A 43,876-nucleotide genomic window follows, 5' to 3' on the forward strand; every position below is an offset into this window, starting at 1 on the left:
GGCGGAGAGGGGGCTTTGCCGGCCGGCGGTGGAGTCGTCCGCCCCTAGCGCCAGCGTTTGATGAGGCCCTTCGCCGCGTCCCTGGCCCGACGGGCCGGCGGTGGAACGGCCGTGGCCTGTGCGCGGAACGACTCCGGCGTGTCCTCGGCGCGGATGCTGAACCGCGGCTGCAGCCACGCGGTCGGGTCGGTTGCCCGCCGGTCGGACGTGTAGACGCGGCGGTAGCCGAACCTGCGCAGGTCGCCCAGCAGGCGACGGTCGTACCGGCCGAGCGGGCACGCGGCCGCGTCGACCGCGGTGCCGGTGACCGCGGCGATGCGGGCCCGGGCGTCGACGAGCTCGGCCCGGTTGGTGGCCGGGTCGAGCCCGCGCCACGGGATGTGGTTCATGCCGTGGGTGCCGACGGTCATCCCCGACGCGACGAGCTCCTTCACCGCCGGCTCGTCGAGCGACCCGGCGTGGCCCAGCCGGCCGGCGAGCACGAAGAAGTCGGCGGTGAGACCGCGGGAGAGCAGGCCCGGCAGGCCGATCTCCACGTCGGAGGCGTTACCGTCGTCGAAGCTGATGCGCACCGGCTTCGGCCACGAGGCGAGGTCGTCGAGCACGCGGTGGTAGGTGTCGACGCTGATCCAGTACGGGGCCTCGCCGGGCTCCAGTTCGCGCCGGGGCGTGCCGATCCCGTGGAAGCAGACGTTGATGACGGTCTCAGGCATTCACTGTCCTACTCGACTCGTCGCGTCCCCAGTCGGTGGCGGTGCGCGAGCGCCGGTCGGCGATCAGTGTGATCGCCGCGTAGAACAGCCCGGCCGGGGCGAGCCAGGGCCGGGGCAGCACCACGTCCTTCAGCCACGACGACCGGCGCGCCGGACGTACGGCCGACCCGCCCGCCGCGCGCATCCTGGCATTGCCCGCGCGCACGCGGACCAGTCGGCGGATCAGGTCGGCGGTGCGGCGCGGGGTGGCCACCACCGACGTCGCGCCGGCCACCTCACGCTTCTCGCCGACCTCGAACAGCGAGTCGAGGTACAGGTCGTCGGCGTGCAGCGCCGGGAACCGGTCGAACCGGGCCCGGCCCTTCTCGGACAGGACGATCGCGCCGCGGCCGTACAGCGCGTCGCGGAACGCCGGCAGCCGGCGGTTGATCGCGTAGTAGGCCCGCACCGGCAGCGGCCGGCCCTTCGTGTCGAGGCGCCGGCCCGGCGCCGCGGCGAGCAGGCCCGCCTCGACGGCCTCGATGAGCGCGGGCACCGACCCGGGGGTGAGGACGATGTCGGCGTCGAGGTACAGCCGGGGGAACCCGACGGCCACCTCTTCGCCGGCGTTGAGGGCGCCCGCCTTGCCCGGCTCGGGCAGCGACAGCACCCGCACGCCGGGCCGCGTGGCCGCGACCGCGGCGGTGGCGTCGGTGCAGCCGTTGGCGACCACGGTGACGTCGAGCCCGCCGGGCGGCGGGTCGGCGAGCAGCGCGTCGAGGCACCGCCCGATCACGGCCGCCTCGTTGTGGGCGGCGATGACGACGCTCGTCACAGGTCGGCCCCGGGGCCCGCGCCCGCGGCAGCGGGCGCGTCAGGCAGGGCACCGACTCTCTCGTCGGCGGCCTGGCGCTGCCGCGGAATGTCCACAGTGGACTTCTTCAGCTTCCTCGCCAGCAGGGTCTTCCAGATCCCGACGTACATGCGCTCCTGGATGTTCCAGGACAGGCGCTCGGCGAAGCGGGCCAGGCCGTCCCTGCGCATCTGGGCGCGCCGCCCGGGGTCGTCGAGGAGGTCGTCGATCGCCTCGGCGAACTCCTCACCGGACCCGGTGGCCACGTACACGGCCGCGTCGGCGGCGGTGCGGCGGGTCTCGGTGAGGTCGGCGGCCACGACCGGCACGCCGCGCCCGAGGTACTCGACCGTCTTGGCCATCGTGGACAGATCGTTCATGCGGGTCGGCAGGTCGGGCTGGATCGCCACGGTGGCCGACCGGAGCAGGTCGTCGACGGCCGGGCCGTCGAGCCAGCCGGCGAACTCGACCACGTCGCCCAGGCCACGGTCGGCGACCATCTTGGTGAGCACGGGCATCTGCTCGCCGTCGCCGGCGATGACCACGCGCCAGTCGCGCTGCGGGCGCCGGTACCGCAGCGCCTCCGCGGCCTCGACGACACCCTCCACGTGGTCCTGCGGGCCGATGACGCCGAGGTAGACGATGCGGTGCTGGTCTGACACCACGGGCTCGGTCGGTGAGATCTCACTCGCCGCCGGGCCGTTGCGCACCACCGTCACCTTGCCGGGACGCACGCCGCGCCGCTCGGCGTTCTCCTTGAAGGACTCGTTCGTCGCGAACACGTGTGTCGCCGTGCGCAACGTCAGCCACTCCAGCGCCACGAGCGTGCGGAACATCACCTTGTTCGGGCTGCCGTTCGCCCGGGTGGCGTAGACCTCGGGGCACAGGTCGTGGTGGTCGAACACCCACGGCCGGCCGAGCGCGCGGATCAGCAGCGCCAGCGGCCAGTAGACGTCGGGCGGGTTGCACACCTGCACCGCCTGCGCCCGTCCCCGCAGCAGCTCCCCGAGCAGCCGGACCGCCACGCACAGGAACGACCAGCCGAACTCGACCGCGAACGTCACCGGACCCGACCCGAGCACCTTCACCGGGTACGGCCGCAGCCGGGTGCCCCGGCTGCCGGGCAGGATCTTCAGGTTCCGGTCGCCGCGTGGTGCGATCACCGTGACGTCGAAGCCGGCGGCCTCCAGCGAGAGGCACTCCCGGATGACCCGGCGGTCACGCTCGGCGGGAAGGTTGGCAACGAGGATGGAAACACTCGGTCTGCGTCCCATGTACCCACTCTTCGTGTCCGATGTCGTGTCCGATGTCGCCCGAATGTCGCGAAGAAACTTCACGAGGCTCGCGCAAACGATGCCGAACGCGGTCGGACAACTGCAAGGGGCCACCAGGTCGGTTTCGATGTCACCTTTCCGGCAAGTCGTGGCGCAGATTGCCGACATTCACAGCTTCGATCAGGGTCGATGCTGGGTATGTCCGGCGCAGGCGCGCCCCGTCCCGTTTGCCATCCCCCGAACGACCGATGCCCCGCCTCCGCCGACGGACCCCACGCCCGGCGACCGCCGACGCGCGGCCGCCGAACGGGCGCAGTGCCACGCCGGTCGATGGGCGATAGTGGCGCTCCAACCGACAAAGACCTGCCCAGAGCCGTCGCACCGGGCGTAGCGCCCGAGGGCTAACCTTGCGGATGCGCAGCCCGGATGCGGATACTTGCCGGGCAAATCCCCTCAGGCTGTCCTGCCCCCTCACTCCGGGCCAGTCGACCGAATGAAGGAACACCATGGATCTGTGGGATCTCACCCGACTCCTCTTCCGGCGGTGGTACTTCGCGGTGCCGATCCTGCTGGTGTCGGCGTTGGTCGCGGTCCTCGTGGCCCGGTCGGTCGAGCCTGACTACCGCGCCACCGGCAACGCGGTGCTGATCCCGGCGCCCGGCGACCCGGGCGACGCGGAGGCGCGGGCGCAGAACAAGGCGATCAACCGGCCGCCGAACCCCTGGGGAGACCTCGGCTTCAACGCGCTCGGGCAGGCCGCCATCCTTCAGGTGATGCGGCAGGAGACGCTGGCGAAGTTCAAGGCCGCCGGGCTCTCCGACAGCATCACGGTGCAGATGGACCTCCGGTCGCCGATCTTCATCATCGAGGCGGTCGGCAAGTCGCCGGAGCAGGCGACGAACACGGTGCGCGAGGTCATCAAGGAGCTCTCCGCGGAGGTCGCGGCGCAGCAGTCCAGCTACGGCGTCATGCCGCAGGACACGATCACCACCCGCACCCTCACCGACGGCGCCGACGTCGAGACGGTCACGTCGAAGGTCAAGCGCGTGCTCGTGGTCATCGTCGGGCTCGGGCTCCTGCTCACCATGGCCGGCACGATCGGTATCGACGTGTTGCTGCGGTGGCTGCGCGGCCGCCGCCGCCCCGAGGGCGACGACGGCCCGCCCGCCCTCGACGAGGAGCCGGAGACCGCGGCGAACCCGGTCATCCAGCCGCGCTTCCTCGCCACCCGGCCGGCCCAGATGTCGTCCAGCGACGCGACGCAGGTCATCGGGCGCATCCCGAGCACCCGGGCGGCCACCAACGGCCAGGTGCAGCTGGCGAAGGCGACAGTTCCAGCGGCCGGCTCGGTTCCGGCCGCGGGTTCGGTTCCGGCCGCCGGCGCGGCGCCGGCCGCGGGCCGGGCGCCGGCGCGTGGTTCCGGCCGCTCGTCGGTGCGGATCGAGAACGGCGGGGGACGCCGTGGCGAGCCCGACGAGAACAACGGCTCCAACGGGAAGGTCCAGCCCGTGAGCGGTGCCGAGGCGACGATCATCCTGCCGATCCCCCGTAGCCAGTGGTCGAGGGGGAACGACGACCGGAACGGTGGGCGTTGACCTCGACCGCGCTTCACCCGGTCGATCTGGAGCCGACGCTCCTTCAGGAACGGACGTACGGCACCCGGCGACGGCTGACGCGCATCGACGCCGCGGGGCTGCTGAGCCTCATGGTGTTCCTGCTGTACGCCCTGCCCGCACAACTCATCGTGCCGGAGCTGACGTACGCCGGCCGGCCGGCGCTGCTCGTCGCGTTCGCCCTGTGGTGCTGGTGGCTGCTGGCCCGGCTCAACCACCAGCTGGTGATGCTGGGGCCGCAGCCGATGCGGTGGGTCGTCATGTTCTACCTGATGGCCACGTTGATGTCGTTCATCGCCGGCACGATGCGCGGGCTGCCCGAGCTCGAACGCAACGGCATGGACTTCAACCTCATCCTCACCATCGAGTTCCTCGGCGTGGTGCTGATGGCCGCCGACGGGATGCCCAACTGGGAACGGCTGCTCGGCGTCATGCGGGTGTTCGTCTGGTCGGCGGGGATCATGGCCGGGGTCGCCATCCTGCAGGTGGCCAGCGGCATCAACGTCGTCACGTACATCAAGCTGCCGGGCACGGCGTTCGCGGGCGACGTCGCCGACTTCCAGCCCCGCGGTGACGGCGGCCTGTTCCGGGTCGCGGGTACCGCCACGCACTACATCGAGTTCAGCACGCTGATGGCGATGGCGATCCCGTTCGCCATCCACTTCGCCCGGTTCGCGCCGAGCACGCGCGCCCGGGTCGCGGCCGGGGTGGTGGCGCTGATGACCGCCGTGGCGCTGCCGCTGGCGATCTCGCGCACCGGCGTCCTGGCGCTGCTCGTCGTCGTGCTGGTGATGTTCATCTGGGGCTGGAACTGGCGGGTCCGGTACAACGTGGGACTCATCGGCATCGTCGTGATGGGCGGGCTCTCGGTGGTCAAGCCGGGTCTGCTCGGCACGATCAAGTCGATGTTCACCTCTGTGGGCGAGGACCCGAGCATCTCCGGGCGCACCGACGACTACACGATCGTCGGGAACTTCTTCAACCAGCGGCCGTGGCTGGGCCGCGGTCCCGGCACGCTCATCCCGGACCTGTACCTGATCCTCGACAACCAGTGGCTGCTGACGGTCGTCACCGGTGGCCTGGTCGGCCTCGCCGCGCTGGCCGCGCTGCACCTGGTCTCGCTGACGCTCGCGGCGATCGCGCTGCGCCGGTCGACGCGGCCGGAGGACCGGCACCTCTGCGCGGCACTCATCTCGTCGGTGGTCGTTTCGATGGTGGTTTCGGCAACGTTCGACACATTGTCGTTCACGACCTTTTCGTTCACAGTCGCGCTCATGTGTGGATTCTGCGGCGCCGTATGGCGTTTCACACATCCGCGCGCGGCCGTTCGTACATCGAGCGTCCGCTGGTTCGCCAATGAATAGAAACTGACGGATCGGCGACAGCGGGCCGCATTCACGTGCGGACTTTGAGTATCCGCGTTGGGGCTGGTGGGGACCGGTTCATCCGTTCGTCGGAATAGCCCGTCCGAGCGTTCGGGCATTAGCGATTTAATGATCGCTTGTCCCTTTCTTAAGGAACTACTAGGTTCGCTCCAGACCTATCGCGAATGGGTCTCCACTTCGTCATGTTCTTCAGTCGATAGGAGCCGTTGTGGGCGATAGGGACCAGTCGGATCAGGTGCGCGCACCCCGGTTACCCAGCTGGCAGACCTGGCCGATCGCTGCCGCGGCCGCCCCGAAACCCGGTCGCCACCGGGTGCCGGTGCGCCGGGCGCGGTGGATCGCCGGGGCCGTGGCCACCGCCACCGTCCTGTTCGCCGGCGTGGTCGCGAGCCAGCCGGCCGTCGCCGCCGACGACCCGTGCACGCTCAACGCCATCACGTGCGAGAACGCCAAGGACGGCACGTCGCCCTCGGAGTGGGACGACATCTGGGGCCCGGGCGACTGGGAGATGCAGGGCTTCGCCACCGACGCGAGCGTCAACGTCGGCGGCACGATCAACTTCAAGATCAGCACCAACGGCTCGCCCTACCGCATCGACATCTACCGCCTCGGCTACTACCAGGGCAAGGGCGCGCGGAAGATCACCTCGATCACCAACGTGAACGCCAGCCTGTCGGCCAACCAGCCGAGCTGCTTCAGCGACACCGCCACCACCGGCGTCGTCGACTGCGGCACCTGGCGGGTGTCGGCGAGCTGGCAGGTGCCGACGACCCAGGTCTCCGGGCTCTACTTCGCCAAGCCGGTGCGCATCAGCGACGGCGCGTCGAGCCACATCCCGTTCGTCGTCCGCAACGACGCCAGCACCGCGCCGGTCTTCTTCAAGACCTCCGACGCGACGTGGCAGGCGTACAACGACTACGGCGGCGCCAACTTCTACTGGGGCGACGGCGGCTACGGCCGGGCGCTCAAGGTGAGCTACAACCGCCCGTACAGCACCCGCAACGTCGGCAACGGCCGCGACTGGCTGTTCAGCAACGAGTACCCGATGATCCGCTTCCTCGAGCGCAACGGGTACGACATGAGCTACACCACCGACGTCGACAGCGACCGGCGCGGCAACCTGATCCGCAACCACAAGGTGTTCCTGTCCGTCGGCCACGACGAGTACTGGTCGGGCCCGCAGCGGGCCAACGTGGAAGCGGCCCGCGACGCCGGCGTGCACCTCGCGTTCTTCTCCGGCAACGAGGTCTACTGGAAGACCCGGTGGGAGTCGAGCCTCGACGGCGCCAACACGCCCTACCGCACGCTGGTCTGCTACAAGGAGACCTGGCAGGGCCAGGAGAACTTCGACCCCAACACGCAGTGGACCGGCACCTGGCGCGACCCGCGCCAGCTCGGTCCGCAGTCGCTGGGCGCCGGCAACCCGGAGAACGGCCTGACCGGCACCATGTACATGTCGAACAACACCGACCTGGCCATGCAGGTGCCGGCCGACCAGGGCAAGAACCGGTTCTGGCGCAACACCACGGTGTCCTCGCAGTCCACCGGGCAGGTCGCCACGCTCGCGCCGCACACGGTCGGCTACGAGTCCAATGAGGACGTCGACAACGGCTTCCGGCCCGCCGGCCTGATCCGGCTGTCGACCACCACCGGTCCCGCACCCGAGTACCTGCAGGACTTCGGCCGCAACGTCGCGCCGGGCACCACCACGCACCACATGACGATGTACAAGAAGGGCACGGCGCTGGTGTTCAGCGCCGGCACGATCCAGTGGGCGTGGGGCCTGGACTCCGAGCACGACGGCACCCAGTCGCCGGCCGACCCGCGGATGCAGCAGGCCACGTTGAACATCCTGGCCGACATGGACGCGCTGCCGCGCACGCTGATGACCGGCATGGTCATGCCCAGCAAGTCGACCGACACCGTCGCGCCGACCGCGGCCATCAGCTCGCCGGCCGCCGGCACGACGATCGCCAACGGCAGCCAGGTCACCCTCACCGGCACCGCGACCGACACGGGTGGCGGCCGGGTCGCCGGCGTCGAGGTCTCCACCGACGGCGCCACCTGGCACCCGGCGACGGGCACCTCGGCGTGGACCTATACGTTCTTCTCCGCCGGCGCGACCTCGATGAACGTGCGGGTGCGCGCCATCGACGACAGCGGCAACATCGGTACGGTCCTCGCCAACCGCACCTACTCGCTCAGCGGGCCGGCCACGCTCTTCGGCCAGCGGACCCCGAAGGTCCCCGCCGTCGGCGACGACAACGGGTCGGTGACGCTCGGCGTCCAGTTCACGCCGCAGAACAACGGCACCATCACCGGTATCCGCTTCTACAAGGGCACCGGCAACACCGGCACGCACACCGGGACCCTGTGGTCGTCGTCGGGCAGCGTGCTGCGCACCGGCACCTTCATCAACGAGACCGCGACGGGCTGGCAGACGCTCGTGTTCAGCAGCCCCGTGTCGGTGACCGCCGGCGTCTCCTACGTCGCCGGCTACCACGCGCCGAGCGGGCGCTACGCGGCCGACGACCGGTTCTTCAGCGCCGCCGACTGGAAGTCCGGCCCGCTGACGGCCACCAAAGGACAGGGCTCGATCGCGACGGCCACCGCCGGCAACGGCGTGTTCCAGACCGGGAACAGGTTCCCGAACCAGCGCTCGTCGACCGACGCCAACTACTACGTCGACGTCACGTTCGTCGACGGCGGCACGGGCAGCGCCCCGACGGTGCTGGCCACCTCGCCCGACGCCGGTGCCACCGGCGCCGCGGTGACCACGGCTCCGACCGCCACGTTCTCGAAGCAGATGAACACCGGCACGATCTCGTTCACGCTGCGCGACAGCGCCAACGCGACCGTCGCCGGAACCACGGCGTACGACAGCACCACCGCGACCGCGACGTTCACGCCGGCGGCCAGCCTGGGCACGAACAAGACCTACACGGCCACGGTGACCGGCACCGACACCAACGGCAACGCGATGGCGAGCGCCAAGGTGTGGTCGTTCACGACCACGTCGTTCACGACCACGTCGTCGCTGTTCGGCAACGCGACGCCGCAGATCGCTTCGTCGGGCGAGAACGACGCGGTGACGCTCGGCGTGAAGTTCACGCCGACGGTGAACGGCAAGATCGTCGGCATCCGCTACTACCAGGGACCGAACAACAGCGGTACCCACACCGGCACGCTGTACGACGCCACCGGCAACGAGAAGGCCAAGGCGACGTTCCCGGCCGGCACCGGGTCCGGGTGGCAGAGCGTGCAGTTCGCGACCCCGGTCGACGTGGTGGCGGGCCAGACCTACACCGCGGCCTACTGGGCGCCGAACGGCAACTACTCCTACACACCCGGCTTCTTCGGGACGATGTGGACGAACGCCGACTACACGATGACCGCGTTCGCCGGTGCGAACGGTGTCTTCCGGTACGGAAGTGACGCCTGGCCGACACAGAGCTACGGATCGTCGAACTACTATGTCGATCCGATGTTCGTTCCGGACACCATCCCCGGCCCGCCCACCCAGCCCCAGCCCCCGGCCAACTCGCTGTCGTTGTTCGACCCGGCGGCGACCCCGGCCAACCCGGCCTGGGACGACAGCTCCTCGCTCCAGGTCGGCGTGAAGTTCAGCGCCAGCACGGCCGGTAAGGTGCACGGTGTCAGGTTCTGGAAGGGAGCCGGCAACACGGGAACCCACACCGCGACCCTGTGGGGCCCCGACGGTCTGCCCATCAAGACCGCGACGTTCGTGTACGAGTCGGCGAGCGGCTGGCAGACGGCCATCTTCGACGCACCGGTGACAGTCACCATCGGTGCGACCTACACGGTGACGTATTACACCAACACCGGACACTACGCGATGAATCTCAGCGGGTACGCGTCCGCGGTCACCCGTGGCCCGTTGACCGTCCCCGCGGGTGGGTCGGTGTATCGGTACGGATCGACAGAATTCCCGACTGCGTCGTCCAATCACAACTATTGGGTTGACGTGGTGTTCGTCCAGGGCAACTAAGCTCGGCTAGGCGCTAAGCGCTCGAGCGGTTACAGAGTGCGGCGCGCCGGTCGTTTCGACCGGCGCGCCCCTCTGCGAAGAACCGAGGAACTGGGGAGAGCAGATCGCATGATCCGGATGGCGCCTCAGCCACAACGGTCGCAGCCGACCGTCTCCGTGGTGATTCCGTGCTACAAGTACGGGCACTTCCTGCCCAGCTGCGTGCGGAGCGTTCTCGACCAGGAGGGTGTCGACGTCGACGTCCTCATCATCGACGACGCCTCACCCGACGACAGCGCCGAGGTCGCGCACCGGCTCGCCAAGGAGGACAGCCGGGTCCGCGTCATCGTGCACGAGACCAACATGCGTCACATCGCCACCTACAACGAGGGCCTGATGGCCGCCTCGGGCGAGTTCGCGCTGCTGCTCTCGGCCGACGACCTGCTGGCACCGAGGGCGCTGGCGAACGCCACCGCGTTACTGAGCGCGAACCCCGAGGTCGGCCTCGTCTACGGGTTCACCAAGTCGTTCCAGGAGACCCCGCCACCGGCGCGCACGGAGCCGCGGTCGTGGTCGATCTGGTCCGGCCAGGAGTGGCTCGACCTGGTCAGTACCCGCGTGAGCAACCCGATCTACACGCCGGAAGCCGTCATGCGCACCAAGACGCTGCACGACCTCGGCGGCTACGACGCGCGACTGCCGCACGCCGCCGACTTCCTCATGTGGATGCGGGCGGCCACGCGCGGGTCGATCGGCCGCGTGAACGGCGTCGACCTGGCCTACTACCGGTTCCACGACAGCAACATGCACCGGGTCGAGTACTCCGGCGCGCTGCGTGACCTCACCGAGCGGTACAAGTCGTTCGAGATCCTGTTCGACGACGACGGCGAGCGCATCGCCAACGTGCCGCGCCTGCTCGCGGCCGCGCGGCGCGGGGTCGCCCGCGAGGCCCTGTACGTGGCCAGCCAGGCGTACCGGAAGAGCGTGCGGCCCAGCGCCGACGAGGCCGACGTGCTCGCCGAGCTGGTGGCGTTCGCGGAGGAGATCTGGCCGCAGTCGCGGTACAGCCGGCTGCGCCGCTCGTACGACGCGCTGTCCCAGCGCGCCCGGCGTGGCCTCGGGCCGCGCGTGCCGGTGCGGGTCACCTCGCTGCGTGACCGCGCGCTGATGAACGTCCGGTGGCGCCGGTGGCGCCGCACGGGAATCGACGGAGCGGTGGGAACCATCTGATGCGTGACGACGACGACGTCATCGTCCTGTCCGGGCTCACCAAGCTGTACGAGCCGACGCCGAAGTGGATGCGGGTGTTCTCGCGGTCGCACCTGCGCACCACCGTGCGGGCCCTCGACGGGGTCGACCTGGTGGTACGCGCCGGTGAGATCTGCGCGGTGGTCGGCCCGAACGGTGCCGGTAAGACCACCATGTTCCGCATCATGGTCGGGCTCACCAGTGCCACCACCGGCACCGGCAGCATCCTCGGCCTCGACGTCGAGAAGGACTCCGAGCAGATCCGTCAGGTCGTCGGCTGGATGCCGTCGGAGGACCGGAGCCTGCTGATGCGGGCCACCTCGTTCGAGAACCTCCAGCTCCACGGCCGGCTCCAGGGCATGAACCGCAAGGAGCTCGCCGCGCGCATCCCGCACGTGCTCGACATCGTGAACCTCGAGCCGCAGACGCACACCGTCGTGGCCGGGCTCTCGGCCGGTATGCGGGCGCGGTTGCGGCTGGCCCGGGCGCTGCTTCCCGGTCCCCGAGCTCTGATCCTCGACGAACCGACCGGCCCGGTCGACCCGATCGCCGCGTACGGCCTGCTCACGCTGATCATGGACCTGGCCAAGCAGGAGCGGCTCGCGGTCATGATCTCGTCGCACCGCCTGGAGGAGATCGAGGCGCTGCAGTCGCACGCGCTGCTGCTCGACGGCGGCAAGGTCCGCTACTCGGGCGACCTGCAGAGCCTGCGCCACGAGTGGGAGCGTCCGCAGCTCGAGCTCGAGACCACCGACCACCAGTCCGCGCTCGCCGTGCTCGCGGGGCTGCAGGCCCAGGGCATCGAGGCCGAGATCGGCGAGGCCAGCGTGCGCTGCCGCCCCGCCGGACAGGCCGAGGTCGGTGCCATCGTCATGCGGCTCGGGCCGGCCGCCGCCAACGTCACGCACATCCGGGAGATTCCGATGCCGCTGCGCGACCTGATCGCCCAGGTGTACGCCCGTGGGGGTAACGACGCATGACGATGGCCTATCCCACGTTGCAGAAGCGGTCGTTCGGGCGCAAGGTGTACGACACCGTCGAGGGCTACGTGCGCATCGACCTGGTCGAGGAGCGGATGTTCCCGGCCACCAGCATCATGCGCTACCTCGCGGTGGTGTTCCCGGTGCTGCTGTACTACTTCCAGGTCAGCTTCCTCGGCATCGACAAGCAGCTCTTCGTCACGATGATCGTCGGCACCGCGGTGATCGCCGGTCTCCAGGACGCGCTCACCGCGCTCACGAGCCGGCTGAACTTCGCCATGGAGCGCGGCACGCTCGAGACGTACCTCGTCGAACCCGTGCCGTGGGCGCTGATCCCGGTGGCGATGAACGTGTGGCGCAGCTTCACCGGTGCCCTGCTCGCCTGCTTCATGGTGGCGGTCGGCTGGGTCCTCGGCGCGCCGATCGAGGCGTCGGGCATTCCGCTGTCGCTGGTGGTGCTGTTCCTCGGCATCGTCGCGTGCAACGCGCTCGGCTCGTTCGCGGCCGCGTTCATCGTGTTGTTCAAGCGCGGTGAGCCCGTGGTGATGCTGTTCAGCCTCGCCACGGCCGTCCTCGGTGGCGCGTTGTTCCCGATCAGCGTGCTGCCCGAGTGGATCCGGTGGGCCAGCTACCTCATTCCGCACACCTACGTCATCAGCGCCACGCGTCACCTGCTGATCGCCGACGCACCGGCCGACGGGCTGGCGGTCGGTTGGTCGATCGCGATCCTCGTCGTGTTCTCGGTGGTGCTGCTCGCCGCCGGCGTCTGGGTCTTCGACCGGTCGCTCAAACTCGCCCGTCGACTGGGGATCCTGAGCATCTGATGGGTCTGACCGACGCGCTCGTCGCATTTGCCCGGGCCCGGCGGATGGCGCGCGAGCTGCGCTACCGCCGGGTTCCGGCGTTCGCGGTGTCCGACACCGGCGGGACGCCGACGGTCTACTACCTGTGCCCCGACTACGACACCCCGAGCGGCGGGGTACGCGTCGCCTACCGGCACGTCGACGCGCTGAACGCGATGTCGATCCCGGCGGCGGTGGTACATCGGCGGCGGGGCTTCCGGTGCACGTGGTTCGCCAACAGCACGCGGGTGGTCGCGAGTGGCGACATCACCCTGTCGCCGGCAGACGTGCTGGTGGTGCCGGAGTGGTACGGGCCCACCCTGTCGACGGTGCCCGCCGGCCCGCGGGTGGTCGTGTTCAACCAGCGCTCGTACGGGACGTTCGACCGCGTGCCGGCCGGCCAGCCGTTGTACCGCGGTGCCGCCGCGATCCTCGCGGTCTCCGAGGACAACGCCGACTACCTCCGGTACGCCTTCCCCGACATCCCGACGCACGTCGTCCGCAACGTCGTCGACGGGACGCTCTTCCGTCCCGCGTCGGAGAGCCCCGGGCGCCGGATCGCGTACATGCCGCGCCGCCGGGGCGAGGAGCTCGCCGAGGTGCTGCACCTGCTGGCGATCCGCGGCGTGACGCGCGACTGGGAGCTGACCCCGATCGACGGCCGCTCCGAGCGGGAGACCGCCGACCTGCTGCGGCGCAGCGCGGTGTTCCTCAGCTTCAGCGAGCGCGAGGGCTTCGGCATGCCGCCGGCGGAGGCCATGGCGGCGGGCTGTTACGTCGTCGGGTTCACCGGACTCGCCGGCCGCGACTTCTTCGACCCGGCGTACTGCCGCCCGATTCCGGAGGGTGACGTGCTGGCGTTCGCCCGCGCGGTCGAGGAGATCTGCGGCACCGAGCCGGAGGTGCTCGCCAAGGCCGGCCGGCTCGCGTCGCAGGCCATTCTCGACCGGTACTCAGAGGCTGGGCTGCGTGACGATCTGCGCGCCTTCTATGGACCTGTATTGGGAGTAGAGACGTGAAATTCACCATGACGCGGCAACGGACGCTCATCGCCGGTCTGTCGGCCCTGGTGCTGATCGGTTCGGCAACGGTCGTCGGGTTGTACGCGCGGTCCGAGCCCGACGCGCGGTCGACCGCCGCGACCGGCGCCGAGGGCGTCCAGTCGGGTGATCCGGCCGCCGCCGCGCAGCCGGGCTCCTCGGGACCCTCCGCCTCGGCGTCCGCGTCGGCATCGGCCAGCGCGTCGGCCTCGGCCAGCAAGGCGGCGAACGCCGGCGCGGGCGTCGGGCGGCCGCCGAACGGCTGGCCCGGCCCCAACAACACCGGCCCCGGCTCCACGAAGCTCACCAACTACAGCGGTTCGTGCACCATCACCGCCAACAACACGGTCATCGAGGCCAAGACCGTCAACTGCATGCTCAACATCAAGGCCACCGGGGTGGTCATCCGCAAGAGCAAGGTCAACGGTCCCGTGCACACCGACGACGCCGGAAAGTACTCGGTGACCATCGAGGACTCCGAGGTCGACGGCGGCCGGAGCGCGATCGCCGCGGTGGCCTACACGAACGTCACCGTCGTGCGGTCGAACATCCACGGTGGACAGGCGAGCGTCAACTGCGTGCTCAACTGCACCATCCGCGACTCGTGGCTGCATGGGCAGTACATGCCGCCCGGCGCCGACTGGCACCTCGACGCGTTCCTGATGAACGGCGGTAAGAACGCCACGCTCACCCGGAACACGCTCGACTGCCAGAACGTCGACAGCGGCTGTTCGGCGGCGGTGGGTCTCTTCGGTGACTTCGCGCCGGTTCAGAACGTCACGTTCGACGGCAACCTGTTCATCGCGAACGAGAACCAGAGCTACTGCGCGTACGCCGGCGCCGGCGACCGGAAGCCTTACCAGGCCGACCACATCGTGTTCCGCAACAACACGTTCCAGCGCGGCAAGACGGGCAAGTGCGCGTACCACGGCGCGATCACGTCGTTCGACCCGCAGGCCGCCGGCAACGTCTGGCAGAACAACACCTGGGACGACGGCAGCGTGCTCCAATCGTCCAACTGACGCGTGCGTATCTGGTTAAGATCCGGCCGATCGTCCACAAACTGACAACTGAAGACGCTTGTTCACGCCCGCCGACGCGGCTGTAGACTCCGCAAGCGCTTCATCGACAAGAGCAAACGGGAGCGGTACACGTGGAAGCCCAGGTTCGAACCGAACTCTTCGACTTCGTTGTCGAGAACTACCTCTTCGGTGATCTGTCGGCGGCGCCGCGCGACGAGGACTCCCTCGTGGAGCGCGGAATCATCGACTCGACCGGCGTCCTGGAGCTGGTCGAGTTCCTCGAGTCCCACTTCAGCATCGAGGTCACCGAGATGGAGACCGTGCCGGAGAACCTCGACAGCATCTCCAACCTGACGAAGTTCGTGCTGGGCAAGAAAGCCAGCATCGAATCGGTCCACTAGGGCGATGAACGCCCTCACCCGACGCCGGCGGCTGTTGGTCGGCGGCAGGGTCTACGTCGGACGCCGGTCGGTCGGAAACAACATCCTCGACGGCGTCCCGGCGGTGTTCGCGGCGCACGGCGTCCAGGCGCCACCGATCGGGCAGCGGCGAACCGCACCCGACGCGACCGGTGGCTCCCTCGCGGCGGTCGCCAGGGCGACGTCGGGGTAGCCGCGTGTGTGATGGCATCGGCACCGACATCGTCGCGGTCTCCAGGATCGAGGCGCTGATCCGGGCCAGCGGGTCGAGGTTCCTGGAGCGGTGGTTCACGCCGGTGGAAATCGAGTACTGCTCGGCGAAGGCGGTGCCGAGCCGGCACTTCGCCGCACGTTTCGCCGCGAAAGAGGCCGTCGTGAAGGCGCTGCCCTTAGCCTGGAAAGGGCCGTTGCCGTGGCGGTCGGTGGAGATCGAGAACGAGGCCGGTGGCAGGCCCGTGGTCCGGCTGTCCGGTGACCTGCTCGAGGCGGCGCGGCGAGCGGGGGTCGACGCGGTGCGGATCTCCATGTCCCACTGCGACGAGTACGCGACGGCGATCGCCACGGTGACGCTTGTACCGGTTCGGGGGAGCGCGAGGGTGGCGGAGCCCTCTCGCGGAGAAGGCGCTGGCGGCGAGGGGTGGGGGCAGTGAGTAGGGAACAGATCGAGCAGGCCCTGGTCGCGTGGCGGGCCATGCGCGACCCCGACACCGAGCCGGAACTCGAGGCGGTACGGCTGGCGATCCTGTTCGAAGACATCCTCGGCGTCCCGCTGTCCGACGACGACATCGATCTGGCGGTCCTGTCCGACCCGGACGCCGTCGAGAAGCTGGGAGGTCGCTGATGTGCGGCATCGCCGGGATGGTCTCCCTCGGGTCGACTCCCGACCTCGACGTGCTGCTGAGGATGATGGGCCAACTGGTGCACCGGGGGCCGGACGGTTGCGGGTACTTCCGCGACGAACACGCGGCCCTGGGACACACCCGCCTCGCCATCATCGACACCGCCGGCGGCGCACAGCCGCTGTGCAACGAAGACGGCAACCTGTGGGTCAGCTTCAACGGCGAGATCTTCAACTACGTCGAGCTCCGCGAGGAGCTGCGCGGGCACGGCCACACCTTCAGGACGGCCAGCGACACCGAGGTCATCGTGCACGCCTGGGAGCAGTGGGGCGCCGAGTGCTTCCGCCGCTTCAACGGGCAGTGGGCGCTGGCCCTGTGGGACAGGCGCGAGCGTCGGCTGATCCTGTCCCGCGACCGCCTCGGCGTCCGGCCGCTCTACCTCGTCCGCTCCCCCGGCGCGGTGCGCTTCGCCTCCGAGGTGAAGGCGTTGTTCGCGGACCCGTCCGTGACCCGGGAGTTCGACCCGGCCGGGCTCGACCAGGTGCTGACGTACTGGTCCACGGTCGCGCCGCAGACGGTGTTCCAGGGCGTCGAGCAGTTGAAACCCGGGCACTACGCGGTGCTCGACGACAAGGGGTTCCGCGCGGCGCCCTACTGGACGGTCGGCTTTCCGGCCCGGGGCGAGCCCGGTCCGGACATCCACGAGAGCGCGGAGGCGCTGCGGGAGAAGCTCGTCGAGGCCGCCCGGCTCCGGTTCCTGCGCAGTGACGTCCCGGTGGGCGCCTACCTGTCCGGCGGGCTGGACTCCTCGATCACGGCGGCGCTGGTCGCCCGCTACACCGACGCCCCGCTGCACACGTTCTCGCTGCGGTTCTCCAGCGAGGAGTTCGACGAGGGCCGGTACCAGAAGGAGATGACGGCGGTGCTCGGCACGCAGCACCGCGACATCGTCGTCGGCCCCGCCGACATCGCCGGGATCTTCCCCGAGGTGATCCGGCACACCGAGGCGCCGATCCTGCGGGCCGCGCCCGCACCCCTGTTCCTGCTGTCGAAGCTGGTCCGCGACGACGGTTACAAGGTCGTGGTGACCGGCGAAGGCGCCGACGAGGTCTTCGGCGGATACGACATCTTCCGCGAGGCCCGGGTCCGCCAGTTCTGGGCCTCCGACCCGGACTCGGCGAAGCGCGCGCGGGCGGCCGAGCTGCTCTACCCGTGGATGGTGCGGTCGCCCGGCCGCACACCCGCGTTCGCCCGCAGCTTCTTCGGCCGCAACCTCGACCCGGCCGACCCGGCGCTCTCGCACCGCCCGCGCTGGGACTCCACGGCCGTCCTCAAGGGCATGCTGGCCAACCCGACACAGGCCGGTACCGACCCGGCGGGCCTCGTCGACGCCATGCCGGCGGAGAGCAAGGACTGGGACCTGCTGGGACGCGGCCAGTGGCTGGAGATGACGACGCTCCTGCCCGGCTACATCCTCGCCTCGCAGGGCGACCGCATGCTCATGGCCAACTCGGTCGAGGGCCGCTTCCCCTTCCTCGACGCGAACGTCGTCGAGTTCGCCAACGCGCTCCCGGCCCGGCACAAGCTCTTCGGCCTCGAAGAGAAGTACGTCGTGAAGCGGGCCTTCGCCGACGTCGTCCCGAAGAGCATCCTGCGCCGCCCGAAACAGCCGTACCGGGCGCCCGACGCGGCGAGCCTGTTCGCCGCCGGCACGCCCGAGTGGTTCGACGCGGTCACGTCGGAGGCGGCCGTCCGGGCCGCCGGCGTCTTCAAGCCCGAGATGGTCGCCCGGCTCATCGCGAAGGGCGTGCGGACCGGCGGCGAGAACATGACCAACACCGACAGCATGCGCATCATGGCGGTCGTCTCCACCCAGCTCACCCACGCGACGTTCATCGCGGAGACGCCGTCCGGGGCGGAACTGCCCGACATCCAGGTCGCCGTCGACCTGACCCGTGACGACAGCAAGGGAGCTCCCCGTGAGTGAGTCCTTCGGCCCGCAGACCCTGCGGATCGACGCGGAGCAGGAGATCGGCCGGATCTCGGCCAGTCTCAAGTCCTACCTGACCGCGACGAAGCGGCGTGGCATCATCGTCGCGCTGTCCGGGGGCATCGACTCCAGCGTGGTGGCCGCCCTGTGCGTGGCGGCCATCGGCAAGGAGCGCGTGTTCGGGCTGCACATGCCCGAGCGCGACTCCTCGTCGGACACGCTGATGCTCAGCCGCCTCGCGGCCGACTCCCTCGGCATCGAGTCGGCGCTGGAGGACATCTCGCACATCCTCGACGCCGCCGGCTGCTACCGCCGCCGCGACGAGGCGATCCGGCTCGTCTGCCCCGAGTACGGCGACGGGTACAAGTCGAAGATCGTGCTGCCGAGCGTGATCGACTCCGACACCTTCCGCCTCTTCTCCGTCGTCGTCGAGGCGCCGGACGGCACGCAGACCAAGCACCGGCTGACCACCGAGTCCTACCTCGGCATCGTGGCCGCGACGAACTTCAAGCAACGCGTCCGCAAGATGCTGGAGTACTACCACGCCGACCGGCTGAACTACGTGGTCTCCGGCACGCCCAACCGGCTGGAGTACGACCAGGGCTTCTTCGTCAAGCTCGGCGACGGCTCGGCCGACGTCAAGCCGATCGCCCACCTCTACAAGACCCAGGTCTACCAGCTGGCCGAACACCTCGGTGTCCCCGACGAGATCCGGTCGCGGCCGTCGACGACCGACACGTACTCCCTTCCGCAGTCGCAGGAGGAGTTCTACTTCTCCCTGCCGTACCAGCGGATGGACCTGTGTCTCTACGCCAAGAACCACGGCCTGCCGATCGACGACGTCGCGGCGGCCACCGAGCTGACCAGCGAGCAGGTCGTCCGGGTCTTCCGCGACATCGACCGCAAGCGGCAGACGTCGGCATACCTGCACCTGTCCCCCGAGCTCGCGGCCGGCGTGCCCGAGATCGCACACACCCGGTCGGCGAGGTAACGGTGGCCATCGGCCGCAGCGGCGCGCAGAAGAGCGTCGGCAGCGCCATCGCGATCGCGCTGCGCATGACCCGCGACGACGTCCTCGAGGCGTTGCGGTACTACTACGTCGTCAAGTTCGCCGGTGCCCGCCTGGTGCCGCGCCCGATGCGCTACGCCCTGTACCGCTCGGCGGGAATGCGGCTGCAGCTCAACAGCATCGCGCCCGGACTGTTCGTCGGAGGTCCGGCGTCGAACCTCACGATCGGACCCGGCACGAGCATCAACGTCGACTGCTTCTTCGACTGCCTGGCCAAGGTGACGTTCGGGCGCGAAGTGATGGTCGGGATGGGCGTGACGATCGTGACCAGCGACCATCCCATCGGCCCGGACGGCCGGCCGCAGAGCGTGGTCGGCCGGGAGGTCGTGATCGAGGACCGGGCGTGGCTGGGTGCCCGGTCGATGGTCCTCCCCGGGGTGACCGTCGGCGAAGGTGCGATCGTCTCCGCCGGCTCGGTCGTCACCCGCGACTGCCGCCCGAACTCCATCTACGCCGGCGTCCCCGCCCGCCTGGTCGGCCAGGTGAAGACGGCGGAAGCCGCCACGGCCGAGTGAAGGCCCGCCCCGGTACCGGGGCGGGCCTTCCTGTCTCACACCAGGCGGTGGATCTCGCCGTAGGCGCGGTAGAAGCCGCCCCGGCTCGCCTCGCGTACGCCGGTGACGACGTAACGGGCGCCCGCCTCGCGGATGCCCTTCGGGAACTGCACCTGCCAGTCGGGCTGGAAGCCGTCGGACACCACGCGGACACGCAGCCGGTCGCCCACCTGGACGCACTCGACGATGACACCCCCGGTGCTCTGGTGCACCACCTCCACGGTGGTCGACGGCACCACCGCCGACAGCCGCGGCGGGGCCTTCACGTCGACGACCTCGGGGACGCTGCCGCCCTCGGCCGCCCGGATCGCCGCCTCGGTGGCGTCGATGCAGGCGAGCGACCCGTCGGTGGTGACGATGTACAGCCGCTCGTCGTGGTACTGCATCGAGTACGCCGACCCGCAGCCCGTGCCCAGCTTCCACAGCCGGTTTCCGGCCGCGTCGAAGCAGTACACCGACGAGCTGCTGTCGCCCGCGAACACGTAGCGGCCGTCTTCCGCGGTGGCGCAGGAGTACACCGCCGCGTCGCACCGGTACGTCTGCTGGATCCGGCCGTCCTTGCCCAGGCGCACCACCTGCCGCGTCGAGGTACCGGCGTAGAGCGTGTGCTGCTCCTGCCAACCGAACAGCACCGAGCCGGTGGACGTGTTCCACAGCTCCTGACCGGTACGCCAGTCGTAGCTCGTGACACCCCGGCTGTGTCCATGATGGACGGCCGTCGCGTCGCACCGGACCATCCACGCCGAGGAGCCGTGGCCGGCGCGCCGCCACAGGAACTCGTCTTCGTGGTCGATCGTGGCGATGCCGCCGTTGGCGTCGGACACACCGAGCACGCCGTCGTGGATGTCGAGCCAGTAGATGTCGATGTCGGGCGCGATGCGGTACGCCAGCCGCGGCACCTTGCCGGACAGGTCGTACACGTTGCCGTCGTCGCAGCCCGCGTACACCCAGCCGTCGTCGGCCACGATGCACTTCACACCGTCGGGCAACCGGAACTGCTGGATGACCTCGGCCTTGTGCGTGAGCGTCGTGATGAGGCCGCTCTCGTTGCCCACCATGCACACGTCGTCGTCGACGAAGATGCCGAACGCCGCCGTGCCGGACCGGTAGCGCCACAGCACGGGCGCGGTACGGGCCGTCGACCGCGTGCTGACGATGGCCCGCCGCGACACGGCGCGCTTGGCCCGCCCGCCCGGAACCGCCGGTGCGTAACCCTTGCGGACCTTCTCGCCGATCTTCTTGGCCGCCTCGCTGGCCGCCTTCGACGCGTCGGTGTAGCTGCTCTTCTTGACCTGACCGGTGTCGCCGATGCGGCCGTACCGGATCGTCAGGTCGGTGCCATCGACGGTGACCTCGTAGAACTTGTGTGCGCTACCGCTGTCTTCGGACAGCTCGAGGTAGGTCGTGCTGGCAGCCATCGGCGACCTTTCATCGATTGGGTGGAAGTGCCCACACCATATCGACCGCCTACGACATTCTGGGGACCGCGGGCTACCGGACGACCGCCGGAGACCAGGCGTCGGACACCAGCAGCCGCGGTGCTCCGGAACCGTTGGCGGGAACCGCCCAGATGTCGCTCGTCGCCACGCCGTCGCCCGTGCGGGGCAGGCCGTAGACGACCGTGTCGTCGTCGAGCCACTCGGCCTGGTCGTCGATGTTCTTCGTCTCGGCCGTCTCGGTGACCTGGCCGGTGCGCAGGTCGAGCACGCTCAACCGCCAGTGCCCGTTGGGCAGGTCGCCGCGCTTCTTGAACGCGACCCGGGTGCCGTCGGGCGACAGCGACGGGCACTCGACGTCGGTCCGGACCGACTCCAGGCGCTTGCCCGACAGGGAACCCTTGACCAGCCAGGTCTTCTTGCCCGACGCCGCCGTGGCGTAGAACGCGTCGTCGTCGATGAACGTGACGCCCCACAGGTTCCGGTCGACCGAGTTGTTCGCCTTGCCGTCGGTGACGAGCTGGAAGCCTTCGAGGTCGAACTGCTCGCCGGTGCCGTCGGTGGGGCTCACGTGCGTGCGCGTGGAGAACTGCCCGGGCGAGGCGTAGGAGTCGCCGTACACGAACGTCGTCGTGGCGGTGAGGCTGCCGTCGCGGGAGATGCGGGCGCGGCTGGGCAGGCCGGTCAACGGCTTGTCGGAGACCTGGGTCCACTGTGGACCGTAGATCTTCACCTCGTACGTCGTGGCGAGCCCGCGCTTGGCGACCAGGCAGATCGCCGACTCGCGCGTCGCGTAGACCCGCTCGCACTGCGCGTCGGTGAACGCACGCGGTCCGCCCGTGTCGTCCAGCGGAACCACCGCGACCATGCCGTAGCCCTCGCCCACGGCGGTGCTGCGGAACACGAGGTGCGGCCGTGCCGACACCGCCAGCGGGTCACCGCCGACCGGCACCGCGGGCGCCTTCGACGCGGCGTCGGCGTGCTGCTCCCGCGCGTGCAGCACGTAGAACACCGCGCCGGCGACCGCCACGACGAGCACCGCGGCGAACGCCACCAACCGGGCGCGCATCGACGTCACCGTTCCACCCCACGTAGAAGCCAACCACCGACCGGGATCGCCACCGCCAACGCGACCGCCACGACGACGAGCGCCTCCTGCCGGCCGAGGCCCACCCAGAGTGCACCGAACAGCAGCGACGACGCGAACCGGGCCAGCGCCACCACCGTCTGCGCCGACGCGATCCCGGTGCCCCGCGACTCGGCGGGCACCAGCCTGCTCACCAGCGCCGCGAGCACGCCGTCGGACGCCGCGTAGAACGCGCCGAGCAGCACGAGGCTGGCGATGGTCCAGGCCCAGCCGCCGATCGGCGCGGCCGCGAAGCCGTACGCCACCAACAGCAGCACGTGCCCGCCGAGGAACACCTTCGCCCGCCCGATCCGGTCGGCCAGCCGGCCGAACGGGATCGCCAGCACCAGGTAGGCCAGGTTCGTGCCCACGTACAGGAGCGGGAACATGGCCGCCGCGAAGTCGTCCCGCCGCTGCAGCGACAGGTACAGGAAACCGTCGCCGACGGTCAGCAGGCCGAGCAGCCCGGCCGCGATCAGCGGCCGGCGCAGCGCCGGCCCGGCGATCGCCCGCATCAGCTTCTTCAGCGGCAGCCCCGCCTTACCGCCGCCGACCTTCCGGTTCGGCACGAACAGCAGCAGCACCGCGACGCCCACCATGGCCACCGCGAACGACACCACGAAGATGACGTCGTAGCCGCGCGGCACGGCCCAGAGCAACGCGAAGGCCACCATCGGACCGGCGGCGGCTCCGAACGTGTCAAGGGCCCGGTGGACCCCGAAGGAGCGGCCGAGGTTCGACGGGTCCGACGCGTCGGCGATCATCGCGTCGCGGGGCGCGGTACGCACGCCCTTGCCCAGCCGGTCGGCGGTCACCACCGCGGTGACGGCCGCGAGCGTGCCGGTCCACAGCATCGCGATCCGGCTCAGCGCCGAGATCCCGTAGCCGAACACGGCGACCCACTTCGGCCGCTGCGCCCGGTCGCCGGCGTAGCCGCCGAGGATCCGGACGAACGCGCTGACGCCCTGGTACACCCCGTCGACGAACCCGTACGCGAACAGGCCGATGCCGATCTCGGCGGTGAGGTACAGCGGGAGCACCGCGTTGACCATCTCCGACGACACGTCGGTGAGCAGGCTGACGATTCCGAGCAGGATGACGGTGGTCGCCACCCTGCGCTTCATCCGGTCGACGGGCGTGGAGCCGCCCCCGACCTCCGGCTCCCGGACGGAGATGTACACGGTTATCCCAGGGCTGAAACGAGAGCTTCCACCACGCGCTCCTGCTGCTGCGGCGTGATCTGCGGGTAGATCGGCAGCGACAGGATCTCACCGGCCGCCTTCTCCGCGTGCGGGAAGGACCCCGCGCCGAGACCGAGGCCGGCGAACGCGGGCGTCAGGTGCACCGGGAACGGGTAGTGGATGCCCGCGCCGACCCCGTCGGCGTTGAGCGCCGCCAGGATGTCGTCGCGCCGGTCGGCGGGAACGCGCACCACGTACAGGTGCCACACCGGCACGTTGCCGTCGGCGGCCACCGGCCTCACCACGTCCACCGTGGACAGCAGCTCGTCGTAGCGGGCGGCGGCGGCGCGCCGGGCCTCGTTCCACCGCTCCAGCCTGGTCAGCTTCGCCCGCAGCACCACGGCCTGCAGCGCGTCGAGCCGGCTGTTGACGCCGATCAGCTCGTGCTCGTACTTCCGCAGACCACCGTGCTGAGAGAGCGTGCGCACCGTCGTGGCCAACGCCCCGTCGTCGGTGACGACCGCGCCGGCGTCGCCGTACGCGCCGAGGTTCTTGCCCGGGTAGAAGCTGGTGGCCGCGATCGAGCCGTGGAAGCCCGCGCCGTTCCTCGACGCGCCCTGGCTCTGCGCCGCGTCCTCCACGATCGGCACGCCGGCCGACCGCAGCACCTCGACCGGCGCCTGCTGGCCGTACAGGTGCACCGGCAGGATCGCCTTCGTGCGCGGGGTCACCGCGGCCAGCGCGGCGTCGGTGTCGATGAGGTAGGTCGACGGGTCGCAGTCGACGAGCACGACGCGCGCGCCCACGCGGGCCACCGCCTCGGCCGTCGCGATGAACGTGTTGGCCGGCAGGATCGCCTCGTCGTCGCGTCCCACGCCGACCGCGCGCAGCGCGAGCTCCAGCGCGTCGGTGCCGTTGGCCACCCCGACACAGTGCTCCACGCCGGCGAACTCGGCGTACTCGCGCTCGAACCCGGCGACCTCCTCGCCGCCGATGAACGCGGTGTTGGCGAGCACCCGCTTGAAGCCGACCGCCACGTCGTCGGCCACTTCGGCGTGCGCCGCCTGCAGGTCAACCAACGGAATCTTGCTCACGACCGGGCACTCCCTTGCAAGTCGTTGCTGTTCTTCGAACCGTTCACGAACCGGATGAGCCGGGCCGGGTTGCCGGCCCAGACCTCACCGGCGGGCACATCACGCAGCAGCACCGAGCCCATCCCGACGATCGAGCGGGCACCGATCCGCAGCGACTCCCGGATCAGCGCGCCGGTGCCCAGGTACGCCGCCTCACCGACCACCACGCCGCCGGACACCCGCACCCCGGACGCGATCGTGACGAAGTCACCGACCACATCGTCATGGGTGAGGACCACCTGAGGCATGACGGCGACGTGCGCCCCCACGGTGATGTCGGCGGTGAGCACGGTCTGCGCCAGCAGCACGCTGCCCGGGCCGACCGCGCAGCCGGCGCCGACCGAGGCCGACGGGTGCACGATCGTGGCGTACCGGTCGGCGGCCAGGCCGAGCCGGCCGGTGACGAGCCCGCGCACCCCGGGGTTGCGGGGATTCGCGATGCACACGATCACGGCCGCGTCGGGATGGTCGGCGACCGCGCCGAGCGGACCGAGCACCGGCGCCCCCGACACCATGGTGCCGTGGAGCGCCGGGTCGTCGTCGAGGAAACCCTTGAGCGTCCACTGTGGATCGACCGAGTTGATCGCCGCCACCGCCGACGCGGTCTCCCGCGCCAGCCCGCCGGCGCCGGCGATCAGCAGGTCACGCACCGTTGAGACCCCGCAGGACGTCGACGATGTACTGCTGGTCGTCCTCGGTGACCGCGTGGTGCAGCGGCAGGATCAGCGAGTCGCGGGTGAGGCGCTCGGTGTTCCTGAGGTCCGCGTAGGGGTGGCCCTCGTACGCCGGCTCCAGGTGGGCCGCCATGATGCCGCGGCGGGCCGACACGCCCTTCGCGGCGAGAGCGGCGAGAGCCTCGTCGCGCGTGGCGCCGAACTCGGGATCGAGCAGCACCCAGAACGACTGGTAGTTCGTGGTGCCGTAGGCCGGGTCACGCACCGCGCGCGTTCCCGGCACGTCGGCGAGCAGCTCGTGGTACCGGGCCGCCAGCTCGCGCCGCTGCGCGATGATGCCGTCGAGGCGGTCGAGCTGCACCAGGCCGATCGCGGCCTGGATGTCGGTCATCCGGTAGTTGTAGCCGGTCTCCAGGTACGCCTCGAGGATCGGCTGAGCGCTCCTGTGCCGGTCGGCCGCCGACACGTTCATGCCGTGCTCGCGCAGCCGCTTCAGGCGCGTGGTCCACTCCGGGTCGTCGACGGTGACCATGCCGCCCTCGCCCGTCGTGACGAGCTTGCGCGGGTGGAACGACCACGCGGCGATGGTGGCGCCGGCACCGACCGGCCTGCCGTCCACAGTGGACCCCGCGGCGCAGGCGGCGTCCTCCACCAGCGCGACGCCCCACTCGGCGGCCGCGGCCCGCAGCGGCATGAGGTCGAGCGGCACGCCGCCCTGGTGCACCGCGATCACCGCGCGGGTGCGTGACGTACGCACCGCGTCGAGCGTCTCGACGGTGACGTTGCCGGTGTCCAGGTCGACGTCGGCGAACACCGGTGTGGCACCGACGTAGCGCACCGCGTTGGCCGTCGCGATGAACGAGAAAGACGGGACGATCACCTCGTCGCCGGGGCCGACCCCCACCGCGAGCATCGCCAGGTGCAGGCCGGTGGTGCACGAGCTCACGGCGACGCCGTGCCCGGCACCGACCCGGGCCGCGAACGCCTCCTCGAACTGCGCGACCCGTGGGCCCTGCGCCACCCAGCCGGAGCGCACCGCCTCGGCGGCCGCCTGCGCCTCCTCCTCGCCGAGCAGCGGGATCATCACCGCGATCTTCCGCTGCGGCACCGCTTCGAGCGTCATCCGGTACGAACCTCCGCCTTGTTGGCCCGCCACCACTCGACCAGCCCTTCGAGGCCCTGGTGCAGGTCGAGGTCGGCCTTCCAGCCCAGCTTCGCGTGGGCGTGCGACACGTCGGCGAGCCGGCGCGTGACCGAGTTGACCGAGCGCGCCGGCCCGTACTCCGGACGCAGGTCGCTCTTCATGACCTTCAGGAGCGCGTCGGCGAGGTCGTTGAGGCTGGTCTCGACCGCCGACGCGATGTTGAACACGTCGTCGGTCACCGGTGCCTCGGCGGCCAGGATGTTCGCGCGCGCGATGTCGGCCACGTGGACGAAGTCCATCGTCTGCATGCCGTCGCCGAGGATCAGCGGCGCCGTGCCGGCCTCGATGCGCTCCATCCAGCGGATGAGCACCTCGGTGTACAGGCCGTGGATGTCCATGCGGGGTCCGTACACGTTGAAGTAGCGCAGGGCGACGTAGTCGAGGCCCTTCATCGCGTGGAAGCTGCGCAGTGTGCCCTCGTTGAACGCCTTGGCCGCGCCGTAGAAGGTGTCGTTGTTGTACGGGTGGTGCCGCTCGGTGGTCGGGAACTGTTCGGCCAGCCCGTACACCGACGCCGACGACGACGCGACGACCTTCTTCACCCCCGCCGCGGCGGCGGCCTCGACCACGTTGAACGTGCCGTCGACGAGCACCTCGTTGGCCAGCCGGGGCTCCTCGGCGCACTGCGTGATGCGGATCGCGGCGAGGTGGAACACGAGGTCCTTGCCCTCGGTCAGCTGGCGCACCAGGTCGGCGTCGCGGATGTCGCCCTCGACCAGGCACACCGCCTCACTGCGCCGCGCACCGTCCAGATTGGACAGTCGGCCGCGCACGAGGTTGTCGAGAACGACCACCTCGGCGGCGCCCCCCTCGACCAGCAGGTCGACGACGTGCGAGCCGATCGTGCCCGCTCCGCCGGTCACCAATGCCTTTGCGCCCTTGATGGGTACGGCCGTCACGTCTACTCCCCTACCTCGAGCGCGACGGTGGAACCGCCGTTGGCCAGACTGTGCGACGCGGCCTGCAGGATCTCCAGGACGCGCAGGCCGGAACGCCCGTCGGTGAGCGCCGGCGTACCGGTGCGGATCGCCCGCGCGAACTCGTCGACCATCGTGCGCAGCGCCTCGCGCTCGGGAATCGCCGGCGCCACCATGTCGCCGGACCGGTACGACACCAGGATGTCGCGCCGCTCCTCGGTGGCGAGCTCCTCCGGCGTCGCGACGTCGACGCCACGGTCGTAGACCGCGATGCGCTGCGACGGGTTCAGGTCGTCCCACACCAGCGTGCGCTTCGACCCGCCGACGATCGTGGTGCGCACCTTCACCGGCGACAGCCAGTTGACGTGCACGTGCGCGATCGCGCCGGTGTTGAGCTGCAGGGTGATGTAGGCCACGCAGGACTGGCCGGCACCGATCGGGTCGGCGCCGTGCGCGCTCACCGCGACCGGGTGCACGCCGGGGGGCAGCACCGAGTCCAGAATGGACAGATCGTGCGGCGCGAGGTCCCACATCACGTCGACGTCCTTCTGCACCAGCCCGAGGTTGATGCGCACCGAGTCGATGTAGTGGACGTCACCGAGGTCGCCGCCGTGCAGCATCTCGCGGATGCGCGTGACGGCCGGGGTGTAGCAGTACGTGTGGTCGCACATGAGCGTCAGCCCGCGGTCGTCGGCCTCCGCGATGAGCGCCCGACCTTCCTCGACCGTCGCGGCGAGGGGCTTCTCCACCAGCACGTGCTTCCCCGCGCGGAGCGCGGCGGTGGCGAGCGGGGCGTGCGTGCCGGCCGGAGTGGCGAGCGCCACCGCGTGGATCTCGGGGTTGGCGAGCACGGTGGCGAAGTCGTCGGTCGCCTGCACGGTGGAGTACCGGCCCAGCAACCGCTCCGCGCGGGCCAGGTCGAGGTCGCACAGCGCGCGCAGGTGGAACGTCGGTGAACCCTGGAAGTTCCGCACCAGGTTCGGCCCCCAGTAGCCGGCACCGATCACGGCGACACCAATGGGTTCGTCTGCTCCAGGACGGCCTTGAGTGGCCGCGGCGGCAGGTGGGGTCACAGGTCCTCGCTTCATGTCGACGCAGGGGCAGCGTCGGGCTCTCGGGACATCCTTGCGGTGGTCGTGAGGATTCCTCGGACGCACGACCGCAGGCGAAAACCTACCGTTCCAGGCACCACCTGGACAGTCGGCTGACCGACCGACGCGGGTGGGGCGAACGAACCGAATCCGGCAATGCCAACGGCCGCCCCATCGGTGATTCCGTACAGTCAACCGGGTGGAACCGGATGACAGGGAGTACTTTTCCGCGCCGGGCGCGGAGGTCGAGAACGGTGCGGTCGTCGGTGCGGGAACGAAGATCTGGGGACTCGCGAGCGTGCGCGCCGGCGCCGTCGTCGGCTCCAACTGCATCCTGGGACGCGGGTGCTATGTCGGTCCCGGCGCCCGGATCGGCGACAATGTGAAGATCCAGACCTACGCATTGGTGTTCGAACCCGCCCAGGTGGGTGACGGTGTGTTCATCGGTCCGCACGTCGTGCTGACCAATGACCTCAACCCCCGCGCGGTGACTCCCGATGGACGGCTGAAGACCAACGACGACTGGGACATGGTCTCGGTGACCATCGAGGAGGGCGCCGCGATCGGGGCGCGTGCGGTGTGTGTGGCACCCGTGACGATCGGCCGGTGGGCGCTCGTCGCCGCCGGCGCGGTGGTCACCGCCGACGTGCCCGCCTTCGCGCTGATGGCCGGTGTGCCCGCCCGCCGGATCGGGTGGGTCGGCCGGTCCGGGAAGAAACTCGTCAAGAAAGACAACAGGTACGTGTGCCCCGAAACCGGCGCCGAGTATGTCGAGACCGACGGCGCATTGTCCGAAACCTGACCTGGCGTGCCGCGTTCATGTTGACTGATCGGATGACCATGACCACCGCCCGTACCGTTACGGTTTGACCGTGCCCGTGCGATCCCTTCGAAACCGGCTGGTCGACGGCCCCGACTCCTGGGGTGCCAAACGCCGCAGCCGCCGGTGGACCTGGTTGACCGAGACGTTCCCCGAGCTGCCCGACATGACGGTTCTCGACCTCGGTGGCCGGGTCGACACGTGGGAACGTGCCCCGGTGCGCGCCGCGCACGTCCACGTGGTCAACCTGGAGCCGACACCCGACGACCTGCCGCCGTGGGCGGAGGCCGACCACGGCGACGCCTGCGCGCTCCCCGAGGACATCAGGCGCCGGCGGTACGACCTCGTGTTCTCGAACTCGGTGATCGAACACGTCGGCGGTCACGAGCGGCGGCTCCGGTTCGCCGAGACCATCCATGCGATGGCGCCGGCGCACTGGGTCCAGACGCCCTACCGCTACTTTCCGGTGGAGCCGCACTGGGTCGCACCCGGCCTGCAGTACCTGCCGGTGAAGGCGCGCAGTTCGATCGCGCACTGGTGGCCGCTGCAGCACACGAAGGCCACCGACCGCGCGGAGACGTTGCAGGCGGTGCTCTGGACCGAACTGCTCGACAAGACCCAGATGCGGCACTACTTCCCGCGCTCGGTCATCCGCTCGGAGCGGGTCGCCGGCGTCCCGAAGTCGCTCATCGCGGTCAAGAAGAACTGACGCCGAAGCGGCGGTGGGCGCCCGCCCACCGCCGCTTTCTCTCTACTGCCTCTACGTGCCCGGGACCGGGGTGGGCAGGCCGCGCCGCGCCCGCTCCGCCTTCACCGCCACCTCGCCGATGTCGTACAGCGCGCCGAGGACGGCGACGATGAGGCAGACCCTGGTGAGCCAGTCGAGCGGATCGGCCGTGCCCCAGTCGAGCCCCTCGATGAACACCGGGTTGAAGAAGCTCTCCGTGGCCAGCAGCCAGATCACCGGTCCCCAGAACAGCACCGCCAGCGCGGCGTTGACGGCGGTGACCGCGTGCGACCAGGCCCCGCGGCGGAACACCCAGACCGCATAGACGCATTCCAGCACGAGCACCGCGATGAGGTACGGCCACCAGAACGACCAGTTGTCGGGGTCGAGCACCGGCTCGGCGGTGAACGTGAACTGCTGCAGCACCAGCGCGACGACCAGCAGCACCGGCCAGACGATGCTCGCCGCCAGCTCCATGGGACTCAGCACGCCCGCCTCGTACTTCGGGAGGCTGGCCGGCGTCCAGGCCTCGCCGAGGTCGCGGCGGGCGACGCCGGTGCGCTCCAGCACGGCGAACACCGCCGTGGTCCAGAAGCACATGTGCACCGCGGTCTGGATCGCCACGACGACGCCGGTGCCGATCGCCGCGCCGAACGTCCCGTCGTCGAGGATCCTGACGACCACCACCACCGCGACGACGATCGGCAGCACCACCGACAGCAGCAGCACCAGCAGCCGGCGCCACACCGGGAACAGGTCGGGACCGATGAGCACCGATCTCCGGTCGGCGTAGCGGTCGGCGAGCAGGTCGGGGTCGCCGAGCTCGAGCAGCGCCTGCTCGATCGCCGCGTCGCGCGTCTCCCCGTTGTCGACCCGCGCCTCGACGGCGTCGTCGATGGAGGCGCGGAGCTCGCGGTCGATGTCGGCGCGCTGCTGCTCGGGGACCCGGCGCAGCGCGGTCAGGACGTAACGGTCGATGAGGCTGTTCACTGGGTGCTCCCGGGGGTGTCTGGGGTGTCGAGATCGGTGACGGCGCGGTCGAGGCGGGTCCACTCGGTGCGCAGAGCGGCCGCGATCGAGTCGCCGTACTCGGTGGTGCGGTAGAACTTGCGCGGCCGGGCCTCGTCGGTGTTCCACGAGCTGGTCAGCAGCCCCTGCGCCTCGAGGCGCCGCAGCAGCGGGTAGAGGGTGTTCGCCTCCACCTCGAATCCGGCCTCGCTCAACGTCTCCAGCAGCGAGTACCCGTAGCCCGGCGCACGCAGGACCGTGAGGCTGGCGACGACCACGGTGCCCCGCCGAAGCTCCTGGAGATGACTGGCCAGTGTCCCGTCCGTTGTCATGCCAGCAACGATAGTGTGTCTCACACACCATTGCAAGCCACACTCCATAGCGCGGCAGACAACAAAGTGCCCCGGCCTTCGCCGGCAGCTGTCGATCTTTCACCCGAGTCCCGGCCGGGCTTCGCATGCGGCCGGCGGCCGGGCAAGCCGACATTCTGGCGCAGCCGAACCCACGGCCACTGTCCGTCACCAGAACCCGCTCGATGGGCCTGCGTCTACCGCCTTGATCGCTGTCCGAGGAACGAACGTGAAGTCACGCTGCAGTTTTGTTCCTCGAACAGCGATCAACAGACGCCCGCGGCTCCGCGAAGACAGGACATTCGCCACGCGCAGTGACACCACATCCGCGGGCGAACCAACGACTCAGGACCCGGGCCTCGCCGCGCGGCGCCCTGCCCCGCCCACCCCACCACGAACCGCCGCGAACCGTCGCGCCGTACACCGCCTCCGCCCGCCGCGCATCGCACCGCCACCGCCGCATCCCGGCGCCGCCCCGCGCGCACCACCCCGCGCCGCGCGAGAGAAGGCGCAGAACGAACTACAGGAGAGTGCCGAACCGGTCGCGGGCCTTCAGCCGCACCGTGGGCAGTTCGGGGGCAGGCAGCGGATCCCCCGCATACCCCCTCACCGTGCCGAAGCGCCCGCCAACCTCGCGCCTCGACCGTTCCCAGTCGGCACGGGCTTCGGCGATCTCCTCGTGGGTGCGGCCGACGAAGTTCCACCACATCACCAACGGCTCGTCGAACGGCTCGCCGCCCAGCAGGAACAGCCGGGCACCGCCTTCGCTGCGCACGACCAGCGAGGACCGGCCGCGGTCGAGGTACAGCAGGGAACCCGGCTTCAGGTCGTCGCCGAGGATGTCGGCGGCTCCGGCCATCGAGACCGCTCCGTACTCGAACGCGGGATCCAGGGGCAGCCGCACCGAGGCGCCCGGATCGAGCACGATCTCGGCACCGAGCAGTGGCGAGAACGCCACCGCCGGGGAGTCGAGGCCGGCCAGGGAACCCACCACCACCGTCACCGTGGCACCGCCATCAGTGAAAACGGGCATCGTCGGATAGTGGTCGAAGCGGGCCGGCCCGTGCCGGGCGTCGTCGGGGAGGGCGACCCACAGCTGGAGGCCGTGCATCACGGGCGGGTGCGGGGCGGGCGACTCCTCCGAGTGGGAGATGCCGTGCCCCGACGTCATCACGTTGAGCTGGCCGGGCGTGATGGTCTGCAGGCTGCCGACGCTGTCGCGGTGCAGGATCTCACCCTCGGCCAGCCAGCTCACGGTCTGCAGACCGGTGTGCGGATGCGGCGGGACCTGCATGCCCGGGCCGGCCGACACGTCGTCGGGCCCGAAGTGGTCGACGAAGCACCACGCTCCGACCATGCGGCGGGGCCGCTGCGGCAACAGGCGACGCACCACGGTGTACCGCCCCAGCGGCACGTCGTGTCCGGGCAGGAGCACCGAGGTTGGCCCAGTCATACCCAGACTGTAAAAGAAGTGGGCGCTCACCAGCAGGTGAGCGCCCACGGTAGACGGGGTCAGCCGGCCAGGGCCAGCTCGGGACGGACGACCTGCACCGGGTACGTCGCCCGAACCGTGGTCAGCGCCCACATCATGCGGGCGCACGCCGTGTCCGGGTGCTCGCCGTACTCGCCGGCGACGGCGGCCGCGCATCCGCGGATGCCGAGCTTGCGCAGCGTGGCTGCCACGGCCCCGCGCACCTCGACGTCCGTCGGCTGGTCAGACGACTGGACCGTAGAAGCGAACAGCGCCTCGGCACGGACCGCCTCGAATGTGTTCCTCGGCATCTCGCACCTCCGCGGATGACGTGTCTCCGGGTTTCGGAGAACCGTTGTGTCTAAGAACACGGTAGGGACACCCGGGCGGTTCAGGCTCCCCTATTTGCGCCACTGCCGGAACCCGACGGACAACCCGTCGATCTCCGGGCAACCCCTAGCAACCCCTAGGTGAGCTGCGTCGTCAGGATCCGTCTCCGAGCCGATTTCCGGTCGTCGGAGCGGCCATACCGTTGAGGAAGCCAGGGACACAGGTCCCCGGATCTTGACGAGGAATTGAGGAGTTGACCGTCATGGCCAAGCTGAGCCGTCCGCGCAACGACCGGTGGATCGCCGGTGTCTGCAGTGGGCTCGCCCGGCGCTTCGGAATCTCATCGTTCGCGATGCGGATGCTGTTCCTGCTGTCGTGCCTGCTGCCCGGTCCGCAGTTCCTGATCTACCTGGCGATCTGGGTCATGGTGCCCAACGAGGAGCGCCACCCGGCCCACGTGTAGAGCCGCAGCGCGGCGCGCGGCCGTCCGTCGGTCGCGCGCCGCCTCACATCCGGGGAAAGAGCTTTATGTGACGGGCGTGAGCACGGCCTGGCGAGCCAGCTCCGCGGTCTCGGCGGCCAGGGCCGCGGCAGCGAGCCGCTGGCAGTCCTCGAGAGTGTGCCCGGCGAGCGCCTCCCGCACCGCGGGGATCGACCGCGGTGACATCGACAGGCTGGTGATGCCGAGCCCGGTGAGCACCACCGCCAGTCCCGGATCGGCCGCCGCCTCCCCGCATACGCCGACCGGCTTGCCGGCGGCCTTTCCGGCCGACGCGCACATCGCGATCAGCGACAGGAGGGCCGGCTGCCACGGGTCGAGCAGTTCGGCGAGCTCGCCCACCTGCCGGTCGGACGCGAACGTGTACTGGCTGAGGTCGTTCGTCCCGATCGACAGGAAGTCGACCTCCTCCAGCAGCGCGCCGGCCCGCAGCGCGGCGGCCGGGATCTCGACCATCGCCCCGGCCGTCGGCAGGCCCGCCGCCCGGCAGGCCGCGACGAACGTCGCCGCCTCCTGTGGGGTCGCGACCATCGGCGCCATCACCCACACCTCGGCACTCGCCGACCGCGCGGCCTCCGCGACCGCCTTCAGCTGCGTCTCGAGAACGTCGGGACGCCGCCACGAGATGCGCAGCCCGCGGACGCCGAGCGCGGGGTTGGGCTCGTCGGCCTGCTGCAGGAACGGCAGCGGCTTGTCGGCGCCGGCGTCGAGCGTGCGCAGCACCACCTTGCGCCCGGGCAGCGCGGCGAACACCGCCGTGTAGGCGGCCACCTGCTCGTCGTACGACGGCGCGTCGGAGCGGTCGAGGTACAGCAGTTCGGTGCGGAACAGCCCGACGCCCTCGACATCGTCGATCAGGTCCTTCGCGCGGCCGATGTTGGCGTACAACGCCACCTGGTGCCCGTCCGATGTCCGACCGGGACCACCGCCGGAGCGCAACCTTTCCTGACGCGCGGCCTCGGCCTCGGCGATCGCCTCGACCTCGGCGGCGCCGGGGTCCACCCGCACCGAACCCCGCCCGCCGTCGACGATCACCAGCGCGCCGTCGGCGAGGTCGAGCGCGCCCGCACACCGCACCACGGCGGCGATTCCGAGCGAGCGGGCCAGGATCGCGGTGTGACTGGTCGGACCGCCGTCCTCGGTGACCAGCGCGACCACTTCGTCGCGGTTGAGCTGGGCCGTGTCGGCCGGTGCGAGGTCGCGGGCGACCAGCACGAACGGGTGCCCCGGCGACGGGATGCCGGGCATCGGCAGGCCGAGGCAGATCGCCACGCCCCGGTTGCGGATGTCGTCGAGGTCGGCGACGCGTTCGGCGAGGTAGCCGCCGGCCTCCTCGAACGCGGCCCGGTGCACGGCCAGCGCGGCGTCGATGGCGTGTGCTGCGCTCATGCCGTCGCGGGCGGCCTGCGCCACGGCGTCGGCCAGCTCCGGGTCCTCGGCCATCATGGCCTCGGCCCGCAGGATCTCCGCGGCCTCGCCTTTGCCGGCGGCGGCCGCGGCGTCGGCCCGGCGCGTCAGCTCGGCGGTGACCGACGCGAGCGCCGCGACGGCCCGCTTCGCCTCGACCTCGGTGTCGAGGGCCGCCGGCCGGGTGGTGGGCAGCTTCGGTGGCGGCGCCACCTTGTACACCGGTCCGCCGGCGGCGCCCGGGCTGACGCCGATGCCCTTGAGCTCAGCCATTCTCGCCGTCGCCTCTCTCGGCGACAGATCCACCATCTTCTGCGTCCAGGTCGCGGGCGAGGAGGTCGGCCAGCTCGTCGAGCGCGGTGTCGGCGCCGTCGCCGTCGGCTTCGAGGATCACCTCCGTGCCGAACTTGGCGCCGAGCGAGAGCACGGAGAGCATGCTGCGGGCCGGCACCGCCTTCTTCTCACCGGTGCGGATGGTGACCTTGACGGGCTGCTTCGCCGCGGCGGCGACGAACAACGCGGCGGGACGGGCGTGCAGGCCGCTGGCGGAGCCGACGGTGACGGTTCGGGACGGCATGTGAACTCCTACGGCTCGATCGTGACCTTGATTCCCTGGCCCTTCGCCACGATGTCGAAGGCCTCCAGTGTCTTCTCCAGCGGCAGGCGGTGCGTGATCAGGTCGTCGACGGGCACCGCCCCCGACGCGATCAGCCCGAGCGCCTCCTTGTTGTGGGCCGGGCTCGACCCGTTGGCGCCCACGAGCGTCAGCTCGCGGTAGTGCACCAGGTTCGAATCCACCGAGATGATCGGGTTGTCCTTGGGCAGACCGCCGAAGAAGCTGATCCGGGCCTGCCGGGCGGCCATCTGGATCGCCTGCTCCTGCGCCTTGCCCGACGCGGCCGCGGTGATGACGACGTCGGCGCCGCGGCCGTCGGTGAGGTCGAGCACGGCCTGCACCGGATCGGTCTCCCCCGCGCAGATGCCGCTGTCGGGCTTGACGATCGCGGCGGCCTGGTCGAGCCGGTCGCGGTTCAGCTCCACCAGGAAGACCCGTGACGCGCCGCGGGCCCGGGCGAGCCGCACGTGCAGGCAGCCGATCGGGCCGGAACCGACGACCACCACGTCGTCGCCCTCACCGACGCGGGCCAGGTTCTGCCCGTTGATGGCGCAGGCGAACGGCTCCGCCACCGACGCCTCGGCGAAGCTCACGCCGTCGGGGATGCGGTTGAGCCCGTCGACCGCGAGCACCTTCGCCGGCACGATCATGTACTCGGCGAAGCCGCCCTCGTAGTGGTAGCCGATCGACTCCTGGCTCGGGCAGACGGTCAGCCGGCCCCGGCGGCACTCGCCACACGTGCCGTCGGGGATCGCGGCGATGACCTGTACGCGGTCGCCCGCCTCCCATCCGGTGACGCCCGCACCGACCTCGACCACCTCGCCGGCCACCTCGTGCCCCATCACCCGCGGCGGGTGGATGTGGTGGTGCCCGAACCGGAAGATCTTGACGTCGGTGCCGCAGGTGGAGCAGTTGCGTACCCGGATCTTGACGTCTCCCGCGCCGGGGTTGGGCTCGGGTGCGTCTTCGATGCGCACGTCACCGGGGGCGTGGAAGCGGACGACCTTCATCATGTTCCCTTCAGAATCTGGAGTACCTCGTCGGGATCCGTGGCTTCCCGGAGGGCCTTGGCGCGGTCCTCGTCCATGAGGATCTCGGCGAGCTCGGCGAGGATGTCCACGTGTCCGTCGCCCTGGGCGGCGATGGCCACGCACACGGTCACCGGGTTGCCGTCCCAGTCCACGGTCTCGGGAAAGCGCACGACGGCCAGAGCGTCCCGACGGACCGCGGCCTTGCCTTCGAGCGTGCCGTGCGGAATGGCCACGCCCTCGCCGACGTACGTCGAGATGGACTGCTCGCGGGCGAGCATGGTGCCCACGTACGCCGGGTCGACCGCGCCGACCTCCACGAGCACGCCACCGCAGCGGCGGATCGCGTCCTCCTTGGAGGCGGCGCGCTCGTCGAGGCGGATCGCCCGACGTTCGAGAATCGCATCATCCATTGATCACGCCGCCGCTCTGGATGGCCTTGACCACCTTCGTGACCGCCGGGTCGCCGATGAACAGCTGGATCGGCACGATCACCGTGTCGGGGGCGCTGCCCCGGGCCCGGTCGGCCAGGCCCTGGTGGCAGATCACCACGTCGGCGTCGGCCGGGATCGTGTTGACCGGCGTGTGCTCGACGGTCACGTCGTTCTTCTTCAGCTGGCGCTTGAGCGTGCTGGCCAGCATCACGCTGCTGCCCATACCGGCGTCGCAGGCGACGACCAGCTTCTTCACGTCACTGCCGTTGATGCTGGGCACGCTCATGCCTCCCTGGGAGTTGCTTCACGGTTGACGGCGGCCGGCGCCTGGTTCTTGCTGGCGGCCTTGTTCTCGGCGGTGCGGGCGCGGGCGGCTTCCAGCTCTGCCTCGGCCTCGACCTCGTCTTCTTCAGCGGGTTCGTTGCGGCCGAATCCCAGCAGTGCGGACGCGGCCACGAAGGTGACGGCCGTCGCGATGACGATACCGAGGAGCACTCCGAACAGACCGCCTTTCGGCGTGACCGCGAGGTAGGCGAAGATGCTGCCCGGAGCGGGTGCGGCCACGAGGCCGGAGCCGGTGACCATGAAGGTGCTGACGCCCGCGGCACCGCCGGCGATCATGGCGAGGATCAGGCGCGGCTTCATGAGCACGTACGGGAAGTAGATCTCGTGGATGCCGCCGAGGAACTGGATGATCATCGCGGCGGGAACGGACGGGCGCAGGGCGCGCGGGCCGAAGAGGAAGAACGCGAGCAGCAGGCCGAGGCCCGGGCCGGGGTTCGTCTCGATCATGAACAGGATCGACTTGCCCTTGTCGGCCACCTCGGCGGCGCCCAGCGGCGTGAACACGCCGTGGTTGATCGCGTTGTTGAGGAACAGCACCTTCGCCGGCTCGACGATGATCGACACCAGGCCGAGCATGTGGTTGTCGATGAGGAAGTCGACGCCGTCCTCGGCTCGGTCGGCGATCCAGCTGACCGCCGGTCCGACGGCCCAGACGCCCAGCAGGGCCATGAGGCCGCCGATGATGCCGGCGCTGAAGTTGTCGACGAGCATCTCGAAGCCGGGCCGGATCTTCCCGTCGATCAGCTTGTCGAACTGCTTGACGATGTAGGCCGCCAACGGACCCATGATCATGGCGCCGAGGAACATCGGTACGTCGGCGCCGACGATGACGCCCATCGTGGCGACCGCGCCGACGACGGCACCCCGCTGCCCGTGCACCATGCGGCCACCGGTGTAGCCGATGAGGATCGGCAGCAGGTACGTGATCATCGGGCCGACCAGCTTGGCCAGCGTCTCGTTGGGGGTCCAGCCCTGCGGGATGAAGAACGCGGTGATCAGACCCCAGGCGATGAAGGCGCCGATGTTGGGCATGACCATGCCGGCTAGGTGGCCACCGATTCTCTGCACGGTGGCCTTGAACCCGGTGCCCTGGACCGGGGGTGTGTAGGAGGTGGCCATGGGTGGCTCCTTCGGACGCTCTTACGGGGGGATGGGTCGGGCTGTAGGGCGCCAGCAGCTGAGCTGAACGGGGGGCAGCTCAGCTGCTGGCGAGCAGCGGACGCACCCCGTCGGGGTGCGTGTGGATGCGGACGTCGTCCCGTCGAAGGTCGGCGGGGCCGGGCATTCGGCTCCCCGGCAGGCTGACGGCGGCGGCCCCCCATGCGAGCGCCTCGGCGAGCGCCCTCTGACCGTTACCGTCGTGTGGTTCGGCTCCTCCGGCCGCGATGAAGCCGGCGAGCAGCGCGTCGCCGGCGCCGACCGAACTGCGTGGACGCTCCACCGGCGCCTCGCCGGCGACCACGCCCGACGCGTCGACCAGCACCGCGCCGTCGGCGCCGAGGCTGGCCAGCACGGCGCCGGCTCCCCAGGACCGCAGTTCCTGCGCGGCGTCGATGACATCGCGCAGCGCCAGCAGCGGCCGGCCGACCACTTCGGCCAGCTCGTCGCGGTTCGGCTTGACCAGCGTGGCGCCGGCCCTGGCCGCGGCCCGCAGCGCCGGTCCACTGGTATCGACCACCAGGCCGAGGCCCGCCAGCAGCACCCGGCGGCAGAACTCGCCGAACGCCTCGGTGGGCAGCCCGGGCGGGGCGCTGCCGCACGCCACCACGACGCCGCTGTCGCCGGCCCCGGGGCCGGCGTCGCCTGGACCATCGGACCCAGCGGCCGTGAGTGCCTGGTCGATCACGGCGCTGAACTCGGCCGGGCTCAGCTGCGGTCCCGGCTCGTTGATCTTCGTCGTGGTGCCGTCGGGCTCGGTGAGCGTGATGTTCGACCGCGTGTTGCCCGCGATCGGCACCGCCCGCACGTCGACGCCCTCGGCGACGAGCAGCCGGATGAGCTGGCCGCCCTCGTCGCCGCCACACGGCACCACCGCCCGTGACGCGACGCCGTTTGCCAGCAGGGCCCGGGAGACGTTGACGCCCTTGCCGCCCGGGTCGAGGTGGGCCGAGGTGGCCCGGTTCACGTCACCGACGACGAGCTTTCCCACCTCGATCGACCGGTCGAGGCTGGGGTTCAGGGTGACCGTGACGATCATGCTGTGCCCCCGAAATCCCGCACAAGAGCCGCGCATGACCGCCTACGCTGCGCTCCGGCGATCATGCGCGCACCACCCTCAGACCGGTGGCTTCCACGTCGGCGACGAGTTCGTTGTCGAGGCCGGCGTCGGTGATGAGCAGGTCGAGGTCGGCGAGGGTGCCGAACCTGGCCAGGTAGTCGTTGCCGATCTTCGTATGGTCGGCCAGCAGCACGGTTCGCCGGGCGGCGTTGATCATCGCCCGCTTCACCGCCGCCTCGGCCAGGTCGGGCGTGGTGAGACCGCGCTCGACCGACATGCCGTTGGTGCCGATGAAGGCGACGTCGACGTACATGTCGGCGAGCGGGCGCAGGGCCCAGTCGTCGACCGTCGCCAGCGTCTTGCCGCGCAGCCGGCCGCCGATCATCAGCACGTTGATGTTGGCCCGGGTGCCCAGGACGGTCGCGATGACCGGGGAGTTGACCACGACGGTCAGCTCCCGGTCGACCGGAAGGGCCTGCGCCAGCCGGGCCGTGGTGGTGCCGGCGTCGAGGATGATCGCGCCCTCCTCGGGCACCTCGGCCAGCGCCGCCTTGGCGATGCGCTCCTTCTCGTCGATGAGAACGGCGTCGCGGGTCTCGACGGCGGGTTCGAACCCGATGCGCTCGACGGGGATCGCCCCGCCGTGCACCCGGCGCAGCACCCCGGCCCGCTCGAGGGAGGTGAGGTCACGGCGGATGGTCTCGGCCGTGACGTTGAGCGTGTCGGCCAGTGTCGCCACGTCGACGCGTCCGTTGGCCCGTGCGAGCCGGACGATCTCCTGCTGACGTTCCTCGGCGTACATGTGGTTTCACCGCCGTTTCACTTTGGTGCATGTTTGTTTACGCCCGAATATGTGGGAAGTCAATAGCCCGTTCACAGAACGGTGACGTGACCGGCACAAAGCGCCCCGGAACGGCGCGTTTCAGCAGCAGGCCGCCCCGGGCGCGGCACGGCCCGCCGATCCCGCGCGGCCGGTCACCGCCGACCCGGACTCCGGGAGCGCGGGCCTGACCCGGCGCGCCGCCACGAAGCTCTCCGGCCGTCCCACGTGGAAGCCCTGCGCGAAGTCGACCCCGTACTCCCGCAGGAGCGCCAGGGTCGCGTCGTCCCGGACGCACTCCGCGGCGGTCAGAATCCCCAGGCCGCGGCACATCTGGACGAGCCCCCGCACCACCGCCTGCAGCGGTTGCGAGGCGGGCAGCCCGTCGATGAAGCTGCCGTCGATCTTGACCAGGTCCACGGGGAGCTTGGTCAGGAAGCCCAACGGCGTGTTGCCGGTTCCGAAGTCGTCGACGCCGAACCGGCACCCGTAGGAGGATCTCGTGCCGGGTGGTCCGGTTGAGCTCCAGATCGCGCAGCGGCTGGGCGTACAGGGTGAAGGCGCTGCTCGATCGCGGACTTGATGCCGGTACGGCAGATGTCGCGGCGCTGCTCGGCCGAGGGCTGCTGGCGCAGCACGTGCAGCGACCCGCCTTCCTGCTTGGCGCGCCGCCAGGCGGTCTCCGCGTCGAAGAGCAGTTCGATGCCCTGGATCGGAAGCCGGAAGTCGTACTGCACCAGAATCCATCGCCTTCGGCGTGGCCGTCTCGAACGTCGTGTACGGCATGAGCACGCCGAACTCGAGGCGACCGAGCAGGCCGCACGCGTCCGAGTGCACCGCGTCGCGGAGGACCTTCGCGGCGGCCACCCCGAACCGGTCGTCCGGGTCACCGTCGCCCGGGGAACTGGGCGATACCGAGATGACGAGCAGCGTGCCGGTACCCGCCCGGAGCGCGCGCCCGACCTCCTCCGCGAAGGCCCGTCCGCTCAGCAGCGAGGTCGCCGCGTCGACCTCCGCGAGACTCTTCTGGACACTTCCGTCACGCAGGAGACGCCGCTGTTCCTCCCGTCCGGACTTGTAGGTGCCGGTGACGTCGTAGCCGGTGGCGATGACCCCGGTCGGTTCGCCGTTGCCGTCGGTGAGGATCTCGGCGAGGACCTCGACGAAGCTCGTGGACCCGTCGCGCGCGGTGATCCGGCACCTGAACTCGGTCGCCGAGGTGGTTCGCCACGCGTCCCGGAGCTGCCTGACCACCCTCGACCTGTCGCGGGATCGATCAACGCGAACAGCCGGACCAGCGACCGGCTCGCCTGTACCGGGGCCAGTCCGACGATCCGCAGCATCTCGTCGGACCAGGTGAGGCGTCCGCCGGCATCCCAGGTGATCGTTCCGCGCTTCCGGAGCTCCGCGGAGCGTCGGATGCGTCGCGCCTCGCTCACGTCCGCGCTGAGGGGATCGAGGAGGTCGAGGTCGTCGTCGACCGCGTCCCCGTCCAACAAACGCTCTTCGACCCGACGGGCGGCCCGCGGTACTTCCGGCGCACGTCGGCCTTGTAGGTGCGGACGGTGGTGATGGCCAGATCGAGCTGTACGGCGATCTCCTCGTCGGTGGCGCCTTCGACCGTCAGCGCCAGAACGGCGCGCTGCCGCACCGGCAGCTGACTCAGCGTCAACTGGAGCACCATCTCGGCGTCGTGGCTCGAGGCGGGCTCCGCCACCTCGAGCCCGAGGTTCTCCAGGGAGACGGTGCGCTTGTGCTTCTGCCGGTCCCGCAAGGCCATGAGTTTGCGCAGCGCGGTCCGGCGCACCCAGTACAACGGTTGCTCGTGTTTCGACACGGCGTCTCATTTGCTCATCGCCACGGTCAGCGCTTCCTGTAACGCGTCTTCAGCAAGATGCGGGTCGAAACAGACCCGCGTGAGGTAACGCAGAATTGTCGAGGAATTCTCGCGAACAAAGCGAACGAATGATTCGTCGGGCTCCGACCCGGCCGGCGCGGGAAGCGGTTGCGGCAGAGTCATGCTGCCCGCTCCCCGGTGTGGCCGGGCAGGTTGATCTCGACCAGCCGCTCGCCGTCGATGTCCCGTTCGACCAGACGCACGGTGATGTAGCGCTCGCACGCCATGCGAGTGAGGCCACGCGTACGTGCGATGTTGCGTGCCGATCCTTCCCGCTCGATCCTGATCCGAGCCCGCTGCCACAGGTACCACCACGCCAGACCGCCGATCCCGGCCAGTCCGGCGCCGGCCGCCCCCAACGCGCCAATCTCGATCATTCCCGCCCCTCCGACCCCGACGTTTCCGTATGCAACTCGGGAAAGACGACGGTCCGTAAGTCCGGAGGCGACCACAATTTTGCCGATGATCCACGATCAAGGAATTGGGCTGTACGACGTACCCACGACCTCTCACCGGCGCTGGTGACATGATGGCCCGGTGATCGATCATCTCGTGACCTCCGGGCAGTTCACCTTGGACGGCGGCAGCTGGGACGTCGACAACAACGTGTGGATCGTCGGCGACGCCACCGAGTGCGTGGTGATCGACGCCGCGCACGACGCGGACGCGATCGTCCAGCGGGTGGGTAACCGCACGGTCAAGGCGGTCATCTGCACCCACGCGCACAACGACCACGTGAACGCCGCGCCGGCGGTGGCCGAGCGCACCGGTGCGCCGATCCTGCTGCACCCCGACGACCGGGTGCTGTGGGACCAGACCCACCCCCACCGGGCCCCCGACGGCGACCTCGCCGACGGCCAGGTCATCACGGTCGGCGACACGGAGCTGACCATCCTGCACACGCCGGGCCACGCGCCGGGTGCCGTCTGCGTCTACGCCGCCGCCGACGGGGTGCTGTTCACCGGCGACACCCTGTTCCGGGGCGGGCCGGGCGCGACGGGACGCTCGTACTCCAGCTTCGACACGATCGTCGAGTCCATCAAGGAGCGCCTGCTGACGCTCCCCTCGGACACGGTGGTCCACACCGGGCACGGCGACTCGACAACGATCGGCGCCGAAGCGCCCGCCCTACCGGAGTGGCTCAAGCGCGGCCACTAGCGTTCCGAGTCGGAGATTCGCGCGCGGTCGCGGACTGGACAAAGCTGACATTCCAGCCCGGACCGGCCGTCGTCCGAGGAACGAACGTGAAGCCCCACTGCAGTTCCGTTCCTCGACAACGATCAACACACGACTCAAGACACCAGTAGGCGCCGACCCTCACGCCCCCTCTCCCGCC

The 43,876-nt window shown here is 70.3% G+C and carries 46 protein-coding genes; 19 read left to right on the forward strand and 27 right to left on the reverse strand.

What is annotated here, in order from left to right; all coding sequences use genetic code 11:
- Positions 1–44: 44 nt before the first annotated feature.
- Genes Voc01_RS03040 through Voc01_RS03050 form a run of 3 tightly spaced genes read right to left on the reverse strand, consistent with a single transcriptional unit; the run spans position 45 to position 2,819 of the window.
- On the reverse strand, positions 45–713 hold the full coding sequence (locus Voc01_RS03040) for a polysaccharide deacetylase family protein (RefSeq protein WP_203925688.1): 669 nt from the start codon (positions 711–713) through the stop codon (positions 45–47).
- Positions 706–1,527 (reverse strand): glycosyltransferase, encoded by an 822-nt coding sequence (locus Voc01_RS03045; protein ID WP_203925689.1) that lies wholly within the window; start codon positions 1,525–1,527, stop codon positions 706–708. The genes Voc01_RS03040 and Voc01_RS03045 overlap by 8 nt, the downstream gene beginning before the upstream one ends.
- Positions 1,524–2,819 carry a glycosyltransferase family 4 protein gene (locus Voc01_RS03050; protein ID WP_203925690.1) on the reverse strand — a complete coding sequence of 432 codons (1,296 nt, stop codon included), beginning with the start codon at positions 2,817–2,819 and terminating at the stop codon, positions 1,524–1,526. Before Voc01_RS03050 ends, Voc01_RS03045 begins: the two co-directional genes overlap by 4 nt.
- Before the next feature lie 506 nt (positions 2,820–3,325).
- On the opposite strand from Voc01_RS03050, the gene Voc01_RS03055 reads away from it, so the two are divergent.
- The 15 genes from Voc01_RS03055 (at position 3,326) to Voc01_RS03125 (ending at position 19,769) form a co-directional block, all read left to right on the forward strand.
- Positions 3,326–4,414, forward strand: a complete 1,089-nt coding sequence (locus Voc01_RS03055) for a YveK family protein (protein WP_203925691.1) — start codon at positions 3,326–3,328, stop codon at positions 4,412–4,414.
- A complete protein-coding gene (locus tag Voc01_RS03060) occupies positions 4,411–5,796 on the forward strand; it encodes an O-antigen ligase family protein (RefSeq protein ID WP_203925692.1) in 1,386 nt (461 codons plus the stop codon). Before Voc01_RS03055 ends, Voc01_RS03060 begins: the two co-directional genes overlap by 4 nt.
- 229 nt (positions 5,797–6,025) lie before the next feature.
- A complete protein-coding gene (locus tag Voc01_RS03065; protein ID WP_203925693.1) occupies positions 6,026–9,826 on the forward strand; it encodes a DUF4082 domain-containing protein in 3,801 nt (1,266 codons plus the stop codon).
- A 156-nt stretch (positions 9,827–9,982) separates the two neighbouring features.
- Positions 9,983–11,035 carry a glycosyltransferase gene (locus Voc01_RS03070; RefSeq protein WP_203925694.1) on the forward strand — a complete coding sequence of 351 codons (1,053 nt, stop codon included), beginning with the start codon at positions 9,983–9,985 and terminating at the stop codon, positions 11,033–11,035.
- Complete coding sequence (locus tag Voc01_RS03075; RefSeq protein ID WP_203925695.1) at positions 11,035–12,033, forward strand: ABC transporter ATP-binding protein; 999 nt, start codon at positions 11,035–11,037, stop codon at positions 12,031–12,033. Before Voc01_RS03070 ends, Voc01_RS03075 begins: the two co-directional genes overlap by 1 nt.
- Positions 12,030–12,857: an ABC transporter permease gene (locus tag Voc01_RS03080; protein ID WP_203925696.1), complete on the forward strand. Its 828-nt coding sequence runs from the start codon at positions 12,030–12,032 to the stop codon at positions 12,855–12,857. Before Voc01_RS03075 ends, Voc01_RS03080 begins: the two co-directional genes overlap by 4 nt.
- Positions 12,857–13,894 carry a glycosyltransferase family 4 protein gene (locus Voc01_RS03085; RefSeq protein ID WP_203925697.1) on the forward strand — a complete coding sequence of 346 codons (1,038 nt, stop codon included), beginning with the start codon at positions 12,857–12,859 and terminating at the stop codon, positions 13,892–13,894. Before Voc01_RS03080 ends, Voc01_RS03085 begins: the two co-directional genes overlap by 1 nt.
- On the forward strand, positions 13,891–14,937 hold the full coding sequence (locus Voc01_RS03090) for a hypothetical protein (RefSeq protein WP_203925698.1): 1,047 nt from the start codon (positions 13,891–13,893) through the stop codon (positions 14,935–14,937). The genes Voc01_RS03085 and Voc01_RS03090 overlap by 4 nt, the downstream gene beginning before the upstream one ends.
- A 131-nt stretch (positions 14,938–15,068) precedes the next feature.
- Positions 15,069–15,338 carry an acyl carrier protein gene (locus Voc01_RS03095; RefSeq protein WP_203925699.1) on the forward strand — a complete coding sequence of 90 codons (270 nt, stop codon included), beginning with the start codon at positions 15,069–15,071 and terminating at the stop codon, positions 15,336–15,338.
- Between the two features lie 4 nt (positions 15,339–15,342).
- Complete coding sequence (locus tag Voc01_RS03100) at positions 15,343–15,549, forward strand: hypothetical protein (protein ID WP_203925700.1); 207 nt, start codon at positions 15,343–15,345, stop codon at positions 15,547–15,549.
- A gap of 4 nt (positions 15,550–15,553) precedes the next feature.
- Positions 15,554–16,006 (forward strand): holo-ACP synthase, encoded by a 453-nt coding sequence (gene acpS / locus Voc01_RS03105; protein ID WP_203925701.1) that lies wholly within the window; start codon positions 15,554–15,556, stop codon positions 16,004–16,006.
- Positions 16,003–16,197 carry a hypothetical protein gene (locus tag Voc01_RS03110; protein WP_203925702.1) on the forward strand — a complete coding sequence of 65 codons (195 nt, stop codon included), beginning with the start codon at positions 16,003–16,005 and terminating at the stop codon, positions 16,195–16,197. The genes acpS and Voc01_RS03110 overlap by 4 nt, the downstream gene beginning before the upstream one ends.
- On the forward strand, positions 16,197–18,182 hold the full coding sequence (gene asnB / locus Voc01_RS03115; RefSeq protein ID WP_203925703.1) for an asparagine synthase (glutamine-hydrolyzing): 1,986 nt from the start codon (positions 16,197–16,199) through the stop codon (positions 18,180–18,182). The genes Voc01_RS03110 and asnB overlap by 1 nt, the downstream gene beginning before the upstream one ends.
- Positions 18,175–19,176: an NAD(+) synthase gene (gene nadE, locus Voc01_RS03120; RefSeq protein ID WP_203925704.1), complete on the forward strand. Its 1,002-nt coding sequence runs from the start codon at positions 18,175–18,177 to the stop codon at positions 19,174–19,176. Before asnB ends, nadE begins: the two co-directional genes overlap by 8 nt.
- A 2-nt stretch (positions 19,177–19,178) precedes the next feature.
- Positions 19,179–19,769 (forward strand): acyltransferase, encoded by a 591-nt coding sequence (locus Voc01_RS03125; RefSeq protein ID WP_203925705.1) that lies wholly within the window; start codon positions 19,179–19,181, stop codon positions 19,767–19,769.
- A gap of 35 nt (positions 19,770–19,804) precedes the next feature.
- Here Voc01_RS03125 and Voc01_RS03130 read toward each other — a convergent pair whose 3' ends face one another.
- From Voc01_RS03130 to Voc01_RS03165, 8 genes are all read right to left on the reverse strand, one after another.
- The gene (locus tag Voc01_RS03130) at positions 19,805–21,226 is read right to left on the reverse strand and encodes a WGR domain-containing protein (protein WP_203925706.1); all 1,422 of its coding nucleotides are present in this window, start codon (positions 21,224–21,226) and stop codon (positions 19,805–19,807) included.
- 73 nt (positions 21,227–21,299) lie between these two features.
- Entirely contained in the window at positions 21,300–22,313 is a 1,014-nt protein-coding gene (locus Voc01_RS03135; protein ID WP_203925707.1) for a TolB-like translocation protein, read from the reverse strand.
- 5 nt (positions 22,314–22,318) lie between these two features.
- Positions 22,319–23,482 (reverse strand): MFS transporter, encoded by a 1,164-nt coding sequence (locus Voc01_RS03140; RefSeq protein ID WP_239159906.1) that lies wholly within the window; start codon positions 23,480–23,482, stop codon positions 22,319–22,321.
- Positions 23,483–23,553: 71 nt separating this feature from the next.
- Positions 23,554–24,645: a DegT/DnrJ/EryC1/StrS family aminotransferase gene (locus Voc01_RS03145; RefSeq protein WP_203925708.1), complete on the reverse strand. Its 1,092-nt coding sequence runs from the start codon at positions 24,643–24,645 to the stop codon at positions 23,554–23,556.
- Positions 24,642–25,334 (reverse strand): NeuD/PglB/VioB family sugar acetyltransferase, encoded by a 693-nt coding sequence (locus tag Voc01_RS03150; protein WP_203925709.1) that lies wholly within the window; start codon positions 25,332–25,334, stop codon positions 24,642–24,644. The genes Voc01_RS03145 and Voc01_RS03150 overlap by 4 nt, the downstream gene beginning before the upstream one ends.
- Positions 25,327–26,481, reverse strand: a complete 1,155-nt coding sequence (locus Voc01_RS03155) for a DegT/DnrJ/EryC1/StrS family aminotransferase (RefSeq protein WP_239159907.1) — start codon at positions 26,479–26,481, stop codon at positions 25,327–25,329. The genes Voc01_RS03150 and Voc01_RS03155 overlap by 8 nt, the downstream gene beginning before the upstream one ends.
- A complete protein-coding gene (locus Voc01_RS03160) occupies positions 26,478–27,461 on the reverse strand; it encodes an NAD-dependent epimerase/dehydratase family protein (protein ID WP_203925710.1) in 984 nt (327 codons plus the stop codon). The genes Voc01_RS03155 and Voc01_RS03160 overlap by 4 nt, the downstream gene beginning before the upstream one ends.
- A gap of 2 nt (positions 27,462–27,463) precedes the next feature.
- Positions 27,464–28,486: a Gfo/Idh/MocA family protein gene (locus tag Voc01_RS03165; protein WP_239159908.1), complete on the reverse strand. Its 1,023-nt coding sequence runs from the start codon at positions 28,484–28,486 to the stop codon at positions 27,464–27,466.
- 283 nt (positions 28,487–28,769) lie between these two features.
- On the opposite strand from Voc01_RS03165, the gene Voc01_RS03170 reads away from it, so the two are divergent.
- Both Voc01_RS03170 and Voc01_RS03175 read left to right on the forward strand, forming a co-directional pair.
- The gene (locus Voc01_RS03170; RefSeq protein ID WP_203925712.1) at positions 28,770–29,372 is read left to right on the forward strand and encodes an acyltransferase; all 603 of its coding nucleotides are present in this window, start codon (positions 28,770–28,772) and stop codon (positions 29,370–29,372) included.
- Positions 29,373–29,442: 70 nt separating this feature from the next.
- The gene (locus tag Voc01_RS03175; RefSeq protein WP_203925713.1) at positions 29,443–30,099 is read left to right on the forward strand and encodes a class I SAM-dependent methyltransferase; all 657 of its coding nucleotides are present in this window, start codon (positions 29,443–29,445) and stop codon (positions 30,097–30,099) included.
- A 51-nt stretch (positions 30,100–30,150) separates the two neighbouring features.
- Here the strand turns inward: Voc01_RS03175 and Voc01_RS03180 are convergent, their stop codons facing one another.
- The 4 genes from Voc01_RS03180 to Voc01_RS03195 form a co-directional block, all read right to left on the reverse strand.
- A complete protein-coding gene (locus Voc01_RS03180; protein ID WP_203925714.1) occupies positions 30,151–31,107 on the reverse strand; it encodes a permease prefix domain 1-containing protein in 957 nt (318 codons plus the stop codon).
- A complete protein-coding gene (locus tag Voc01_RS03185) occupies positions 31,104–31,457 on the reverse strand; it encodes a PadR family transcriptional regulator (protein ID WP_203925715.1) in 354 nt (117 codons plus the stop codon). Before Voc01_RS03185 ends, Voc01_RS03180 begins: the two co-directional genes overlap by 4 nt.
- Before the next feature lie 538 nt (positions 31,458–31,995).
- Positions 31,996–32,928: a pirin family protein gene (locus Voc01_RS03190; RefSeq protein WP_203925716.1), complete on the reverse strand. Its 933-nt coding sequence runs from the start codon at positions 32,926–32,928 to the stop codon at positions 31,996–31,998.
- A gap of 59 nt (positions 32,929–32,987) precedes the next feature.
- Positions 32,988–33,257 (reverse strand): hypothetical protein, encoded by a 270-nt coding sequence (locus Voc01_RS03195; RefSeq protein ID WP_203925717.1) that lies wholly within the window; start codon positions 33,255–33,257, stop codon positions 32,988–32,990.
- 281 nt (positions 33,258–33,538) lie between these two features.
- Between Voc01_RS03195 and Voc01_RS03200 the strand changes: the two genes are divergently transcribed.
- Entirely contained in the window at positions 33,539–33,739 is a 201-nt protein-coding gene (locus Voc01_RS03200) for a PspC domain-containing protein (protein WP_203925718.1), read from the forward strand.
- 63 nt (positions 33,740–33,802) lie between these two features.
- Here Voc01_RS03200 and ptsP read toward each other — a convergent pair whose 3' ends face one another.
- The 12 genes from ptsP to Voc01_RS03260 form a co-directional block, all read right to left on the reverse strand.
- Complete coding sequence (gene ptsP / locus Voc01_RS03205) at positions 33,803–35,455, reverse strand: phosphoenolpyruvate--protein phosphotransferase (RefSeq protein WP_203925719.1); 1,653 nt, start codon at positions 35,453–35,455, stop codon at positions 33,803–33,805.
- Positions 35,448–35,759, reverse strand: a complete 312-nt coding sequence (locus tag Voc01_RS03210; protein WP_203925720.1) for an HPr family phosphocarrier protein — start codon at positions 35,757–35,759, stop codon at positions 35,448–35,450. The genes ptsP and Voc01_RS03210 overlap by 8 nt, the downstream gene beginning before the upstream one ends.
- 8 nt (positions 35,760–35,767) lie before the next feature.
- The gene (locus Voc01_RS03215; RefSeq protein ID WP_203925731.1) at positions 35,768–36,808 is read right to left on the reverse strand and encodes a zinc-dependent dehydrogenase; all 1,041 of its coding nucleotides are present in this window, start codon (positions 36,806–36,808) and stop codon (positions 35,768–35,770) included.
- Positions 36,808–37,239 carry a PTS mannitol transporter subunit IIA gene (locus tag Voc01_RS03220; RefSeq protein ID WP_203925721.1) on the reverse strand — a complete coding sequence of 144 codons (432 nt, stop codon included), beginning with the start codon at positions 37,237–37,239 and terminating at the stop codon, positions 36,808–36,810. The genes Voc01_RS03215 and Voc01_RS03220 overlap by 1 nt, the downstream gene beginning before the upstream one ends.
- Positions 37,232–37,540 carry a PTS sugar transporter subunit IIBC family protein gene (locus tag Voc01_RS03225; protein WP_203925732.1) on the reverse strand — a complete coding sequence of 103 codons (309 nt, stop codon included), beginning with the start codon at positions 37,538–37,540 and terminating at the stop codon, positions 37,232–37,234. The genes Voc01_RS03220 and Voc01_RS03225 overlap by 8 nt, the downstream gene beginning before the upstream one ends.
- A gap of 2 nt (positions 37,541–37,542) precedes the next feature.
- A complete protein-coding gene (mtlA, locus tag Voc01_RS03230; RefSeq protein WP_203925722.1) occupies positions 37,543–38,724 on the reverse strand; it encodes a mannitol-specific PTS transporter subunit IIC in 1,182 nt (393 codons plus the stop codon).
- Positions 38,725–38,803: 79 nt separating this feature from the next.
- On the reverse strand, positions 38,804–39,802 hold the full coding sequence (locus Voc01_RS03235; protein WP_203925723.1) for a 1-phosphofructokinase family hexose kinase: 999 nt from the start codon (positions 39,800–39,802) through the stop codon (positions 38,804–38,806).
- 61 nt (positions 39,803–39,863) lie between these two features.
- On the reverse strand, positions 39,864–40,625 hold the full coding sequence (locus Voc01_RS03240) for a DeoR/GlpR family DNA-binding transcription regulator (protein WP_203925724.1): 762 nt from the start codon (positions 40,623–40,625) through the stop codon (positions 39,864–39,866).
- Between the two features lie 120 nt (positions 40,626–40,745).
- Positions 40,746–41,897, reverse strand: a complete 1,152-nt coding sequence (locus Voc01_RS03245) for an EAL domain-containing protein (protein ID WP_203925725.1) — start codon at positions 41,895–41,897, stop codon at positions 40,746–40,748.
- 181 nt (positions 41,898–42,078) lie between these two features.
- A complete protein-coding gene (locus Voc01_RS03250; RefSeq protein ID WP_203925726.1) occupies positions 42,079–42,480 on the reverse strand; it encodes an RNA polymerase sigma factor in 402 nt (133 codons plus the stop codon).
- A 6-nt stretch (positions 42,481–42,486) separates the two neighbouring features.
- The gene (locus tag Voc01_RS03255; RefSeq protein ID WP_203925727.1) at positions 42,487–42,663 is read right to left on the reverse strand and encodes a hypothetical protein; all 177 of its coding nucleotides are present in this window, start codon (positions 42,661–42,663) and stop codon (positions 42,487–42,489) included.
- Positions 42,660–42,917, reverse strand: a complete 258-nt coding sequence (locus tag Voc01_RS03260) for a hypothetical protein (RefSeq protein ID WP_203925728.1) — start codon at positions 42,915–42,917, stop codon at positions 42,660–42,662. Before Voc01_RS03260 ends, Voc01_RS03255 begins: the two co-directional genes overlap by 4 nt.
- Before the next feature lie 160 nt (positions 42,918–43,077).
- Between Voc01_RS03260 and Voc01_RS03265 the strand changes: the two genes are divergently transcribed.
- A complete protein-coding gene (locus Voc01_RS03265; protein ID WP_239159910.1) occupies positions 43,078–43,698 on the forward strand; it encodes an MBL fold metallo-hydrolase in 621 nt (206 codons plus the stop codon).
- Positions 43,699–43,876 lie beyond the last annotated feature (178 nt).

Origin of the sequence: Virgisporangium ochraceum (assembly GCF_016863655.1) — a bacterium.
In the GTDB taxonomy this organism is placed as follows: domain Bacteria; phylum Actinomycetota; class Actinomycetes; order Mycobacteriales; family Micromonosporaceae; genus Virgisporangium; species Virgisporangium ochraceum.

Bases quoted from the DNA above. Each gene is read 5' to 3' on its own strand.
- Voc01_RS03040 (WP_203925688.1), bottom strand. From the start codon at position 713: ATGCCTGAGACCGTCATCAACGTCTGCTTCCACGGGATCGGCACGCCC.
- Voc01_RS03050 (WP_203925690.1), bottom strand. From the start codon at position 2,819: ATGGGACGCAGACCGAGTGTTTCCATCCTCGTTGCCAACCTTCCCGCC.
- Voc01_RS03055 (WP_203925691.1), top strand. From the start codon at position 3,326: ATGGATCTGTGGGATCTCACCCGACTCCTCTTCCGGCGGTGGTACTTC.
- Voc01_RS03075 (WP_203925695.1), top strand. From the start codon at position 11,035: ATGCGTGACGACGACGACGTCATCGTCCTGTCCGGGCTCACCAAGCTG.
- Voc01_RS03080 (WP_203925696.1), top strand. From the start codon at position 12,030: ATGACGATGGCCTATCCCACGTTGCAGAAGCGGTCGTTCGGGCGCAAG.
- Voc01_RS03085 (WP_203925697.1), top strand. From the start codon at position 12,857: ATGGGTCTGACCGACGCGCTCGTCGCATTTGCCCGGGCCCGGCGGATG.
- Voc01_RS03100 (WP_203925700.1), top strand. From the start codon at position 15,343: ATGAACGCCCTCACCCGACGCCGGCGGCTGTTGGTCGGCGGCAGGGTC.
- asnB (WP_203925703.1), top strand. From the start codon at position 16,197: ATGTGCGGCATCGCCGGGATGGTCTCCCTCGGGTCGACTCCCGACCTC.
- Voc01_RS03130 (WP_203925706.1), bottom strand. From the start codon at position 21,226: ATGGCTGCCAGCACGACCTACCTCGAGCTGTCCGAAGACAGCGGTAGC.
- Voc01_RS03135 (WP_203925707.1), bottom strand. From the start codon at position 22,313: ATGCGCGCCCGGTTGGTGGCGTTCGCCGCGGTGCTCGTCGTGGCGGTC.
- Voc01_RS03155 (WP_239159907.1), bottom strand. From the start codon at position 26,481: ATGACGCTCGAAGCGGTGCCGCAGCGGAAGATCGCGGTGATGATCCCG.
- Voc01_RS03185 (WP_203925715.1), bottom strand. From the start codon at position 31,457: ATGACAACGGACGGGACACTGGCCAGTCATCTCCAGGAGCTTCGGCGG.
- Voc01_RS03190 (WP_203925716.1), bottom strand. From the start codon at position 32,928: ATGACTGGGCCAACCTCGGTGCTCCTGCCCGGACACGACGTGCCGCTG.
- Voc01_RS03195 (WP_203925717.1), bottom strand. From the start codon at position 33,257: ATGCCGAGGAACACATTCGAGGCGGTCCGTGCCGAGGCGCTGTTCGCT.
- Voc01_RS03200 (WP_203925718.1), top strand. From the start codon at position 33,539: ATGGCCAAGCTGAGCCGTCCGCGCAACGACCGGTGGATCGCCGGTGTC.
- ptsP (WP_203925719.1), bottom strand. From the start codon at position 35,455: ATGGCTGAGCTCAAGGGCATCGGCGTCAGCCCGGGCGCCGCCGGCGGA.
- Voc01_RS03210 (WP_203925720.1), bottom strand. From the start codon at position 35,759: ATGCCGTCCCGAACCGTCACCGTCGGCTCCGCCAGCGGCCTGCACGCC.
- Voc01_RS03215 (WP_203925731.1), bottom strand. From the start codon at position 36,808: ATGAAGGTCGTCCGCTTCCACGCCCCCGGTGACGTGCGCATCGAAGAC.
- Voc01_RS03220 (WP_203925721.1), bottom strand. From the start codon at position 37,239: ATGGATGATGCGATTCTCGAACGTCGGGCGATCCGCCTCGACGAGCGC.
- mtlA (WP_203925722.1), bottom strand. From the start codon at position 38,724: ATGGCCACCTCCTACACACCCCCGGTCCAGGGCACCGGGTTCAAGGCC.
- Voc01_RS03235 (WP_203925723.1), bottom strand. From the start codon at position 39,802: ATGATCGTCACGGTCACCCTGAACCCCAGCCTCGACCGGTCGATCGAG.
- Voc01_RS03240 (WP_203925724.1), bottom strand. From the start codon at position 40,625: ATGTACGCCGAGGAACGTCAGCAGGAGATCGTCCGGCTCGCACGGGCC.
- Voc01_RS03255 (WP_203925727.1), bottom strand. From the start codon at position 42,663: ATGACTCTGCCGCAACCGCTTCCCGCGCCGGCCGGGTCGGAGCCCGAC.
- Voc01_RS03260 (WP_203925728.1), bottom strand. From the start codon at position 42,917: ATGATCGAGATTGGCGCGTTGGGGGCGGCCGGCGCCGGACTGGCCGGG.